The organism is Achromobacter sp. 2789STDY5608621 (assembly GCF_001299375.1).
GTDB classification, from domain to species: domain Bacteria; phylum Pseudomonadota; class Gammaproteobacteria; order Burkholderiales; family Burkholderiaceae_B; genus Achromobacter; species Achromobacter insuavis.
This window is the reverse complement of record NZ_CYTU01000030.1, coordinates 1-52,806: the sequence shown is the minus strand read 5'-3', so window position 1 is coordinate 52,806 and position 52,806 is coordinate 1. Positions and strand designations below refer to the sequence as shown.

Annotated in this window: 51 protein-coding genes and 1 tRNA gene; 34 read left to right on the top strand and 18 right to left on the bottom strand. The window is 68.3% G+C overall.

Annotation, left to right across the window (positions count from 1 at the left end; all coding sequences use genetic code 11):
• Positions 1-358, bottom strand: a 358-nt coding sequence (locus tag AOZ53_RS23135) for a LysR family transcriptional regulator (protein WP_156333490.1), incomplete at its 3' end; no start/stop codon positions are given.
• 82 nt (positions 359-440) lie between these two features.
• Between AOZ53_RS23135 and AOZ53_RS23130 the strand changes: the two genes are divergently transcribed.
• Genes AOZ53_RS23130 through AOZ53_RS23095 form a run of 8 tightly spaced genes read left to right on the top strand, consistent with a single transcriptional unit; the run spans position 441 to position 8,160 of the window.
• The gene (locus AOZ53_RS23130) at positions 441-1,568 is read left to right on the top strand and encodes an NAD(P)/FAD-dependent oxidoreductase (RefSeq protein ID WP_054489531.1); all 1,128 of its coding nucleotides are present in this window, start codon (positions 441-443) and stop codon (positions 1,566-1,568) included.
• Positions 1,549-1,845 (top strand): (2Fe-2S)-binding protein, encoded by a 297-nt coding sequence (locus AOZ53_RS23125; protein WP_054432115.1) that lies wholly within the window; start codon positions 1,549-1,551, stop codon positions 1,843-1,845. The genes AOZ53_RS23130 and AOZ53_RS23125 overlap by 20 nt, the downstream gene beginning before the upstream one ends.
• Positions 1,842-3,239, top strand: a complete 1,398-nt coding sequence (locus tag AOZ53_RS23120; RefSeq protein WP_054489529.1) for an NAD(P)/FAD-dependent oxidoreductase — start codon at positions 1,842-1,844, stop codon at positions 3,237-3,239. The genes AOZ53_RS23125 and AOZ53_RS23120 overlap by 4 nt, the downstream gene beginning before the upstream one ends.
• Entirely contained in the window at positions 3,236-4,375 is a 1,140-nt protein-coding gene (locus tag AOZ53_RS23115; RefSeq protein WP_054489527.1) for an NAD(P)/FAD-dependent oxidoreductase, read from the top strand. The genes AOZ53_RS23120 and AOZ53_RS23115 overlap by 4 nt, the downstream gene beginning before the upstream one ends.
• A complete protein-coding gene (locus AOZ53_RS23110; RefSeq protein ID WP_054432109.1) occupies positions 4,372-5,313 on the top strand; it encodes an ABC transporter permease in 942 nt (313 codons plus the stop codon). Before AOZ53_RS23115 ends, AOZ53_RS23110 begins: the two co-directional genes overlap by 4 nt.
• Complete coding sequence (locus tag AOZ53_RS23105) at positions 5,310-6,182, top strand: ABC transporter permease (RefSeq protein ID WP_054432107.1); 873 nt, start codon at positions 5,310-5,312, stop codon at positions 6,180-6,182. The genes AOZ53_RS23110 and AOZ53_RS23105 overlap by 4 nt, the downstream gene beginning before the upstream one ends.
• Complete coding sequence (locus AOZ53_RS23100) at positions 6,179-7,180, top strand: ABC transporter ATP-binding protein (protein ID WP_054432105.1); 1,002 nt, start codon at positions 6,179-6,181, stop codon at positions 7,178-7,180. Before AOZ53_RS23105 ends, AOZ53_RS23100 begins: the two co-directional genes overlap by 4 nt.
• On the top strand, positions 7,177-8,160 hold the full coding sequence (locus AOZ53_RS23095) for an ABC transporter ATP-binding protein (protein WP_054489525.1): 984 nt from the start codon (positions 7,177-7,179) through the stop codon (positions 8,158-8,160). Before AOZ53_RS23100 ends, AOZ53_RS23095 begins: the two co-directional genes overlap by 4 nt.
• A gap of 15 nt (positions 8,161-8,175) precedes the next feature.
• Here the strand turns inward: AOZ53_RS23095 and AOZ53_RS23090 are convergent, their stop codons facing one another.
• Complete coding sequence (locus tag AOZ53_RS23090) at positions 8,176-8,559, bottom strand: DUF4180 domain-containing protein (RefSeq protein ID WP_054475806.1); 384 nt, start codon at positions 8,557-8,559, stop codon at positions 8,176-8,178.
• Positions 8,560-8,839: 280 nt separating this feature from the next.
• On the opposite strand from AOZ53_RS23090, the gene AOZ53_RS23085 reads away from it, so the two are divergent.
• A complete protein-coding gene (locus tag AOZ53_RS23085) occupies positions 8,840-9,643 on the top strand; it encodes a class I SAM-dependent methyltransferase (RefSeq protein WP_054489523.1) in 804 nt (267 codons plus the stop codon).
• Here the strand turns inward: AOZ53_RS23085 and AOZ53_RS23080 are convergent.
• From AOZ53_RS23080 to AOZ53_RS23070, 3 genes are all read right to left on the bottom strand, one after another.
• On the bottom strand, positions 9,624-11,942 hold the full coding sequence (locus AOZ53_RS23080) for a DUF4135 domain-containing protein (RefSeq protein ID WP_054489522.1): 2,319 nt from the start codon (positions 11,940-11,942) through the stop codon (positions 9,624-9,626). The two genes, AOZ53_RS23085 and AOZ53_RS23080, sit on opposite strands and share 20 nt — an antisense overlap.
• Before the next feature lie 10 nt (positions 11,943-11,952).
• Complete coding sequence (locus tag AOZ53_RS23075) at positions 11,953-12,399, bottom strand: type III secretion system chaperone (RefSeq protein ID WP_054489521.1); 447 nt, start codon at positions 12,397-12,399, stop codon at positions 11,953-11,955.
• Positions 12,400-12,507: 108 nt separating this feature from the next.
• Positions 12,508-13,548 (bottom strand): LacI family DNA-binding transcriptional regulator, encoded by a 1,041-nt coding sequence (locus AOZ53_RS23070; protein ID WP_054432098.1) that lies wholly within the window; start codon positions 13,546-13,548, stop codon positions 12,508-12,510.
• A 140-nt stretch (positions 13,549-13,688) separates the two neighbouring features.
• Between AOZ53_RS23070 and AOZ53_RS23065 the strand changes: the two genes are divergently transcribed.
• Together AOZ53_RS23065 and AOZ53_RS23060 are read left to right on the top strand one after the other, a co-directional pair.
• A complete protein-coding gene (locus tag AOZ53_RS23065) occupies positions 13,689-15,026 on the top strand; it encodes an MFS transporter (RefSeq protein WP_054432096.1) in 1,338 nt (445 codons plus the stop codon).
• Positions 15,023-16,396 carry an amidase gene (locus AOZ53_RS23060; RefSeq protein ID WP_054489520.1) on the top strand — a complete coding sequence of 458 codons (1,374 nt, stop codon included), beginning with the start codon at positions 15,023-15,025 and terminating at the stop codon, positions 16,394-16,396. The genes AOZ53_RS23065 and AOZ53_RS23060 overlap by 4 nt, the downstream gene beginning before the upstream one ends.
• On the opposite strand, the gene AOZ53_RS23055 is transcribed toward AOZ53_RS23060, so the two are convergent.
• Positions 16,393-17,787, bottom strand: a complete 1,395-nt coding sequence (locus tag AOZ53_RS23055) for a lysozyme inhibitor LprI family protein (RefSeq protein WP_231690667.1) — start codon at positions 17,785-17,787, stop codon at positions 16,393-16,395. The two genes, AOZ53_RS23060 and AOZ53_RS23055, sit on opposite strands and share 4 nt — an antisense overlap.
• A gap of 181 nt (positions 17,788-17,968) precedes the next feature.
• Between AOZ53_RS23055 and AOZ53_RS23050 the strand changes: the two genes are divergently transcribed.
• From AOZ53_RS23050 to AOZ53_RS23040, 3 genes are read left to right on the top strand one after another with little or no spacing between them, the layout of a single operon-like run.
• Complete coding sequence (locus AOZ53_RS23050) at positions 17,969-18,667, top strand: MarC family NAAT transporter (protein WP_082380436.1); 699 nt, start codon at positions 17,969-17,971, stop codon at positions 18,665-18,667.
• Positions 18,651-19,706, top strand: a complete 1,056-nt coding sequence (locus AOZ53_RS23045) for an Lnb N-terminal periplasmic domain-containing protein (protein WP_054432090.1) — start codon at positions 18,651-18,653, stop codon at positions 19,704-19,706. Before AOZ53_RS23050 ends, AOZ53_RS23045 begins: the two co-directional genes overlap by 17 nt.
• Positions 19,703-19,897 carry a hypothetical protein gene (locus AOZ53_RS23040; RefSeq protein ID WP_054432088.1) on the top strand — a complete coding sequence of 65 codons (195 nt, stop codon included), beginning with the start codon at positions 19,703-19,705 and terminating at the stop codon, positions 19,895-19,897. The genes AOZ53_RS23045 and AOZ53_RS23040 overlap by 4 nt, the downstream gene beginning before the upstream one ends.
• Here AOZ53_RS23040 and AOZ53_RS23035 read toward each other — a convergent pair.
• Both AOZ53_RS23035 and AOZ53_RS23030 read right to left on the bottom strand, forming a co-directional pair.
• Entirely contained in the window at positions 19,885-20,592 is a 708-nt protein-coding gene (locus AOZ53_RS23035) for a YoaK family protein (protein ID WP_054432086.1), read from the bottom strand. The two genes, AOZ53_RS23040 and AOZ53_RS23035, sit on opposite strands and share 13 nt — an antisense overlap.
• A gap of 66 nt (positions 20,593-20,658) precedes the next feature.
• Entirely contained in the window at positions 20,659-21,411 is a 753-nt protein-coding gene (locus tag AOZ53_RS23030) for a sulfite exporter TauE/SafE family protein (protein WP_231689895.1), read from the bottom strand.
• A 361-nt stretch (positions 21,412-21,772) separates the two neighbouring features.
• On the opposite strand from AOZ53_RS23030, the gene AOZ53_RS23025 reads away from it, so the two are divergent.
• From AOZ53_RS23025 to AOZ53_RS22995, 7 genes are read left to right on the top strand one after another with little or no spacing between them, the layout of a single operon-like run.
• Entirely contained in the window at positions 21,773-22,762 is a 990-nt protein-coding gene (locus AOZ53_RS23025; RefSeq protein ID WP_054475792.1) for a methyltransferase, read from the top strand.
• Positions 22,763-22,793: 31 nt separating this feature from the next.
• Complete coding sequence (locus tag AOZ53_RS23020) at positions 22,794-23,042, top strand: acyl carrier protein (RefSeq protein WP_054432079.1); 249 nt, start codon at positions 22,794-22,796, stop codon at positions 23,040-23,042.
• Between the two features lie 18 nt (positions 23,043-23,060).
• A complete protein-coding gene (locus AOZ53_RS23015; RefSeq protein ID WP_082385743.1) occupies positions 23,061-23,954 on the top strand; it encodes a diiron oxygenase in 894 nt (297 codons plus the stop codon).
• 14 nt (positions 23,955-23,968) lie between these two features.
• Positions 23,969-24,925: an NAD(P)H-dependent flavin oxidoreductase gene (locus AOZ53_RS23010; RefSeq protein WP_054475786.1), complete on the top strand. Its 957-nt coding sequence runs from the start codon at positions 23,969-23,971 to the stop codon at positions 24,923-24,925.
• A 58-nt stretch (positions 24,926-24,983) separates the two neighbouring features.
• On the top strand, positions 24,984-25,769 hold the full coding sequence (locus AOZ53_RS23005) for a class-II aminoacyl-tRNA synthetase family protein (protein ID WP_054432073.1): 786 nt from the start codon (positions 24,984-24,986) through the stop codon (positions 25,767-25,769).
• Positions 25,770-26,153 carry a thioesterase family protein gene (locus AOZ53_RS23000; RefSeq protein WP_054432072.1) on the top strand — a complete coding sequence of 128 codons (384 nt, stop codon included), beginning with the start codon at positions 25,770-25,772 and terminating at the stop codon, positions 26,151-26,153.
• A complete protein-coding gene (locus AOZ53_RS22995; RefSeq protein ID WP_156333488.1) occupies positions 26,128-26,649 on the top strand; it encodes a 4'-phosphopantetheinyl transferase family protein in 522 nt (173 codons plus the stop codon). The genes AOZ53_RS23000 and AOZ53_RS22995 overlap by 26 nt, the downstream gene beginning before the upstream one ends.
• Positions 26,650-26,747: 98 nt before the next feature.
• Here the strand turns inward: AOZ53_RS22995 and AOZ53_RS22990 are convergent.
• From AOZ53_RS22990 to AOZ53_RS22975, 4 genes are all read right to left on the bottom strand, one after another.
• Positions 26,748-26,823: transfer RNA gene (locus AOZ53_RS22990), tRNA-Ala, on the bottom strand.
• A 70-nt stretch (positions 26,824-26,893) separates the two neighbouring features.
• Positions 26,894-27,676, bottom strand: a complete 783-nt coding sequence (gene xth, locus AOZ53_RS22985; protein WP_054489516.1) for an exodeoxyribonuclease III — start codon at positions 27,674-27,676, stop codon at positions 26,894-26,896.
• A gap of 249 nt (positions 27,677-27,925) precedes the next feature.
• Entirely contained in the window at positions 27,926-28,237 is a 312-nt protein-coding gene (locus AOZ53_RS22980) for an addiction module antidote protein (RefSeq protein WP_054432067.1), read from the bottom strand.
• Positions 28,234-28,548 carry a type II toxin-antitoxin system RelE/ParE family toxin gene (locus AOZ53_RS22975; protein WP_054489514.1) on the bottom strand — a complete coding sequence of 105 codons (315 nt, stop codon included), beginning with the start codon at positions 28,546-28,548 and terminating at the stop codon, positions 28,234-28,236. Before AOZ53_RS22975 ends, AOZ53_RS22980 begins: the two co-directional genes overlap by 4 nt.
• A gap of 426 nt (positions 28,549-28,974) precedes the next feature.
• Here AOZ53_RS22975 and AOZ53_RS22970 point away from each other — a divergent pair, with 426 nt between their 5' ends.
• On the top strand, positions 28,975-32,316 hold the full coding sequence (locus AOZ53_RS22970; protein ID WP_082385742.1) for a DEAD/DEAH box helicase: 3,342 nt from the start codon (positions 28,975-28,977) through the stop codon (positions 32,314-32,316).
• A gap of 26 nt (positions 32,317-32,342) precedes the next feature.
• Here the strand turns inward: AOZ53_RS22970 and AOZ53_RS22965 are convergent, their stop codons facing one another.
• Together AOZ53_RS22965 and AOZ53_RS22960 are read right to left on the bottom strand one after the other, a co-directional pair.
• Positions 32,343-33,119, bottom strand: a complete 777-nt coding sequence (locus tag AOZ53_RS22965; RefSeq protein WP_054489510.1) for a 3-oxoacyl-ACP reductase — start codon at positions 33,117-33,119, stop codon at positions 32,343-32,345.
• A 17-nt stretch (positions 33,120-33,136) separates the two neighbouring features.
• On the bottom strand, positions 33,137-33,940 hold the full coding sequence (locus tag AOZ53_RS22960) for a FadR/GntR family transcriptional regulator (RefSeq protein ID WP_054432059.1): 804 nt from the start codon (positions 33,938-33,940) through the stop codon (positions 33,137-33,139).
• Between the two features lie 239 nt (positions 33,941-34,179).
• On the opposite strand from AOZ53_RS22960, the gene AOZ53_RS22955 reads away from it, so the two are divergent.
• Together AOZ53_RS22955 and AOZ53_RS22950 are read left to right on the top strand one after the other, a co-directional pair.
• Positions 34,180-35,613 carry an aldehyde dehydrogenase family protein gene (locus AOZ53_RS22955; RefSeq protein ID WP_054432057.1) on the top strand — a complete coding sequence of 478 codons (1,434 nt, stop codon included), beginning with the start codon at positions 34,180-34,182 and terminating at the stop codon, positions 35,611-35,613.
• A 110-nt stretch (positions 35,614-35,723) separates the two neighbouring features.
• Positions 35,724-36,428 carry a riboflavin synthase gene (locus tag AOZ53_RS22950; RefSeq protein WP_054432056.1) on the top strand — a complete coding sequence of 235 codons (705 nt, stop codon included), beginning with the start codon at positions 35,724-35,726 and terminating at the stop codon, positions 36,426-36,428.
• Positions 36,429-36,505: 77 nt separating this feature from the next.
• On the opposite strand, the gene AOZ53_RS22945 is transcribed toward AOZ53_RS22950, so the two are convergent.
• Both AOZ53_RS22945 and AOZ53_RS22940 read right to left on the bottom strand, forming a co-directional pair.
• Complete coding sequence (locus AOZ53_RS22945; RefSeq protein ID WP_054432054.1) at positions 36,506-37,999, bottom strand: M81 family metallopeptidase; 1,494 nt, start codon at positions 37,997-37,999, stop codon at positions 36,506-36,508.
• Positions 38,000-38,017: 18 nt separating this feature from the next.
• A complete protein-coding gene (locus AOZ53_RS22940) occupies positions 38,018-39,319 on the bottom strand; it encodes an MFS transporter (RefSeq protein ID WP_054432052.1) in 1,302 nt (433 codons plus the stop codon).
• Between the two features lie 170 nt (positions 39,320-39,489).
• Between AOZ53_RS22940 and AOZ53_RS22935 the strand changes: the two genes are divergently transcribed.
• Positions 39,490-40,404, top strand: coding sequence for a LysR family transcriptional regulator (locus tag AOZ53_RS22935; RefSeq protein WP_054432050.1), 915 nt, complete (start codon positions 39,490-39,492; stop codon positions 40,402-40,404).
• Positions 40,405-40,634: 230 nt separating this feature from the next.
• The gene (speG, locus tag AOZ53_RS22930; protein ID WP_006394339.1) at positions 40,635-41,219 is read left to right on the top strand and encodes a spermidine N1-acetyltransferase; all 585 of its coding nucleotides are present in this window, start codon (positions 40,635-40,637) and stop codon (positions 41,217-41,219) included.
• A gap of 464 nt (positions 41,220-41,683) precedes the next feature.
• Here the strand turns inward: speG and AOZ53_RS22920 are convergent, their stop codons facing one another.
• On the bottom strand, positions 41,684-44,167 hold the full coding sequence (locus AOZ53_RS22920; RefSeq protein ID WP_054489506.1) for a heavy metal translocating P-type ATPase: 2,484 nt from the start codon (positions 44,165-44,167) through the stop codon (positions 41,684-41,686).
• A 96-nt stretch (positions 44,168-44,263) separates the two neighbouring features.
• Between AOZ53_RS22920 and cadR the strand changes: the two genes are divergently transcribed.
• Positions 44,264-44,698 carry a Cd(II)/Pb(II)-responsive transcriptional regulator gene (cadR, locus tag AOZ53_RS22915; RefSeq protein WP_054432250.1) on the top strand — a complete coding sequence of 145 codons (435 nt, stop codon included), beginning with the start codon at positions 44,264-44,266 and terminating at the stop codon, positions 44,696-44,698.
• Positions 44,699-44,823: 125 nt separating this feature from the next.
• Complete coding sequence (locus tag AOZ53_RS22910) at positions 44,824-45,417, top strand: nitroreductase family protein (RefSeq protein ID WP_054432046.1); 594 nt, start codon at positions 44,824-44,826, stop codon at positions 45,415-45,417.
• A gap of 58 nt (positions 45,418-45,475) precedes the next feature.
• On the opposite strand, the gene AOZ53_RS22905 is transcribed toward AOZ53_RS22910, so the two are convergent.
• Positions 45,476-45,802 carry a hypothetical protein gene (locus AOZ53_RS22905; protein WP_054432044.1) on the bottom strand — a complete coding sequence of 109 codons (327 nt, stop codon included), beginning with the start codon at positions 45,800-45,802 and terminating at the stop codon, positions 45,476-45,478.
• A 220-nt stretch (positions 45,803-46,022) separates the two neighbouring features.
• Here AOZ53_RS22905 and AOZ53_RS22900 point away from each other — a divergent pair, with 220 nt between their 5' ends.
• From AOZ53_RS22900 to AOZ53_RS22875, 6 genes are all read left to right on the top strand, one after another.
• Positions 46,023-46,535, top strand: a complete 513-nt coding sequence (locus tag AOZ53_RS22900; protein WP_054432041.1) for a sigma-70 family RNA polymerase sigma factor — start codon at positions 46,023-46,025, stop codon at positions 46,533-46,535.
• Entirely contained in the window at positions 46,532-47,503 is a 972-nt protein-coding gene (locus AOZ53_RS22895) for a FecR domain-containing protein (protein ID WP_054489552.1), read from the top strand. Before AOZ53_RS22900 ends, AOZ53_RS22895 begins: the two co-directional genes overlap by 4 nt.
• Before the next feature lie 61 nt (positions 47,504-47,564).
• A complete protein-coding gene (locus AOZ53_RS22890) occupies positions 47,565-49,967 on the top strand; it encodes a TonB-dependent siderophore receptor (RefSeq protein ID WP_054489504.1) in 2,403 nt (800 codons plus the stop codon).
• Between the two features lie 240 nt (positions 49,968-50,207).
• Complete coding sequence (locus AOZ53_RS22885) at positions 50,208-51,440, top strand: 3-methyl-2-oxobutanoate dehydrogenase (2-methylpropanoyl-transferring) subunit alpha (RefSeq protein ID WP_054432036.1); 1,233 nt, start codon at positions 50,208-50,210, stop codon at positions 51,438-51,440.
• 3 nt (positions 51,441-51,443) lie between these two features.
• Positions 51,444-52,487, top strand: a complete 1,044-nt coding sequence (locus tag AOZ53_RS22880) for an alpha-ketoacid dehydrogenase subunit beta (RefSeq protein ID WP_054432035.1) — start codon at positions 51,444-51,446, stop codon at positions 52,485-52,487.
• 1 nt (position 52,488) lies between these two features.
• Positions 52,489-52,806, top strand: a 318-nt coding sequence (locus tag AOZ53_RS22875) for a biotin/lipoyl-containing protein (RefSeq protein WP_304439150.1), incomplete at its 3' end; no start/stop codon positions are given.

Below are 52,806 nucleotides of genomic sequence, written 5' to 3'. Positions count from 1 at the left end.
GCGCCAGGAACTGCATGGTGGCGCGGCGGATGAAGGCGCCGGACAGCGCCGGCAGCACGCCGACCGTCAGCGTGCGCTGCTCGTCGCGGCGGATCGAGTCGACCGCCTGTTCGAGCTGGCGCAGGCCGCTGAAGACGCGGTCGATCTCCTGGTACAGCCGCATGCCGCGGGCGGTCAGGGCCAGCTTGCCGCGCACGCGGTCGAACAGCGTCAGCCCGGTGTCGGTCTCCAGGTGCGCCAGCAGCTTGCTGACGGCGGGCTGCGACACGCCCAGCGCGATGGCCGCCTGGCTGACGGTGCCGTGTTCCACCACCGCCTTGAAGGCCTCGACCTGCCGCAGGTTCAGGGTTTCTTTCATGCCATAACCAAAAAGGGCGGCAACCGGTTTGCCAGTCGCGAAGGTTATAGCGCGGCCGGACACGATGCAAGGACGCCCAGCCATGGCGCATGACTACGACGTGATCGTGGCGGGCGCCGGCATGGTCGGCGCGGCCGCCGCCTACGGCCTGGCGAACCTGGGCCGGCGGGTGCTGCTGCTGGACGGCGCCGACACCGACTACCGCGCCGCCAAGGCCAACTTCGGCCTCGTGTGGCTGCAGGGCAAGGGGCACGGCTATCCCGCCTACCAGCGCCTGTCGCGCGAGGCGGTGCAGGCCTGGCCCGCATTCGCCCGCCAGCTGCAGGACGACAGCGGCATCGCGCTGGACTACGAATGCCGCGGCGGGCTGCACTTCTGCCTGAGCGACGACGAATTGGCCGGCCGCGCGCAGCGCATCGGCAACTGGCACGGGCAGGCGCCCGAAGCCCCCGCCTGTACGCAGATCCTGGATCGCGCCGAATTGCGGCGCCGCTTTCCGTCCCTGCGGCTGGGCGACGCCGTGGCCGGCGCCAGCTTCGGCGAGCAGGACGGCCACGTCAATCCGCTGCGCCTGCTGGCCGCCTTGCAGACCGCCTTCCTGCGGCGCGGCGGGCAACTGCGCAACCGCCACGCCGTGACCGCCATCGCCCGCCTGCCGGGCGGCGGTATCGAGGTTAGCGCCGGCGCCTTGCGGGCCCGCGCGCCGCGCCTCCTGATCGCCGCCGGCCTCGGCTCGGCCGCGCTCGGCGCCATGGCCGGCCTGGATGTGCCGCTGCGGCCCCAACGAGGCCAGATCCTGGTGACCGAACGCCTGGCGCCGCTGCTGCCGGTGCCCGCCAGCGGCATGCGCCAGACCGGCGAGGGCACCGTGATGGTGGGCCTGACGCAGGAAGAGGTGGGCTACGACCTGGGCACCACCTCGGCCGCCGCCGCCCGCATGAGCCGCAACGCGCTGCGCATCCTGCCCGGCCTGGCCGGCGCGCGGCTGGTGCGCCACTGGTCCTGCCTGCGCGTGATGACGCCCGACGGCGGCCCGGTCTATGCCGATTCCCCGACCCACGATGGCGTGTCCATCGCGCTTTGCCATTCCGGCGTGACGCTGGCGTCGTTCCATGCCGGGCCCTACGCCCGCGCGCTGGCCGGCGGCGCGCCGCTCGATTCCCTGGATGCCTTTCACCATGAGCGCTTCAATGTTCAGAAAACTGCCTGAGTCCGACGCGCCCGCGCTGACGCTCACCATCGACGGCGAGACCGTCACCGCGGCCGCCGGCGAGACCGTGGCCGCGGTGCTGCTGCGCCAGCCCACGCCCGCCAGCCGGACCACGCCGGTGCACGAAAGCCCGCGCGCCCCGTTCTGCATGATGGGGGTGTGCTTCGACTGCCTGGCCATCGTCGACGGCGTGGCCTCCACCCAGACCTGCCTGGTCACCGTGCGCGACGGCATGCGCGTGCAGCGCCAGTTCGGCAAGCGGAGCGTGCTGCCATGAAACGCGAATTCGATGTGGTGGTGATCGGCGCCGGTCCGGCCGGCATGAGCGCGGCCATCGGCCTGCGCACGCAGGGCCTGACGGTGCTGGTGGTGGACGAGCAGCCGGCGCCGGGCGGCCAGATCTGGCGCGCGGTCGAGGCGGTGGCGGCCACGCCCACCGGCCGCCTGCTGGGCGATGAGTACCGCGCCGGCGCAGGCTTGGCGGAACGCTTCCGCGCCTGTGGCGCGTTCTACGAACCCGACACCCAGGTCTGGCAGATCGAACCCGACTGGCATGTCTACATGACGCGCCAGGGCCGCGCCGAGGTGGTGCGGGCCGGTCGCGTGGTGCTGGCGCTGGGCGCGCAGGAACGGCCCGCGCCGTTCCCGGGCTGGACCCTGCCCGGCGTGCTGACCGTGGGCGCCGCGCAGATCCTGCTCAAGACCTCGCGCCAGGTGCCGGCCGATCCGGTCTGGGTGGCGGGCAGCGGTCCCTTGCCGCTGCTGTACATGGCGCAGCTGCTGCGCGCCGGCGGCAAGGTCGCGGGCTGGCTCGATACCTCGCCGCCCGGCGGCTGGCGCCGGGCGCTGCCGTGGCTGGGCGACGCGCTGGCGGCCTGGGGCGACGTCAGCAAGGGCCTGGCCTGGCTGCGCGAGATCCGCGCGGCCGGCGTCAAGCGCGTGCGCGGCGTGACGGCGCTGCGCGCGCTGGGCGACGGCCAGCTGCGGGAAATCGAATACACCGCCGGCGGCGTCACTGCCCGGGCGCCGGCCAGCGTGCTGCTGTCGCACGAGGGCGTGGTGCCGTCCATCCACATGACCCGCGCGCTCGAATGCGCCCACAGCTGGAACCCGCAACAGGCCTGCCTGGCGCCGGACCTGGACGCGTGGGGCCAGACCAGCCGGCCGGGCATCTACGTGGCCGGCGACGGCGCCGGCATCGGCGGCGCGCAGGCGGCCTGCGTGCGCGGCGAACTGGTGGCGGCGGGCATCGCGCTGCATGCCGGCCGCCTGGCGCAACCGGCCGCCGACGCGCTGGCGGCGCCGCTGCGCGCGCGCCTGGCCGGATTGCTGCGGCTGCGGCCGATGCTGGACGCGCTGTACCCGCCGCGCGCCGGCATTTTCGCGCCGTCCGATGACACCATCGTCTGCCGCTGCGAGGAGCTGACCGCCGGCGACATCCGCCGCGCGGCCGCCATCGGCCAGCCCGGCCCCAACCAGATCAAGTCGTACACCCGCGCCGGCATGGGCCCGTGCCAGGGCCGCCAGTGCGGCTACACCATCGCCCACATCGTCGCCGCCGAACAGCAACGGCCGGTGGCCGAGGTCGGCTTCTACCGCATCCGCCCGCCGCTCAAGCCCTTGACGCTGGGCGAACTGGCATCGCTGGACATCGAGGAAGAACAGGCATGAGCGCACGGCATTGCGATGTGATCGTGATCGGCGGCGGCCTGCATGGCCTGTCGGCCGCGCTGCATGTGGCGCGCGAGGGCCGGCGGGTGGTCGTGATCGAGAAACACTGGGTCGGCCGGCACGCGTCCGGCGCCACCGCCGCCGGGGTGCGCACGCTGAACCGCGACCTGGGCGAACTGGACCTGTCGCTGGAGGCCATGGACATGTGGCACGCCATGGCCTCGCTGGTGGGCGACGACTGCGGCTTTCACGCCAACGGCCAGATCTGCGTGGCCGAGACGCCGGCGGCGCTGGCCAAGCTGGAGGCGCGCGTCGCCGACCTGCGCGCCCGCGGCTACACCCACGAAGAGCTGATCGGCCCCGACGAACTGCGCCGCCTGCTGCCGGACCTGAGCCCGCATTGCCTGGGCGCGTCGATCGCGCGGCGCGACGGCGCGGCCGATCCGCATCGGGCGCTGCGCGCCTTCCGCGCCAGCGCCGAGCAGGCCGGCGTGACCATCATCGAGCACTGCGGCGTCACCGGCCTGGAACGGCAGGGCCAGGACTGGCGCGTGCTGACCGAGGCCGGCCCGTGGATCGCGCCCTGCGTCATCAACGCCGCCGGCGCCTGGTCGGCGCGCATCGCGGCGATGGCGGGCGACGACATTCCGCTGGCGACCAAGTCATCGATGATGATGGTGAGCGAACGGCTGCGGCCCTTCATCAAGCCGGTGGTGGCCATCATGGGCCGCTCGCTGTCGTTCAAGCAGTCGGACCAGGGCACGCTGGTGATCGGCGGCGGCCTGCAGGGCATTCCCGACCTGGACCGCGAGACCTCCACCGCCCGCATGCGGGTGCTGGCCAAGGGCGCGCACGCCGCCACCGATCTGTTCCCGTCGGTGCGCAACATCCGCATCGTGCGGGTCTGGGCCGGGCTGGAAGCCAAGACCGACGACATGCTGCCGGTGATCGGCCCGTCGCCCAACGCGCCTGGCGTGCTGCACGCCTTCGGCTTCTCGGGCCACGGTTTCGAGCTGGTGCCGGTGGTGGGCGCGGCGCTGGCGGACCTGGCGCTGCGCGGGCACACCGCGCGCGCCATCGGCAACCTGCGGGCCGAGCGGCTGATGTCGCCGCCGGCCAAGGAGCAATCATCATGATGCGCTACGCCATCAAGCGCCTGCTGCTGGCGATCCCCACGCTGCTGGCGATGCTGACCGCGGTCTTCATCCTGGTGCGGCTGGTGCCGGGCGATCCGGCCGCCGTCATGCTGGGCGACCAGGCCAGCGCCGAGGCCCTGGCCGCGCTGCGCCTGCGGCTGGGCCTGGACCTGCCGACCTACGTGCAGTACGGCCGCTTCCTGGGCGACATGCTGACCGGCAACTTCGGCGTCTCCATGGCCAGCGGCCGCACCGTGCTGCAGGAAGTGGCGCTGGTGCTGCCGTGGACCCTGCAGCTGACCGCCGCCGCCATCCTGATCGGCGTGGCCTTCGGCCTGCCGCTGGGCATCTGGGCCGCGCTGCGCCGCAACGCCTGGCCCGATTACCTGGGCCGGCTGCTGTCGCTGACCGGGCTGTCGTTTCCCGCTTTCGTGTCGGCCATCCTGATGCTGCTGGTGTTCGCCATCCAGCTGCGCTGGTTCCCGGTGATCGGCAGCGGCGGCGGCAGCGACTGGGGCTCGCAGCTGCGCAACCTGGTGCTGCCGGCCTTCAACCTGGGCCTGATCATGATGGCCTATGTCATGCGCGTGACGCGCTCATCGATGCTGGGCGTGATGGGCGAGGACTACGTGCGCACCGCCCGCGCCAAGGGCGTGCGGCCCTGGCGCCTGGTGGTGCGGCACGGCCTGCGCAACGCGCTGATCCCCATCGTCACCGTGGTGGGGCTGTATTTCGGCACGCTGATCGGCAACTCGGTGCTGACCGAGATCGTGTTCAACCGCCCCGGCCTGGGCAAGCTGATCCTGGGCGCCCTGAACAGCCGCGACTACACGCTGCTGCAGGGGCTGATGGTGGTGTTCGCGTCGTGCGTGATCGTCGTCAATCTGCTGACCGACCTGGTGTACGGGCTGGTCGATCCAAGGGTGAAATACCAATGAGCGCCATCGCCGCCGCTTCTCCCGCGCGCCCCAATGCCTTGTGGCAGGCGCTGTCCCGCAACCGCCTGTCGTGGGTCGGCATCGGCCTGCTGCTGCTGATCGTGCTGGCCGCCGTGCTGGCGCCCTGGCTGGCGCCGCACGATCCGCTGCAGCAGAACATCGCCTACCGCCTGGAGCCGCCCTCGGCCGAGTTCTGGCTGGGCACCGACAGCTACGGCCGCGACGTGCTGTCGCGCCTGATCTACGGCGCCCGCGTGTCGCTGCTGGTGGGGTTCGTCGCCATCCTGATCGCCATGTGCATCGGCTCGGCGCTCGGCATCCTGGCCGGCTACGTCGGCGGGCTGGTGGACCAGCTGATCATGGGCCTGGTCGACGTGCTGCTGTCGTTTCCCACGCTGCTGCTGGGCCTGATGGTGGCCGCGATGCTGGGCGCCAGCCTGGAGAACCTGATCATCGCCATCGCCATCACCGAGATCGCGCCGTTCGTGCGGGTGGCGCGCGCGCCCACCATCGCGCTCAAGCAACGCGATTTCGTCGAGGCGGGCAGGGCGCTGGGCTACGGTCCGCTGCGCCTGATGGGCGTGCACATCTTGCCCAACATGGTGTCCGACGTGGTGGTGCTGGGCTCGCTGTGGATGGCCTCGGCCATCCGCACCGAGGCCTCGCTCAGCTTCATCGGCCTGGGCGTGCCGCCACCGGCGGCCACCTGGGGCGGCATGATTCGCGAGGGCTTCGAGAACATCCTGGACGCCTGGTGGCTGACGGTGTTCCCCAGCGTCGCGATCCTGCTGACCGTGCTGGCCCTGAATCTGCTGGGCGACGCGCTGCGCGACGCCATCGATCCCAAGCTGCGTTCGGAGCGTTCATGAACCCCCAGACCCAAGCTCCCGTATTGGAACTGCGCGCGCTGCGCACCGAATTCCGCGCTGGCGGCGCCTGGCACGCCGCGGTGCGCGACGTGTCGCTCAGCGTCGGCCGCAATGAAACCCTGGCGGTGGTCGGCGAATCCGGCAGCGGCAAGAGCGTGACCGCGCTGTCGGTGCTGCGCCTGTTGCCCGGCGCCGGCGCGCGCCACGGCGGCGGCCAGGTGCTGCTGGATGGCCAGGACCTGACCGCCCTGTCCGAAAAGCAGATGAGCAAGCTGCGCGGCGAGGCCATCGCCATGATCTTCCAGGAGCCGATGACGTCCCTGAACCCCACCATGACGGTGGGCGACCAGATCGCCGAGGCCATCCGGCTGCATCGGCGCGTGTCGTGGAAGGAGGCGCGGCGCCAGGCGCTGGCGGTGCTGGAAGAGGTCAAGATCCCCGCCGCCGCGCGCCGTTTCGACGACTATCCGCACCAGTTCTCGGGCGGCATGCGCCAGCGCGTCATGATCGCCATGGCGCTGGCCTGCAAGCCGCGCGTGCTGCTGGCCGACGAGCCCACCACGGCGCTCGACGTGACCATCCAGGCGCAGATCCTGAGCCTGCTGTCGGACCTGAAAGAGGCGCACGGCATGGCCGTGCTGTTCATCACCCACAACCTGGGCGTGGTGGCGCAGATCGCCGATCGCGTCGCCGTGATGTACGCCGGCGAGGTGGTCGAGACCGCCGACGTCGACACGCTGTTCGCGCGGCCCACCCACCCCTACACCGAGGCGCTGCTGCGCGCCATGCCGCGGGTGGACGCCGACAACCAGGAACTGGAATCCATCCCCGGCGGCGTGCCGGCGATCACGGCCATGCCCGCCGGCTGCGCCTTCGCGCCGCGCTGCCGCCTGAAAGAGGCGCGCTGCGAGAGCAGCCGCCCGCCGCTGGCCGCCATCGGCCCGGGACACCAGGTGCGCTGCGTGGTGCGCGCCGAACCGTACAAGGACGTGGCATGAGCGAGCTGTTGCAGGTAAGCAATCTGGTCAAGCGCTTCGACAGCGGCGGCGGCTGGCTGGGCGGGCCCCGGCAGACGGTGCGGGCGGTCAACGATGTGTCGTTCAGCGTCGCGCGCGGCCAGTCGCTGGGGCTGGTGGGCGAGTCCGGCTGCGGCAAGTCGACGGTGGCGCGCACCCTGCTGCGGCTGATCGAGCCGGACGAGGGCGGCATCGTGTTCGACGGCCATGACATCCGCCAGGCCGGCGCGGCCGCGTTGCGGGCGCTGCGCCAGCGCATCCAGATCGTGTTCCAGGATCCCTACGCCTCGCTCAACCCGCGCCGCACGGTGCGCCAGGCGCTGGCCGAGCCGCTGCGCGTGCACCGCCGCGGCGATGCCGCCTGGATCCGCGCCAAGGTCGAGCAGACCATCCAGGAAGTGGGCCTGCCGCTGTCGGCGCTGGACCGCTATCCACACGAGTTCTCCGGCGGCCAGCGCCAGCGCATCGGCATCGCCCGCGCGCTGGTGCTGGACCCGGAGCTGATCGTGGCCGACGAGCCGGTATCGGCCCTGGACGTATCGGTGCAGGCGCAGATCCTGCAACTGCTGGAACGGCTCAAGCGCGACCGCGGCCTGTCGTTCGTGTTCGTCTCGCACGACCTGGGCGTGGTGCGCCACTTCTGCGACACGGTCTGCGTCATGTACCTGGGCCGCATCATCGAACGCGGGCCGACCGCGCAGGTGCTGGACCGGCCGCTGCATCCCTACAGCCGGGTGCTGCGCGACTCCTCGCCGGTGCCCGACCCGCGGGCGCGCATCCGGCTGGCGCGCATCGAGGGCGAGATTCCCGCGCCCACGCACCTGCCGCCGGGCTGCGCCTTCCATCCGCGCTGCGCGCGGGCGCAGGCCGATTGCAGGCAGCAGGTGCCGGCGCTGATGGGGCAGGGCGAGCGGGTCGTGGCCTGTTTCCATCCGCTGGAGGCCGAGCGGACGATGGGGTAGCCGGCGCCGCCGCGTTCAGCCCTGGCTTGCCGTCAATCGCGCGGTCAGCGCCGCCATGTCATCCAGCATCCAGAACACGCGGCCGCGGTTGGTCTCGTAGGCAAAGTCGCGCAGCGACTTGCTGTCCGCCAGATAGGCCGAAATGTCGCCCACCACCGCGCACTGCAAACGGTAGTTGACGAACTTCTGGATCAGCTCGCCGGCGATGCGCGTTTCCAGGCGGTAGAAATCGGGATGCACGCGCGCGGCGGGCAGCGCCAGCCATTCGGCCTCGTGCTCCCAGGCGGCGCTGATCAGGTCGTTGGTGTCCTGGCCGGTGGCCAGGGCGGGGCCGGCCGCGTCGAATTGCAGGACGCGCTTGCCGCCGATGTCGACGAGCGTGGGGGATGGCGTGCTCATGGCGTGGCTGCCTGGATCGGGAGGTGTAGTCTTGGGGCGATCATGATATCGCGGCCCGCGCAGCGCCTTGGCGGCCGGGGCTGCTAGAATGGCCGCCATTCCACCGGAGTATGACGACGTGATCCTCGCTGCCTGAAGCGACCCCATCCGCTGACGCGCCCGCCTCGCCCGACGAGCGGGCCGCGCCGTGCGTGATGCCGGGTCTCCACGCCGGGCCCTTGTGCCCGCCTGCCAGCCGCGCCCCGCGCGGCCCAGTCCGCATCACGACTCCGGAGGCTTCATGCCCGCAAACGATCCGTTCGACCTCATCGCCCACAACCAGGCCGCCTGGGACCAACTCGCCGCGCAGGACTGCGAGTGGTCGCGCCCCGTCACCCCCGACATCATCGCCGCCGCCCGCCGCGGCGTTTGGGCCGTGCGCCTGACGCCCGGCCCCTTGCCGGCCGGCTGGCTCGACCAGGTGAAGGGACTGTCCATCCTGTGCCTGGCCTCGGCCGGCGGCCAGCAGGCGCCGGTGCTGGCCGCGGCCGGCGCCGACGTCACCGTGTTCGACCTGTCCGCGCGCCAGCTGGAACAGGACCGCGCCGTGGCCCGCCGCGACGGCCTGGCGCTGACCGCCGTGCAGGGCGACATGCGCGACCTGTCGGCCTTCGCCGACCAGTCCTTCGACGTGGTGTTCCACCCGATCTCCAACCTCTACGTGCCCGACGTGCGGCCGGTGTGGCGCGAGTGCTTTCGCGTGCTGCGCCCGGGCGGCAGCCTGCTGTCGAGCTTCTACAACCCGGTGGTGTTCGTCGGCGACCGCGATCCGCGCTATGCCGCGGACGGGCTGATCCGGCCGGTGCATGCCTTGCCGTACGCGGACATCACGGCACTCGACGCCGCGGCGCTGGATGCCAAGCGCGCGCGCGGCGAGGCCCTGGTGTTCGGCCACACCCTGCAGGACCAGATCGGCGGCCAGCTGGACGCCGGCTTCCTGCTGGCGGGCTTTCACGAAGACCGGCAGCCGCGGCCGCGGTTCGTGATCGACGGGTACGTGCCGACGTTCCTGGCGACGCGGGCGGTCAAGTCCGTGGCTGGGTGATTTCCTCGATCATGGCGCGGGTCTGGTTGCCGGGCAGATCCAGCACGTAGGCCTCCGACGGGACCCGTTCCTTCATCCACTCGCTGGCCAGCGTGCCGATGTGCGCGAACTGTAGCGTCGTCGCCTGGGCCAGGCGCGCTTCCAGGTCCGCGCCGTGCGCATCGGCCCGGCTGTCGAAGTAGTCGGTGGTGTTGTCGGCTCCCCATTGCAGCGGGCGGGAGGTCAGTCCGTCGGGATACACGGCCCGGTTGTTGACCTGCCGGCTGAAGTAGGGGATGTCATGGCTCTGGTAGGCCGTGTACATGGCGGCCTGCAACGGCGCGCGTTTTTCGCTTTCTGGCGGGCAGAGCGTCACGCCGTCGAGGAGCCGCTTCAAGGTCGATAGTTCGGTGGCGCCGTTGTAGAAGTCTGCCACCGCCGCGGACGTGGTGCTGCGGAAGGTCTCATAGCGCAAGTCGCCGAGGATGGTGCGTTGGTCCTGCGTGCTGATGGGATGGTAGCGCAGGTGGAAATCGGGAATCGCGGCATGAAACTCCGCCAGGCCGCCGTTGGCTTTCAAGGCGGTCAGGCCGGCGGTCACGCCCGTGCCAAACTGGCTGTGGTAAAGCGAATAGGGGGTCGGTCCGTTTTCGGTCTGCGGCGGGACGCGGTTGTGCAGGTAAGTCATGCCGCCCTGATCATCCGGCGTGCGCAGGATGATCAGGCTTTCGATGACTTCGGTGGTGGGTTCGGCGGTATGGAAAACGCCGTCCACGATGTTGTAGGGACTGCACAGCGGATTGTTGTCGGTGGCGCGGGAAAAGGTGTCGTTCAGGATCATGGCCCGCATGAGTTTTTCGAACGTCTTTGCCGCATCCTCCGTTTTCGGCGCCTGTTGCGGGGTGGCGAGTCCCTCCGTGGACGTATCGGCTTGCGCGGTGACCGCGGTGGACGGGCCGGCCTCCGGTGACTTCGGCGGGGGCGGATCGAGCGTCAGCAGGGTCGTCAGGTGCTTGATGGCTTCGGGCACCAGCGCGAATTCGAGGTCGGTGAAGAAGAAGCGGCCTTGGCTGACCATGATGTTCTCGTGGTGCAGGTCGCTCGCGCCCGCCAGCATCAGCGCGGCGATGGCCCGGCCCAGGTCGCCGAAGACCCGTCCGGCCTCTGCGGAGTCGATCACGTGATCCTGGGCCGAGCTGTGCGGCAGGAACTGCACGTAGCCATAGTCCAAGTCCTCATGGGACCGCGGCAGGAAGCGATAGGTCATGTCCTGCGCGCCAGCCATCTCCAGCAGGCTGCGGCGCGGCGGGCCGTCGCGCGCCTCCAGATCCTTGCCCGAGAGCGCTTCATCGATGCGCACGTCCCGGGGCTTGTAGACCACTTTGCCACCGCCCTCGAACGTGAGGATCGCGACCCGGTTGCCTTGCTTGTGCGGATCGCTGTCCGTCAGCGTGAGACCGACCAGTTTTCCCGCGCTGGCGGTCTCGAGGAAGCGGGGGCCGATCGCGCCGTGATCGCGTTCCAGGCGTTCCAGCAGGGTCTTCATGCAGGTGGTGAAGCCCGCCGCCTCCCGATTCAGGTGGACGTCCATCGCGGGCACCATGCGTCGCAGCGCGTCGACGCCGCCGTCGGCTTCGAGTTTGGCCAATAGCGGCGCCACGGGTTGCTTGTCGAGGTTGCGCCCGCCGCCGGTACGGCTTTGCGTGTCGAATTGGTAAAGCGCGCGGACCACGTATTCCTCGAGCCGCTGCGCCAGTTTCGCGCCCAGCTTGCCGGCGAGCTCCAGCCGTTCCGTGCCATCGGCCTGTATCAGTTGCGGCAGGATGGCGCGCATCGCCCCCTTCAGCGCGGGTTCCACCGCTTCACCGCGGGCGCCGCGCGGCAACGCGATGTCTTCCATGACATAGTTCAGCGCGGCGTCGATCTGCAGGTCAGAGGGGTTTTCCGCCTTGATCGCGTTCAGCGCCGCCATCCGATCCTGGGCATGGACCTGGGCCGCCTGGATGGCGCCGGTGATGCGATTCGCGGTGAGGGCCTGCACCGGTTCGTCGCGTAGCGCGGCCATGCCGGAGCTGGGGCCGTACTCGGTTTGCAGCGCGTCGCGGAAGGTGTTGAGCACCTCCTGGTTCTGCTGGGCCACGCGGTTGCTGAAGAAGGTCGACAGCTTTTCCACGGTGACGTGAAACAGCCACGTCAGGTTGTTGCCGGGGCGTGCGTTCTGCAGTTTGGGGTCGTCCGGCGTTTCATGCCCGACGATGATCCGGTCGGCAGCAGGGGCGGTGTTGACGATTCCCTGGAATTGGTCGAGACCGATACCCATGGTGGGCTCCTCAGGCTTGCAGCCAGTTGCCGGGCGCGGCCGGCGCTGCCGTGTCGGTCGCTGGCGCTTCGAGCGTGGCGCGCCAGCGCAGGGCGATGTCGATAAAGGCTGCCAGGCTCTCGGCCAGTCCAGGCGCGTTGGCGAGGGCCAGCGGCTGGCGGGTGCTGAGGATCGCGACGTCCGCCTGACGCGCCAGGCCCAGCGTGTAGGGCGAGGTGCCCGCGCCATTGGCGCGGAGCAGTTGGCGGAACAGCTCCGCGCGGCGCTGTTCCGGGATGATTCCCAATGGCGCGAACAGCGTCAGGTCCAGTCCTTGCGCGTCAATCGCCAGATTCACGGGCAGGTTGTTGTCGATGACCAGCGTGCACGTATCGGATTCCGACAGGGGCAGGGCATCCACGCCCAGTACGCCGGCCAGTTCCGTCAGCAGTTCCTTGAACCGTTCGGTGGGATTCATGCGCCTCTCCTGGATGGGGCCGCGCCGCAGGGCGGGCCGCGCCCGACGGGCGTCAGGCGGTGTCAGGAGAATGAGTAACGGGAACGGCCGGAAGGTTCCGGGCTTCGTTCAGCCCGGTATCGGCCGGTCGCTGCTGCCGCGCACCACCAGCGACGGCGCCAGCCGCACGCTGGCCGGGGCGCCGCCGTCGATCTTCTGCAGCAGCAGTTCCAGTCCCAGCCGCCCCATCTGGTGCATCGGCGAATGGACGGTGGTCAGGCCGATGGGCAGGGCGCCCGCCAGCGGCGTGTCGTTGTAGCCCACCACGGCCACGTCGCGGCCGGCCTCCAGGCCCTGCTCGCGCGCCGCGCCCATCACGCCCACCGCGAGGAAGTCGTTGACCGCGAAGATGGCGGTGGGGCGGTCCGGGCCGGCCAGCAGGCGCGCGCCGACCTGGCGGCCGGCGTCGGTGTCGAATGGGCTCTCGATGCGCCAGTCGGCGGGCACCTCGACGCCTTGCCGCGCACAGGCGGCGAAAAAGCCCGCCGAGCGGTCGCGGCCGGTGCTGGCGAACGGTTCGCCCACCATCACCGCGATGCGCCGGTGGCCCATGGCCAGCAGGTGCTCGGCGGCCAGGCGGCCGCCCTCGATGTCGTCGCAGGTCACGGCGCAGTGGTCGTCGGCGTGGCGGCTGACCAGCACGAACGGCACGTCGCGCTGCGCCAGCTCGGCCAGCAGCGGATTGGGCGCCGCGCCGTCGTGGCTGTGGGCGTCGCCCAGGATCAGGCCGTCCACGCGCCGCGCCAGCGCCATGTCGATCAGCTTGCGCTGCTTGTCGGGCTCGTCCTGGGTGTTGGAGACGAAGGTCAGGTAGCCGTGCTCGGCGGCGGCCTCGTCCACGCCTTCGTAGATGGTGGCCAGCACCATGTCGGACAGGCGCGGCACCAGCACCCCGATGGTGCGGCTGCGGCGCGTCTTGAGGCTGGCCGCGTGGGGGTTGGTCCGATATTGCAGTTCGGCGGCCAGCGCCCGGACCCGCTTGACCGTGTCCGGCGCGGCGGCGGCGCGCGCGTCGTCGTCGGAACCGTTGAGGACGCGGGACACGGTCGACACGTTCAGACCGAGCTGCCGCGCCAGGCTTTGCAGCGTGACAGGGCGGGATTTGTTCATGGGGCTGGAGGATACACGCCCGAATACCGTCTTAGGGCCTTTCGCGGCAACCTAGGGTTTACACGGTGTCGATTTTTGTTTTCCGACCCCTTAGCATTGCGCAACCCAAACGTTTGGGTAAATCGACTGGATTGATCGCAATGACTCTTGAATCCCGGAACTCGCGGTTCCGTTACCGAATTTTCACCATGGTCGTGCTGCTGGCACTGATCAACTACATCGACCGCGGCGCCATGTCCTACGCCGCCGCCCACATCACCGGCGAATACGGCCTGGATCGGGGCGACTGGGGCGCCGTGCTGGGCTACTTCGGCTACGGCTACATGGTCGGCGCGCTGTTCGGCGGCATGCTGGCCGACCGCTTCGGCCCGCGCAAGGTCTGGATCGTGGCCGGGGTGACCTGGTCGATCTTCGAGATCGCCACCGCCTGGGCCGGCGACTTCGGCCTGGCCTTCCTGGGCGGCTCGGCGCTGGCGGGCTTCGCCACCATCCGCATCCTGTTCGGCGCGGCCGAGGGCCCGGCGTACTCCATCATCAACAAGACCATCGCCAACTGGGCCACCCCGCGCGAACGCGGCTTCGTGGTCGGCTTCGGCCTGCTCAGCACGCCGCTGGGCGCGCTGTTGACGGCGCCGGTGGCGGTGGGCCTGCTGAGCCTGACCGGCAGCTGGCGCGCCATGTTCTACATCCTGGGCGCGGCCGGCCTGATCGTGCTGGTGCTGTTCATGCGCATCTTCACCGACCGGCCCGACACCAACCCGCGCGTGTCCCCGGCCGAACTGCGCGAGATCCAGGCGGCGCGCGCCGAGCAGGCGGCCGGGCAGGGCGCCGACGCGCCGGCGCTGCCGTGGTGGAGCTTCTTTCGCAGCAAGACGCTGCTGCTGAACACGCTGGGGTATTTCTCGTTCAACTACGTCAATTTCCTGCTGCTGACCTGGACCCCCAAGTACCTGCAGGACACCTTCGGCTACAGCCTGTCGTCGCTCTGGTACATGGGCATGATTCCCTGGACCGGCGCCTGCGTCACCGTGCTGCTGGGCGGCCGCATTTCCGACATGCTGGCCAGGCGCACCGGCAACCTGAAGATCGCCCGCAGCTGGTTCGCCGCCGGCTGCCTGCTGGCCACCACGCTGTGCTTTCTGCTGGTGTCGCAGGCGCAGTCGGTGTTCGCCGTGATCGCGCTGATGACGCTGGCCAACGCGCTCAACGCCATGCCCAACTCGGTCTACTGGGCCGTGGTGATCGACACCGCGCCCGCCAGCCGCGTCGGCACCTTCAGCGGCCTGATGCACTTTTTCGCCAACATCGCCTCGATCCTGGCGCCGACCCTGACCGGTTACCTGGCCGTGCGCCACGGTTATTCGGTGATGTTCGTGGCCGCTTCGGTCGCCACCGCGGTCGGTATGATCGCCATGTTGCAGGTGCGCCCGGGCGTCGGGCCGCGCCTGCCCGCCAGCCGCCAGGGAGCCGCGCAATGAACCCCCAATCGAATTCCGCCCCGGCCCTGGCCGTCGAACCCGGCTTCTTCGCCGGCCGCAGTCTGGCCGATCTGCAGGACGCCATGCGCCAGGGCGCGCTGGACGCCGAGGCGCTGGTGCGCCACGCGGCGGCCGCCATCGAGCGCCTGAACCCGGTCGTCAACGCCTTCGTGCATGTCGACGTCGAGGCCGGCCTGGCCGCGGCCCGCGCGCTGGACGCCGAGCGCGCCCGGGGCCAGGTGCGCGGACCGCTGCACGGCATCCCCGTCGCCATCAAGGACAACGTCGACACCGGCGACATGCCCACCACCATGGGCGCGGCGCACTTCCTCGGCCACCGGCCCGAGGCCGACGCCGAGTGCGTGGCCTTGTTGCGCGCGGCCGGCGCCATCGTCATCGGCAAGACCCTGACGCATGAATTCGCCTACGGTCCCACCGGCGACCGCAGCGTGCAGGGCGCCTCGCGCAACCCCTGGCGTACCAGCCAGATCACGGGCGGCTCCAGCGCCGGCAGCGCGGCCGCGGTCGCGGCCGGCATGGTGCCGGTGGCGCTGGGCACCGACACCGGCGGCTCGGTGCGCGTGCCGTCGGCGTTGTGCGGCCTGGTGGGCTTCAAGCCGACCCACGGCCGGGTCTCGGCGCGCGGCTTGTTCCCGCTGTCGCCCAGCATCGAGGACGCCGGCGTGCTGGCCAATCACGTCGAGGATGCGCAGGTCTTCATGCAGGCCCTGACCGGCGGCGCGATCGGCCTGGGCGCCGATCCCGGCCCGGCGGCGCCGCGCATGATGTGGGTGCCGAACGCGCCGTTCGCCATCGACGACGCGGCGGTCACCGCGTGCGCGCGGGCCGCGGCCGAGCGCTTCGGCGGCGTGCTGCAGGATGGCGCCGAGGTCACCCGCCACGCCCGCGCGCTGCAGGCGGCCTTGGGCGCCGTGCAGCGTTCGGAAGCCTATGAAGTGCACGCCGAACGGGTCGAGCAGGAGTCCGGCAAATACGATCCCGAGGTGCTGGAGCGCCTGCGCGCGTCGCGCCCGGTGCAAGGCTGGGAGTACGTGCGCGCGCTCAAGACGCGGGCCCATTTGCGCACGGTGTTCGCCGGGATCTTCGAACGGGTGGACGTGCTGGCCTTGCCGGCGGTGGCGATCACCGCGCCCGCGCTGCAGCAGCGCAGCGTGGCCGGCCCCGGCAGCGCCGGGGTGCGCGAGACCCTGCTGGGCCTGACCAATCCGTGGAACCTGCTGGGCCTGCCGGCCATCGCCCTGCCGGCCGGCTGGGTCGACGGGCTGCCGGTGGGGCTGCAACTGGTGGCGGCCGAGGGCGCCGACGAGCGCCTGCTGGCGCTGGCGGCGCGCCACTGGCGCCGGCCCTAGACGCCGTTGTCGCCCTGCACCGGGCCGATCGACGTGTCGATATCGACCGCGCGGCGCTTGCCGCGCAGGTCGAACGCGTCCTGCTTGCCGCCCGGGTCGGGATCGCGGATCCAGAGCTGCGCCGCCAGGCCGGCCTTGGCGCTGTAGCCGCCGAACCAGTCCACCACCCGGCCCACGTAGCATTGCGGGCCGACCCGCACCGTCAGGTCGCCGACGGTCTCGTAGCTGTAGTGGCCGGGCCCGTAGCCGTTGTAGGTCTCGCGCTCGTCCAGGCTGGTGCCGGCCGGCACCGGGCACAGCGGCTTGTCGCCAGGGGCGTCGCCCTTGGCCGGGCCGGGCGGCAGGCCGGCCAGCGCATGGGTCAGCGCCGCGTGCAGCGTCTCGTCCAGCGTCCTGACCGCGCCCGTGTCCGGGCGCTTCTGCTGCCGCGGCACCGACAGGTCATAGTGATAGCGCACGGTCAGCGTCGGCGCATCGCCCACGCGGCGCAGCGGCCTTAACAGATACAGGCGGTCTTCGCCGTAGTTGCCGACCCGATAGGTGGCGTAGACCCGGCCGCGCAGGCGGATCCAGTCGCCCGACTGGTTGGCGCCGCGGCCGTTGATCGTGTACAGCGAGCCGCCGGCGTCCGGCGCGTCGTTGGCATCGGCGGGAACGAAGCGCGCGCCGTCGCGGCGCAGCGCGCCGACGTCGGAGAACAGGCCGGTGCCCCCGATGTAGGTGTCGACCACCAGGTCGCGCTGGCCATCGCCGTCCAGGTCGAGCAGGGTGTACGAGACGTTGCCGCCTTCGGCGTCGTTGTCGCCGTCCAGGCCGGACGCCAGCACGGCGCGCCATTCGTCCTCGGTCACGCCCGCCGGCCGCTCGGCGGGCAGGCGCGCCAGGTCATCGCCGTCGGCGGCGCGCACATTGGAGAAAGTGGTGGCTTCGGTCTTGACCGAGAGCGCCGCCAACGCGGACTCCAGCGGCATTTCGGGATCCTTCAGGCGGGCCGCGGCCACCGCCTGGCGCAGGTCTTCCAGCGCCAGCCTGTCGGTGGCGTCGGGCGCGTAGCCCTGGGCGCGCCGCAGCTGCCCCTGCAATTCGGCCAGCCGCGTCTCGTATCGCTGGCGCAGGCAGTCGCCGTCGGCGCCGCACAGGTTGCGCTGCTTGAGCCAGCCGCGCTGGGCCTGGCGCAGGGCGTCGGCCTGCTGCGGCCGGGCCGCGCGCAGCTTGCCGTAGACCGCGCCCAGTTCGGCGTCGAGCTGGTGCAGCGCGCTGTCGGCGCACAGGGTCTTTTCGGTGGGCGTGCGGGCCTGGCCGCAATCCATGCCGGCCGCCGCGGACGCGGCGAAGGGAGTGAACGCGAGAAGCAGGGCGGCGGGCAGCCCGCGCAAACGGACGACGGTCACGGAGAATTCCTGTCAGGGATGGGCCGCGGGCGGCCAAGGGCGCATCGTACCGGGGCGGGGCACAGGGTAAGTACGGATGTTTTCCTTTGCTTACATTACACTGTGCGGTGTAGCGCAGCCGACGACCCTGGGCGAGCGCGTTGCACCTCCGTCCCGACCCGCCGTTTTTTCCTCCGCCGCGATGATTGATGATCTGGTTCAACTGGGCAAGCTGGTCAGCCTGGGCCTGGCGCTGATGCTGCCGTTGGCAAATCCCCTGACCTCCATGACCATGCTGCTGTCCCTGGGGCAGCACATTCCCTACAAAGAGCGCGAACGCCAGATCCGGCAGGCCGCCTGTTATGTCGTGGGCATCATGCTGGTCACGTACTACGCCGGCGCCTGGATCATGGCTACCTTCGGCATCTCGATCCCGGGCCTGCGCATCGCAGGCGGCCTGATCGTCGTCAGCATCGGCTTCAGCATGCTGTTTCCGTCGGCCACCGCCGCGGCCAGCGATGAGCGCGAAGCCGACGTGGCCGCCGACGTGGCCGTCCACCGGCAGGTGCCCAACATCGCCTTCGTGCCGCTGGCGCTGCCGGGCACCGCCGGCCCGGGCACCATCGCCATGATCATCAGCGCCGCCTCGACCGTCGGCAGCGAGACCGCCAGCCAGTACCCGGCGTGGACCATCGCCGTCACGCCGATCATCGTCTTCGCGCTGCTGGGCCTGCTGTTCTGGATCTGCCTGCGCTCGGCCGGCCGCATCGTCGCCCTCATCGGCAACGGCGGGGTCGAGGCCATCTCGCGCATCATGGGCTTCCTGCTGGTGTGCATGGGCGTGCAGTTCGTCATCAACGGCGTGCTGGAAATCGTGAGCCAGCATGGCGCCGGTGTCTGACCCCGCGCGGCCTGGCCGGGCCTGGCGCTGCCTGCGGGTGCTGGGCCGGGGCGCGCTCAGCCTGCTGATGCTGTGCTCCATGGCATGGGCCTGCCTGGCGTTCTGGTACCAGGGGCCGGCGGCCGTCTGGGGCAAGGCGCTGCTGATGCTGCTGTGGGTCGCCCTGGGGCTGTATGCATTGCTGCGGCTGTGGCATGGCGCCGGCCGCCTGCGGCGCCGGCCCGCGCTGTGGGCCTACCTGCTGGCATTGCTGGCACTGGCGGCGTGGTGGCAGAGCATCGCCCCGTCCAATGACCGGGTCTGGGCCGATGACGTCGCCCGGACGCTGCGCGGCAGCGTCGCCGGCAGCATCGTCACGCTGGACAACGTGCGCGACTTCAAATGGCGCTCGGACACCGACTACACGCCGCGCTGGGAAACTCGCGTCTACGACCTCGCCACGCTGCAATCGGTCGACATGGCCCTGTCGTACTGGGACGGTCCGGCCATCGCCCACACGCTGGTGTCCTTCGGCTTCGCCGACGGCCGCCATGTCGTCTTCTCGGTCGAGATCCGCAAGGAGCGCGGCGAGCAGTTCTCGGAACTGGGCGGCTTTTTCAAGAAGTTCGAACTGAGCGTGGTGGCGGCCGACGAGCGCGACGTGCTCTACGTGCGCGCCGGTCCGCGCGCCGAGAACGTCTATCTCTATCCGGTGAAGATGCCGGCGGACGCGATGCGCCAGCTGTTCCTGTCGTACGTGCGCACGGCCAACGAGCTGGCCGACACGCCGCGCTTCTATCACACCGTCACCGCCAACTGCACCACGCTGGTCTACCGCATGGTGCGGGCCATCGTGCCCGGCCTGCCGCTGGACTACCGCATCCTGTTGTCCGGCTACTTGCCCGAGTACCTGTACGACCAGGGCGGCCTCGATACCAGCCTGCCGCTGCAGACCCTGCGCGAACGCGGCTTCGTCGGCATCCCGCCGATCCTGGGCGAGGATTCCATCGGCTTTTCTCGCACCATCCGCCGCCACCTGCGCGCCGGGAGCGCGCCATGATCTCGCTGCGCGCCGCGTTGCTGATCCTGTTGTTCGGGGCGCTGCTGTTCCTGGCGATGCGCACGCCGGGCGTGCTGGTCTACGACTACCTCGCGCAGCGGCTGCGCGGTCGCGGCCAGCCGCCGCAGGACGTCCACAAGCAGGATCCGTCCGCCGCTCCGCGTCCGAACCAGGCGCGTCAGCCGGGGTAGGCGCGCGCCAGCGCCTGGCCCGCCAGCGACACCAGCGGCGGCAACGCAAAGGCCCACAGGCCGATGCCGACATGCAGCAGGGCCGCCGCGCCGCAACCGATCGCGAACGCCAGCACCGCGCGGCCCATGCGCCGCATGCGGCGGCCAGCGGCCGCGTCGGCCTCGCCGCGGACGGTGTCCGCCAGGTCCAGCATGATCTGCGTGGTGGTGCCCGTCATCAGCGTCGACGGCGGCGCGGCGCCCAGGTGCACCCGATGCACCGCATTCTGGATCGACATCGCCAGCACCAGCGTCATGCCGGTGGCGAACAGTCCCCAGCTGTCGCCCATCGGAAACGGCCCCAGCGTCACGGCCAGCGCCGCCGCCACGCACAGCAGCAGCGTCTTGACCGTGAGCAGCCGCATGAAGGCCGGCTTGCCGGCGTCGCGCCGCGCCTGGCCATACAGGCGCGCCAGGAACACGCCCAGGCAGAACACCGGCAGCGCCGCCAGCTTGGTCCAGGCGCCCGAGGCGCCATTGCCCAGCGCGTAGCCGATGGTGACGAAGTTGCCGGTCACGTGCGCCGAGAACAGGCCGTGCAGCGCGATGAATCCCAGGGTGTCGACGTAGCCGCCGTTCAGGCTCAGGAGCAGCGGCAGGCGTTCGTCGGCGGGGGCGGCAGGGGGGCTGGCGGAGGGGGCGGCAGGCGTGGACATCGACGTTCCATCAGGGTGACGGCAAAGTGCCTACCGTTGTATCGCAGTTGTGCGATTCACGCACACTCAGAACCAGTACTTCGCCGCATAGATCACGGTCATGACGGCGCCCGTGACAATGACGAACCCCCGGACTGCCGAAGCGGGCAGGACACGTATCAAGTGGCCGCCCAGATAGCCGCCCGCCAGCGCGCCGGCCAGCATGCAGAGCGTGGCAGGCCAATGGACCGAGCCCTGCGCGATAAAGATGACGATCGCCGCGGCGGTGACAAACGTGGCCAGCAGGTTCTTCAGCGATTTGATGGCGCGCAGGTTTCCGGGATCCGTGATTGAAATCACCGCGGTCAGGATCACGCCCAGCCCGGCGCCAAAAAAACCCCCATACACGGAGGCCAGTGTGATCGGCAGCACGCCGCGCGCGCGACTCTCCTGCGCTTGGCCGCCGCGCCGGCGCGCGCTCCAGGCCTGCACCTGAGGCGCAAAGGCAAACAGCAAGGTGGCAAACGCGATCAGGGCCGGCACGGGCAGGATGAAATAGGCGGGGGGGATGGCAAGCAGGATGAATGCGCCCAGCGCGCCGCCCGCGGTGGCGGCGATCGACAGCAGCCAGAAGCGCCGATCGGGAGCGGGCAGATTCTCGCGATCGGCCAGCGCCGCCAGGATATGGCCGGGCGATATGGCTACCGCGCTGGAGGCATTGGCGATGACGGGCGGCAGGCCCGCCGCCACCATCGCGGGAAAAGTAATCAGTGTGGCGCCGCCCGCCAGCGCATTGATGACGCCGCCTAACGCGCCCGCGCCGGCCAGCAGTGCCGCCATGCTCCACTCCATACCCACACCTTTTTGGTTAAGCGGAATAATGGTCCATATATTGGACCTTTATATTGGGCCTATATATCGGACGAAATTTATTATTGCCTATTTTCTGCGTGGGTATAGAATGCTCGAAAATAAAAGAATAAATAATGGTCCATTATATGGACTTCAAAAAAACTCCGGCGACGCCTTTTAGCCGCCCCGCAAGATCGCTGTCAACTCCCAGGATGGCGCATGCGGCCGGATCTCCCTCGGTTTTGCGTGCCCCGTCCTGATCGCTGGTTTCCAACCCCGTCCCGGGGTTGTTGCGTGTTCACCTGTCTGGCCCGTCGGGCCATCACCGCTGAATCAGGAGGGAATATCGATGGATGTGAGCTTCATGGCGTTTTCCCGGTTGGCGTTCGGGCATTGGGAGGGGCAGCCCTTGTATGCCTTGGCCGACCTGGGGATTGCCCAGCGTTTGTCCGAACCCCGCACATGCGCCGAGCTGGCGCTGGAACTCGGTTGCGAATCCGAGCCGCTGGAACGCCTGCTGGACTGCGCGGTCGCGCAAAAACTGCTGACGGGCGACGGCGGGCGCTACGCCAATACCGATCTCAGTGCGCGCTTTCTCACCGAGGACAGTCCCGAATCCCTGTTGTGCTGGCTCCGCGTCATGGCGCGCTGGAAGCAGCCCTGGGCGCAACTGGCCGAGGCGGTGCGGCGCGGCGAGGCGGTGGACAACCAGTCCAAATGGCTGGGCGAAGACCCCCAGTTCATGCGTGACTTCATCCTGGGCATGCATCAGTTCGCGTCCCGTTCGGGAGCTGCATTTGCCGAGGCATTGAAAGCGGCGCCCATTCGCCATCTGGTGGATGTCGGCGGGGGCGCAGGCACGTATTCCATTGCCTTGTGCGCGGCGCGGCCCGAGGTGACCGCACTGGTTCTGGATCTGGCGCCGGTGGTCGAGATCACGCGCGAAACCGTGTGCGCGGCCGGCCTGGCGGACCGCGTGAGCGCCAAGGTGGCCGATTATCGGCAAGACGGTTTCGGCGAGGGCGCCGACGCACTGCTCTTTTCCAACGTGCTGCATCAGGAGAGCGCGCCGGTGTGCCGATCGATGCTGGACCGCGCCAGGCAGGCATTGCGTCCGGGCGGGACATTGCTGGTGCAGGGCTACTTCCTTGCCGAGGACCGGCGCGCGCCGCTGTTCACCACCTTGCACAACCTGTCCGCGCTGGCGCTGTGGGACGGCGGGCGCAGTTGGACGGTGGGCGACATGCAGGCGCAGATCGCGGCGGCCGGGTTTGAGCGCCAAGCCGTGCTGCGCCAGGAAAGCAGCGGGTTCTGCCTGCTGTCGGCCGTCAAGGTCTGACCCGTTATCCACCTATTGAACCGGAGCCTATATGTCCACACAGACCGTCACCGATACCGAAGCCGAAGTGATCGCCTGGCTGAAGGAAAACCGCGATGCGCAGGTCGAAGGCATCAAAGAGAAGAACCTGATCGAAGAGCGCATCCTGGACAGCATGCAGTTCCTGGACTTCATCATGTTCCTGGGCGAACTGGTGGGGCGCGATGTCTCGACCGCCATCACCGTCGACGACCTGCGCACGGTGGATGCCATCGTCAATTTCGTCCAGGTACAGCGCTAGCCCGAGAAGGAAGGCATCATGACATTCGACTACTCAAGAATCGGCCGCCTGATGACGCTATCCAAAGGGCGTTCGCACGATCCCTACGAGCGTTTTGAGTGGCCCGCCCATATTCCGGATGACCAGCCCTGGTGCAGCAATGACTTGCTCACCACCTACGGAACGCCTTTGCAGGAGCAGTTGGACGCCGCGCAGCGGATACGGCTCAGCAAATGGGAGGCGGTCAATTTTTTCAGCCTCAACGTGCACGGCATCAAAGGGGTGCTGAGCTTTGTCAGCCGCTGCATCTATGAAGAGCGCTATGCCGATGTATCCGAATACCTGCATGTCTTCATGGGCGAAGAGAACTTCCATATGTGGTATTTCGCCAAGGCCTGTCTCGATTATGCGGGAAAGATATACCCGTCGATTCAGTTGCAGGGCGATGCGCAGGCGCCCACGCCAGAGTTGGACGACCTGTACATGTTCGCCAGCACGCTGATCTTTGAAGAGTTCGTCGACTACTACAACCATAAGGTCGGCACCACGGACGGCATTACCGAGATCCTCAAGCAGATCAACTACCAGCATCATGTGGACGAGTCTCGCCACGTGTCCTTCGGCCGGGAAATGGTGCCGCGCCTGTACCAGATGGCGCTGGAGCGCGGGGGCGATCCTGACGCGACGCGCGCGGAGGTGGCGCGCACGGTGACGAATATGTTCCGCTACTTCATCAGCCTGATGTACAACCCGGCCGTCTATGACGATGCCAAAGTCTACGAGCCGCTGGGATTTCGCAACGGCAACGCCATGCGCAACGCGCTGCGGTCGCATCCGGCGCGCAAGGCCGTCCACGAGCAATGGTTCAAGCGTAGCGCCGCCTACTTCACCAAACAGGGGCTGGTGACGGACTTGAATCTGGCCGCGCTATAGGGCGGAGGCACACCATGGCGCAGATTGCCAGCAGTTCCCGGGTGAAAGCGTTTTTCGGCGCGCGCTTGCCCATCCTGCAGGCCGGCATGGGCGGCGTGGCGCAGCCGGAATTGGCGGCCGCCGTGTGCGAGGCGGGCGCGTTCGGAATGATTGGCCTGTATCGCCACACGCTGGACGAGATCGGCCTGTTGCTTGCGCAGACCGCCGCGCTGACCCGGGCGCGCTTTGGCGTGAATCTGGTGCCCTTCGTGCTGGACGCGGACGCGTTGCTGGAGCGGTTGGCCTTCTTGGCGGACTGTCCGGAGCAGCCGATCGTGACCTTCTTCGGTCTGCCCGGCGCCCCCGTGCTGCGGGCCTTGCCGGCCGGGATGGAGTATGGCGTGCAAGCGGGGACCTGGGACGAGCTGCAAGCGGCGTTCGATGCCGGCGCGCGCTTTGGCGTGTTGCAGACGACGGAGGCGGGCGGCCATCACCTGGGTTCGACCGCGCGCGCGCAGGCGCTGGACCAGGCTGCCGGCCATGGCGTCGACAAGCGCATGGTGTTCCTCAGCGGCGGCATCAGCAACCCGGTGGAGTTGCGCCAGGTGATGCAGGCCGGATTTTCCGGCGTCCTGTGCGGCACGGTATTCGCGGCAACCCGGGAGTCCGCCGCGCACGAGCGCTACAAGCAGGCAATCGTGAACGCCACGCCCGGCGATACCGTGGTCACCGACCGCTTCAGCGTGGGGTGGCATACCCATCGCCACCGGGTCATCCGCAATGCCAGCTGCAAGGAATCGCTGCCGGCGAGCGTCATCGGCTCCGCGAATTACTTTGGAAAGCGTTATCCCATTTTGCGTTACAGCGTTGCGGTACCCACCGTCCACACCGAGGGTCTGATCGAGGACATGGCGTTGTATTGCGGAACGTCCTGCAAGGACACGCATTCCATCCGAACCGTGCGCCAGGTGCTGGCTGACTTGACGGCGTAAGGCGGGGTCGTGTCCGCATTCTTCTAAGTGCTTTCAGGGATTTTCAGGAGATTCTGTCGTGATCATCGAAAAGCAATGGCATCAGGTAAAGAACGTGCTGCAGGGCAAACTCGACGACATATTCTCGATTGCGCCCGACGCTACCACGGAGTTCGACAGCTTGCTGGCCCATGAAGAGATCAATGCGCTGGGCTATGTGCGCAATTTCCCGCACCTGACCTGCGTCATGTGCTCGATAGAAGAGGGGGAGCTGCTGGGGTTCGCGCGCGGCCAGCGCAAGCTGGACCAGGATTTCAAGGCGCTGTCCGCCGACGTGGCCTTGTTGCCGGCGACCTGCTACAAGGTCTACCTTGGGCTGCAAGGACAGCATCTGGAAGGCGCGCGGGTGGAATCCTGCATCGCGCGCTGCTTCCGGCACGAGGACAAGGCGCTGGATCGTTACCGTGCCTTCAACTTCACCATGAAGGAATACGTGTACCTGGGCACGGCGGAGGGCGCGCAGGCGCACCTGGAAGCCGGTTATGACCGCCTGTTCTCCCTGTTCGCGCAACTGGGAATCCGCGCGGGTTGTGAAGAAGCCAACGATCCCTTCTTTGATTCAGGCAGCGCCGTGGCGCGCCTGTCGGCGCTGACGCCCACCAAGCGCGAACTGGTGTTCGACGGCCACGCCGTGTCGTCGCTGAACTATCACCGCAACTACTTTGGTGAAAAGTTCGATATCCGCCTGGCCGGCAACTTCGTGCACACCAGTTGTGTCGCGTTCGGCTTGGAGCGCTGGATCTCCATGTTCAAGGATCGTTTCGGCAATGCGGCGCAGGCGCTCGCCGCGCTGGAGCGCGCCTAGATGGGGCATCCGACCGTACAGGCGCAGGCATTGTTCCAGACAGGCCAGCAGTTCCAGAAAACCTGGGTGGTCGATGCCGCCGCCAGCGCATTGAGCTATGGCGGAGATCTGGATGTGCTGGCCACCCCGGTGATTGTCTATTGGATCGAGTCTTATGCGACGGAGTGCATCCGGCTGGCGGGCGACGGGCGTTGCGGGTCGGTCGGGCATGCGGTCAGTGTGCGGCACGTGGCGCCCGCGCATCCGGGTAGCGCGGTGCGGCTGACGATCACGGTAGAGGCCATGTTCGGCAATTCCCTGCGGTTCAGCGCGCGCGCCGTGGCGGGCGAGGCCGACACCCTGATCGCGACCGGCTCGCATGACCGTACCCTCGTCGAACTTTGACGTCACGGTGATGTTGGGCGCGCTGGACCCCGCGCTGTCCGGGCGGGCCAGGCGCACACGGTTGGGCAAGCCGTACCTTCCCGGTCTTGCTGGTTTCGGCGTGAGCGACAGTTCCGGCACGCAGGCGCGGCTATACGCCAATCGCAAGTACGTGGGCATTGACATCGAGCATCTGGATCGGCCCGATCTGGCCGCCCGCCAACACCGTCTGGCGGCCTGGCTGGCGCGGCGGGACCTCGTCGTCGTGGATTTCCTGGCCGGCTGGGTCGCCCGCGAGGCTTGCGCGAAAAGCGTGGGGCTGGGGCTGCTGCATGCGCTGCCGCGCCTGTCCATCACCTGGGCGCGACCGCTCGATCAGGGCGGGGCGCAAGAGATCGGCCTGGTATTTGGCCGCTGGAGATTCGTCGCGCGGTGCGAGCGGGTCGGCAGGGTGCTGCTATGCGTGTGTTACCGGCAGGAGTATGGCAAGCCGCGCATCTCCTTGCTGCGGCCTTGAATCCATGGGCCGATCCGCCCAAACAAAACAGCGCCAAACAAAAACAGCGCCCTAAGGCGCTGTCTTGGACTTACTCCAGATTTCGCTGGAGCTTGAATTGGTGGAGCGGAGGAGGATCGAACTCCCGACCTTCGCATTGCGAACGCGACGCTCTCCCAGCTGAGCTACCGCCCCAAATCAAGCAAGACCGCAAATATACAGGAATTCCCGCGCGCCGCGCAAGCTGGCGCGCAAGATTTTTTGCTCAATCGAACGTCAGCGTGGCCACCACCGGCGCATGGTCGGACGGTTGCTCGTTGCGGCGCGGTTCCTTGTCGATCACGCAGGCGGTGCAGCGCTTGACCAGCGGCGCCGACAGCAGGATGTGGTCGATGCGCAGGCCGGCATTGCGGCGGAACGCGAACTGGCGGTAGTCCCACCACGAAAACGACTTCTCGGGCTGCTCGAACAGGCGGAACGAGTCGGCCAGGCCCAGGTCCACCAGGTGCTGCAGCGCGTGGCGCTCGGGTTCGGACACCAGCACCTGGCCTTCCCACTTCTCGGGGTTGTGCACGTCCTCGTCGGCCGGGGCGACGTTGTAGTCGCCCAGCACCGCCAGGCGCGGGTATTGCTTGATCTCGTCGGCCAGCCAGGCGCGCATGGCCTCGAACCATTCGAGCTTGTAGGCGTACTTGTCGGAGCCGACCGCCTGGCCATTGGGGCAATAGGCGCAGACCACGCGCACGTCGCCATCGGCGCTGGGGAAGGTCAGGGCCAGCACGCGCTGCTGCGGGTCTTCGTAATTGGGGATGTTGCGGACCATCGACGTGCCCGGCACGCGCGACACGATGGCGACGCCGTTGTAGGTCTTCTGGCCGGCCCAGACCGCGTGGTAGCCGGCTTCCATGAAGGCGGCCTCGGGGAACTTGTCGTCGGTCAGCTTCAGTTCCTGGATGCACAGCACGTCGACGGGATTGGCGGCCAGCCAGTCCAGCACCTGCGGCAGGCGCACGTTGAGGGAGTTGACGTTCCAGGTGGCGAGTTTCATGGGGAGAATGCAGTTTGTTGTTTCAGAGGGTTGGGGGGGATTCTCTAGGAAATCTTGGCTTCCGGCTACTGGCCCGGCGACTACCGAACCTTCTTGAAAATCGACCGAATAGGTTTTTTCTTGCCGGCGATGGCGTGGTTTCGCGTGTCATCGACATGTGCTTATGGTCCTCTCCCGCCGACTCTGCGGGGACGGCTGGGTTCCAGCGCGGCTCGGGTTTTCGATTCGGTCGTGGCTCGTCATGCGGGCCTAGGCCGGATGTTCGGCCTGGACGACCAGGCGTACGCCCAGTGCCTTGCATACCTTGGCGATGGTGTCAAAGCGCGGGCTGGCGCCGGCACGCAGGGCCTTGTACAGGGATTCCCGGCCAATACCGGCGGTCTCGGCAATTTGCGTCATGCCGCGAGCGCGCGCGGCAACTCCCAGCGCCTGGGCAAGCTCATCGAAGTCTCCGTCCTCGATCACCTGCGTCAAGTAGGCGGCGATGTCCTTGTCGTCGCGCAGGTAACGCGCAGGGTCGAAGGTGGGCAGTTCGGAAACCTTGATCGTCTTCTTGCTCATGATGGGTCTTCCTCGTCGTTTCTCAGGGCCCGCGCCAATTCCTTGGCGTGCTTGACGTCACGGCGTTGTGTGGTCTTTGTGCCGCCGCCCAGCATGACGATCAGCACGTCGCCCTGCTCGATGTAATACATGCGCCAGCCAGGGCCAAAGAACTCGCGCATCTCGCTCACGCCCTCTCCGACCGGTTTCACATCGCCCAGCAAACCTCGCGCGGCCTTTTCAAGCCTGCGGATCAGGCGGGCTCGCGTAGCTGGGTCTGTCAGGCTGTCGAACCAAGCGTCGAACGCTGGCAGCGGCTTTATGTGGTACATGATTAGTGTATTCGATCGGATACTTTCTCGGCAAGCGGATCGGCGACGTGATGCCGGTGCGTGACGTATGCAACATGCTCGCGGGTGGTGCCCGGATGCGTCGTGTGCCACTCGAAGGCGCGGCGCATGAGCGGGCCGGGGCGTTGAACCTTCGGGCGATTAGTGTCGTGCCAGCAGTCTAGCAAGGGGGGGCAGGAGGGCTTGGCGAGTCGACCCTTCGTTGTGTCCGAAACTACGGGAAACGTCGAGGGGTAGCGCTTCACGCATGGTTCACTGCTTTCTGCAATCTGTGTGAACCAAAAGTGCGTTCAATCCGAACCGGAAAGCCATCGCGTTCGTATAAATTATTATCAATTTGTATAATTTTCAAAACGCCAATATCCGACCCCAATCGGAAGTTCCGCAGTCCTGAAAGAGAACAAAACAATGGCAGAACAACAGCAGGGCCGGCAGCCTGCAATATCTCAAGCACCGCTAATATTGCGGTTCTGGCGCGCCGTCGAGGCGTGCGTCCCGCAAAAGGCCGAGAAAGCCAACCCCGCCCACCTCACCGAGCCTGTCTACCGATTACGCGCGGACGAGTCCTTGCCCTGGTTCGATCCGAAACACCAGGCCAAACGCATTGCGCCGCGCCTTGCCTGGCGCTACACGCTGCAGGCGGGGCTCTACGATATCGAGCGGTTTGCGGCATCGCTGGAAGTCAAGCTTGGTTCGCACGAGGATGTGTTCGACGAGCGCCGTCCCAGTGGCCAAGCCCGCCTCTTTGACTTGGCTTTCGACGAAGACGGCTATCCTCTGCCGCAGAATTTCGTGTTGTCCCTGGCGTGTTGGGCGGCAGGGCAGATCCTGCATTACCCTGACGGCATCGCGGTGCTGGAAGACGGCGGCAGGATCGTCACGACCGGCTTGCCAGAGGCCAATCCGGAGATACCGAGTCCGAACAGCGGCTATGCGGGCTTTGACATGCTGGTTCGCCGGCTTATCCAGTGGCTCGTCGATGCTACTGCCGCGGCCAGACAGGAAAAGGCGCCGCCCACCCGTGCCTGGGTCGATGCGTTGAGCGGGCGCGTTGCCGCCCTTTGTCTACTGCCCGAGGGGATGATCTCCTCGACCCACGCCGCCAAATGCGTCCAGGTCAAGAGAGCCGAAGCGACGGGCGATCAGGGCGCGTCCGATCCCCAGCCGGGAGATGATCTGCTGAACAGTTTCTTTGTTGGCGATCTCAACGCGCTGAGCCATGCCTGGGTCAATGGCGATGTCGGGAAAGGGCTGGCCGAGTATATCCAGGCGGTGGCCAGGGTGGATCCCGCGCGCGTGGATCTGCGCGAGGCGCATGGGGTGGCGACTGCTTTCGCGGCGTTGAATCCCGCGGCTTTTCCTGCGGGAAGTTGGCCTTCGGATCATCCGCTTGCATTCAGCCAGCAACTGGCCGTCAATGAACTGTGGCGCCAGCTCGAAGCCAAGCCTGGAATCTTTGCGATCAATGGACCGCCGGGCACGGGCAAGACCACCTTGTTACGCGATGTGGTAGCGGCGGTTGTCACTGCGCGCGCGGCGCACCTGGCGCGGCTGGGAGGGCAGGCCTTTGCCGGGCGGACGAAAAAGAAACTAGGTGAATTCTGGTGCAACTATCGACCGTTGCACGCTGACCTGAGCGGGTTCGCCATCGTTGTGGCCTCGGCCAACAACGGCGCGGTGGAGAACATTTCGCTGGAACTGCCTGGCATCAAGGCCGTACCTGCCGATACGACCGGGCGCAGCGCGCATCCGGATGGTTATTACAAGTGCCTGGCCGGCAACGTCCTGGGCAATGCCGCCTGGGGGCTCCTGGCCGCACGCATGGGATCGAAGGCCAACCGTGGCGCGTTCATGAACAGCTTCTGGTGGAGGAATCCACCTGGCGTCCATTCCAGGAAAAATCAGCCGGATGCACAAGACGATCCCACGCAAGCGGCGCTTCTGGCTCGGTGGGACGCCAATCCCTTTGCCGAGGGTGGGGAAGGGCTACGCTATCACCTGAGCCGGATCATCGAGGGCGGGCGCAAGCCAGAGATGAGTTGGACACAGGCCGTGGCCCGGTTCGAACAGGCGCGGGAGGCCGAACGTCAATGCCGAAGCGCCTTGGAGGCGGGTGCGAAACTTCCGGAGGTTGTCCTCAAGGCGCGCGCCCAGGCCGAGGAACTAGAACGTGGCGTGCAAGCTATCCAGGGCGAACTCGCGACGCGACAAGCCGCGCTGCCGACGCTACAGGAGCGCGTCGACAATCTGCAAGCGCGGATGGCCGGCGTGCTCAAGCAGTGTGCTGCGGCGCAGGCCGAATTGGCCAGCCACGATCGGGCCAGGCCAGGATTGCTGATCTGGCTTTCGACCTGGGGGCGCTCGCATCGCGAATGGTGGAACAGGCGCAACCAGATCGATGCTCAAGTCAGGCAATCCAGGGCCGATCACGATGGCCTGGCCGCAGAGTGCAACAAGGCCAAGGCCACGCACCAGGAAGCGGCCGGTGGGGACGAGAAGCTGAGGGCTGCCTTGCGGCAAAAGCAGGTCGCTCATCAAGAGGCACTGCACAGGCTTGACGCGGCTGGACATGCATGTCGGCAGGCGATGCAGCGCTTGGGGGCGTACTGGCCGCAATCGAGCGCCGATGATGCCGTCCGGGAACTGTCCTCGCCCTGGTCGACGCCGGCTTGGCGCCGCGCGCGGCAAGATCTGTTTCTGGCCGGATTGGATGTGCATCGTGCTTTCATCGAATCCCATCCTCAGGAGATCATCGACAACCTTGGCTTGGCCTCGAACTGGCTCCAAGGTAAGGGCATGCCCGAAGACATGGCGCGCGTGGCGCTTGGGAGCCTCGCCCTCGTGGTTCCGGTGATCTCCACGACCTTCGCCTCGATTCCTCGCATGTTCCATTCGCTTGGGCGGGAGTCGATCGGCTGGCTTTTGATCGACGAGGCCGGCCAGGCATTGCCTCAACAGGCCGCTGGTGCCATCTGGCGGGCGGCGCGCACTGTCGTGGTGGGCGATCCCAACCAGCTTGAACCCGTACTGGGCATGCCGGCAGCGGTCGAGGGCGCACTGGCTCGGCACTATGACGTACCTCGGGATTGGTGGCCCAGCTTCACATCGGCGCAGCGCCTGTCGGATCAGAGCATGTCGATGGGGACCTGGCTGCCGGGCAAGGAGAACGGGAAAGTCTGGGTCGGCTCGCCGCTGCGTGTACACCGCCGTTGCGATGATCCGATGTTCTCCATCAGCAACGGCATTGCTTATGACGGGCTGATGGTTCAAGGGAAATCGCCGTCCGCCCATTCGTGGCCGCGTTGCCATTGGATCGACGTCCGCGCGCAAACCAGTGCGGGCAATTGGGTGCCTGAGGAAGGGGAGGCTGCGAGGAAGCTGTTGCGGTCTTTACAGGCTGAGCACCAGGTCGCGCCCAAGGACATTTTCCTGATCTCGCCGTTCAAGGATGCGGCGATGCAACTGCGCGCGATGGCCAGGATGCTTGGACTCGATCCTGCCAAGACCGGGACGGTGCACACGACCCAGGGCAAGGAGGCCGAAGTCGTTATCTTGGTGCTGGGCGGCAATCCTCAGCGCCCGGGGGCCAAGGATTGGGCTGCGCAAAGCCCCAACCTGCTCAATGTGGCGGTCAGCCGGGCCAAGGCCCGGCTGTATGTGATCGGCGATCGTGCCGCTTGGAGCCAACGCCCTTATTTCCGCGTCCTGGACCAGCGCCTTGGTGTCGGCCGCGAGACGCCCTCGCATTAACCACATTCGTCGACGCGCCGCGCCCGTCACCCCTTCACCAGCCCCCCATCCACGATCAGATTCTGCCCCGTCACCGCGCGCGACCACGGGCTGGCGAAGAACAGCACCGCGTCGGCGAACTGTTCCGGCGTGGTCACTTCGCGCAGCGGCGTGCTGGCGGCGATCAGGTCGAACACCGCCGCCGGCGTGGCGGCCGAAGCGTCGGTGGTGCGTAGCAGGCCGCCGGACACCATGTTGACGCTGATGCCGTCGGCGCCCAGTTCGTGCGACAGCGTGCGCGTGAAGGCCAGCAGGGCGGCCTTGGCGGCGGTGTAGTCGTGGTACGGCACCACCGGGTTCTGGACCAGGTTGGTGCCGACGTTGATGATGCGGCCGCCGCCGGCCGCGCGCATCGACGGCAGCACGGCCTGGGTGGTGTTGAGGGCGGCGCGCACGCTGCCTTCGAGCTGCGCGTTCATGCGCGCCCAGTCGAGCGTGTCGGCGTGGGGGCGGGCGTCGCCGTCGAACTGGAAGGCGGGCAGGGCGTTGTTGACCACGGTGCCGACCGGCCGGCCGAAATGCTCGCTGGCGCGCGCCACCATGGCGGCGACCGCGTCGGCGTCGCGCACGTCCGCCTGCACGGCCAGCGCGCGGTCCGGCGCGGTTGCCGCCAGTTCGCGGGCCGCGGCTTCGCTGTTCAGGTAGTTGATGACGACCCGCGCGCCCTCGCGCAGGAAGGCGCGGGCGATGGCGGCGCCCAGGCCGCGGCTGGCGCCGGTGACGATGACGAGTTGCTGGTTCAGGTCGAGGGTGGGGCTGGGCATGGCGGGAATTCAGTGAATCAATGTTCCGAGCCGCTGTTGAGCATGCGGCTGCGGGCTTTTTCGATATGGGCGCGCATGATGTTGCGGGCGCCCTCGGCGTCCTGTTCGCGGATCAGACGGTAGATCTGGCGGTGTTCGTCGATGGCGGCGCGGGTGCGCTTCCAGGGTTCGCTATGAACCAGGTGGCGCATCATGTTGACGGCATGGCTGACGTCGTACTCCAGCGACTTGAGCACCTGCACGAAGCGCTGGTTGCCGGTGGCCGCCGCGATGGCGCGGTGAAAGCCATAGTCATGATGGTGGGCGATGGCGCCGGCGGCGTCGGCGGCTTCGTAGCCGGCCAGCATGCGGTCCATTTCCAGCAGGTCGTCGTCGGTGCGGCGCAGGGCGGCCAGGTAGGCGCATTCCGGCTCGATCACCATGCGCAGTTCCAGCCCCTCCAGGATATGGCCGACCCGGCGCGCGGGATCGACCGCCGGCATGCCGCCCATCAGGTCGGGCTTGGCGCGCACGTAGCTGCCCGAGCCGCGCACGGATTCGACCAGCTGGTCTTCGCGCAGCCGGTCCAGCGCCTGCCGCACCACCGGGCGCGACACCTCGAACAGCGCCGCCAGTTCCAGTTCGGTGGGCAGCTTGGCGCCCGGCCCGATCTTGCCGGTGGCGATGGCATAGAACAGGCTCTCGTAGACGCGTTCGGCGAAGCGCTCGGCGCGTACGTAGCCCAGGCCGGACGCCACTTCGGCCAGCACGTCCAGCTCGGGCCGCGGCCGGGTGGCCGCGCTCAGCAGCTTGTCCAGTTGCGGATCGCGCACGTTGCTCATGGCGGGGCTCCAACGGCGCGGACGCCGGGTTTGTTATCGGTCATGACAAATCGAACAAGACGCCCTGGCGCACACGGCGATGCAAGGGCTTGAAAGCCTAGGGATAACCCCAGTCCGGCCAAAAATATCCTGAAGCTTGGGACGAAAGCTGTCAATTCAATTGACAAGTTGTTGAGGGCTCCCTTACCTTGGATCCATCCCGCAACCGGCCAACCGGCCGCTACTTTACTCCGCACACCGTGACCCAGAAGAACTTTATCGCCAACCAGTGGGTGCCCGCCGCCAGCGGCGAAACCATTCCCGTCCTGAACCCGTCCGATGGCAAGGCCTTCGACGCCATCGCGCGTTCGGGCGAGGAAGACGTGGACCGCGCCGTGGTCGCCGCGCGCGAGGCCTTCGAGGGCGAGTGGGGCCAGATGGCGCCCGCCGCCCGCAGCCGCCTGCTCATGCGCATCGCCTTCGCGCTGCTGGAGCGCCAGGAAGAACTGGCGCAGCTGGAGTCCGCCGACGCCGGCAAGCCGATCAAGCAGGCCCGCGCCGACGCGGCCGCCGTGGCCCGCTATTTCGAGTTCTACGCCGGCGCGGTCGACAAGCTGCATGGCGAGACCATTCCCTACACCCCCGGCTTCACCGTGCTGACCGTGCGCGAGGCGCATGGCGTCACCGGCCACATCGTGCCGTGGAACTATCCGCTGCAGATCTTCGGCCGCAGCGTCGGCGCCGCGCTGGCCGCGGGCAATGCCTGCGTGGTCAAGCCGGCCGAGGACGCCTGCCTGTCGCTGCTCAAGGTGGCCGAGATCGCCGCCGAGGTGGGCCTGCCCGCCGGCGCGCTGAACATCTGCACCGGCTACGGCCACGAGGCCGGCGCCGCCTTGTCGGCGCACCCGGGCATCGACCACATCTCGTTCACCGGCTCGCCGCAGACCGGCAAGATGGTGGCGCACGCCGCCGCCGAAAACCACGTGCCGGTGACGCTCGAACTGGGCGGCAAGTCGCCGCAGATCGTGTTCGACGACGCCGACCTGGACGCCGCCATGCCGGTGCTGCTGGCCGCCATCATCCAGAACGCCGGCCAGACCTGCTCGGCCGGCAGCCGCGTGCTGATCCAGCGCGGCGTCTACGAGAAAGTGCTGGCGCGCCTGGGCGAGGCCTTCTCGGCCACCGTCACCGGCCCGGCCGCGCAGGACCTGGACGTCGGTCCGCTGATCAGCGCCCGCCAGCATGACCGCGTGCGCGGTTTCCTGGCCGAGGCCGAAGCCGAGGGCCTGAAGGTCGCCGCGCGCGGCAAGCTCAAGGACGGCGCGCCCGACAGCGGCTTCTACCAGCCGCCGGTGCTGTTCCGCGACGTGCCGCCCAAGAGCCGCCTGGCGCAGGAGGAAGTGTTCGGTCCAGTGCTGGCCGCCATGGTGTTCGACACCGAGGAAGAAGCGCTGGAGATCGCCAACGGCACGCTCTACGGCCTGGTGGCCGGCGTCTGGACCCGCGACGGCGGCCGCCAGCTGCGCCTGGCGCGCAAGCTGCGCGCCGGCCAGGTGTTCGTCAACAATTACGGCGCCGGCGGCGGCGTGGAACTGCCGTTCGGCGGTTCGCGCCAGTCGGGCTACGGCCGTGAAAAGGGCTTCGAGGCGCTGTACGGCTTCACCACCCTGAAGACCATCGCCATCCGCCACTGATCCGGCGGCGGCCGGGCGTGCCGCCCCGACAGGGGCGGGCGCCCGGTGGCAAAATATCGGTTACCTTTGATGTTTTGCCAGGGGCGCCACGCCCCGTATCCAGGATCAGCATGTTCACCGGTATTGTTCAAGGCACCGCGAAGATCGCGAAAATCGCGGATCGCGAAGGCCTGCGCACGTTCACGCTGGCGTTTCCCGAGGGCTTCTGCCAGGACCTGGCGATCGGCGCCAGCGTCTCGACCGACGGCGTCTGCCTGACGGTCACCGAAATCCTCGACGCCAACCAGGCCACCTTCGATGTCATGCTGCAAAGCCTGGCCATCACCACGCTCGGCAGCTACCAGGAAGGCGACCGCGCCAACGTCGAGCGCGCCGCCAAGGATGGCGCCGAGATCGGCGGCCATCCGCTCTCCGGCCACGTCGATTTCACCTCGGAAGTGGTGATGGTGAAGTCGTCGGACACCAATCGCCTGATGCGCTTCAGCATCCCCGAGGCCTTTCGCAAGTACGTGTTCGCCAAGGGCTACATCGCCATCAACGGCGCCAGCCTGACCGTGTCCGAGGTCAACCGCGCCGAAGGCTGGTTCGAAGTCTGGCTGATCCCCGAGACCCGCCGCATGACGGTGTTCGAGGACAAGCAGGTGGGCGACCACGTCAACATCGAGATCGAGCGCAGCACCCAGGTGGTGGTGGACACGGTACGCGAGACGGTCCAGGAAAGCCTGGGCAAGCTGCAGCCGCTGCTGGAAGCCATCCTCAAGGAAAAAGGGCTGACGCTGGAAGATTTCGTCAGCCCGCAGGGCAAGCTCAAGTAAGCCGGGGCCGTCCGCTTCCCGTTCGTGTCCGGACCCGCCGCGCGCCGAGCCGCGTCAGTGCGGGCGGCGCGCTGCCGTCAGAACGAGAACGCCGGCCCCAGCGGCTTGATGCGGATGCCCGGTTGCAGCCGGGTCCAGGGCAGGTCGGCGGGATCGGCCTGCATCGGGCCGGGGGCCTTGGCCACCAGCACCTCGTGCGCGATGGGCTGGAAGTCGGCGCGGAAGTGCACCGAGCTTTTCACCACCAGGATCGCCATCTCCTCGGGCTGCACGCCGCCGACGCGGAACAGGTTGCGGTCCAGCATCTGCGACTTGGTGGCGCTGACCACCACGCGCACGCCGCCCAGCCGCAGGCCGGCCACCGCCTCCAGGTCCACGTCCATGCCGTTCATCATCGGGCCGTCAAAGCGCAGCTTGCCGGACGACAGCGTCTCGACCACGAAGTCGCCTTCGAACGGCGCGTCGCCGGCCACGCCGGACTGCCCGCCCAACCGCAGCCGCACCGTGCTGCCGAGTCCGGCGGCGGTGGCCTGGCGCACCGCCTCGGGGTCATAGAACAGGCCCAGCGCGGCGTTCTGCGCGTTGGCCTGGACCAGCGCGCGCAGCATGCCGGTGGTGTTGGCGTCGCCGCCCGCGCCCGGATTGTCCTGGGTGTCGGCGATGACCACGGGGCGCGAGGCGCCGGCCGCGAGCGCCTGGGCCCGCTTGACCGCATCGGCCGGCGCCAGGAAGTCGGGCGACCATTGCGGTTCCAGTTCCAGCACGCGCTGGTACAGCGCCTCGGTCACGCGCTCAACCGCGTCGGCGTCGGTGCCATAGGCCCACACTACCGGGCCGCATTCGGGGAAGTCGGCCGCCGGAAAGCCCGGCGCGAACGAGATCGAGGCCACGCCCGGCGTCTGCTCCAGGCGTTCCAGTTCTTCGTACACGCCCTGTGACGGCTGCAGCATCGTGCACATGCCGTTGATGGGGATCAGGAAGGGCAGGCGGCGTTCGGCCCGCACCCACTTGTCGCCGGCCGCGATGCGCGCGGCCAGCAGGCGCGCGGCATGCTCGCCGGTCACCGCCATGTCCACGTGCGGGTAGGTGCGGAAGGCGGCCAGGCCGTCGGCCTCGCGCAGCATCCGCGCGGTGACGTTGGCGTGCAGGTCCAGGCTGCCGACCACCGGCACGCCGGGGCCGACCAGGGCGCGCACCCGCGCCAGCAGTTCGCCTTCGCCGTCGTCCAGATGCTCGGCCACCATGGCGCCGTGCAGGTCCAGGTAGATGGCGTCGAAGCCGCCGGCGCGCGCCGCGTCGACGATCTCGCCGGCGATGCGTTCGTAGGCGTCGCGGGTGACGTGGGCCGACGGGCTGGCGCCGGCCCAGATCACCGTGCGCACGGTGTGGCCCTGCGCCAGCGCGGCGTTGATGAAGCCGCCGGCGGGGATGTTGACCTCGCGCAGCGCCAGCATGTCCTCGCCGCGCACCATGGCGGGAAAGCCCTCGCCGCGCACGAAGTTCTCATAGGCCGCCTTGGACGGCGCGAAGGTATTGGTCTCGTGCTGGAAGCCAGCCACCAGAATGTGCATGATCGATTCCTTGGAGCGTCAGGCGCGCGCGGGCGCGGATTGGGGAGGACGGTTCACCAGTAGCAGCAGGGCGCCGGCCACCAGCAGGGCGGAGATCGCGTACAGACCGCCGGCCAGGCTGCCGGTGGATTCCTTGATCCAGCCGATGATGGACGGACTGAGGAAACCGCCCAGCAGGCCGATGCTGTTGATCAGCGCGATGCCGCCCGCCGCGGCTTCCCCTTGCAGGTACTGCGACGGAATCGCCCAGAATACCGTGTAGGCGGCCCACATGAAGCCCGTGGCGAGCGTGATGGCCGTCAGGGATAGCGCGAATTGCGTCGGCGCCGCGGTGGCGATGCACAGCGCCACGCCGGCCAGCAGCGCCGGCACCAGCGTGTGCCAGCGGCGCTCGCGCAGGCGGTCGGAGCTGCGCGCGAACCCCAGCATGAAGACCGCCGCGGCCACGTATGGGATCGCCGAGTACAGGCCGATCTGCATGGTGTCCTGCACCCCCGCCAGCTTGAGCAGCGTCGGCAGCCAGAAGCTGACCGCGTAGATGCCGCAGATCAGGCAGAAGTAGGTCAGCGCCATGCCGTAGATGGCCGGGTCGCGCAGCACCTGGGCGAAGGCGTGCTTCTTGTGCGCGCCGCGGCTGTCCAGGTCGGCGGCCAGCAGCGCCTTTTCCTCGGCGCTGAGCCAGCGCGCCTCGGCCGGCTTGTCGTCCAGGTAGCGGAAGGCGATGACGCCCAGCAGCACACAGGGCAGGCCTTCGAGCAGGAACATCCATTGCCAGCCGTCCAGCCCGTGCGCGCCGGAGAAGGCCGTCATGATCCAGGCCGAGACCGGGCCGCCGACGATGCCGCCGATCGGGCCGGCCAGCATCACCACCGCCATGACGCCGGCCATGCGCGATTGCGAGTACCAGTAGGTCAGGTAGAAGATCATGCCGGGGGCGAAGCCGGCCTCGAACACGCCCAGCATGAAGCGCAGGACGTAGAAGCTCCATTCGCCCTGCACGAACAGCATCGAGGCCGAGGTCAGGCCCCACAGCACCATGATGCGGCTGATGGTGCGGCGCGCGCCGATGCGCGTCAGCAGCAGGTTGCTGGGCACCTCGAACATCACGTAGCCGAGAAAGAAGATGCCCGCGCCCAGGCCGTAGACGGCATCCGAGATGCCGATGTCCTGCTGCATCTGCAGCTTGGCGAAGCCGATGTTGATGCGGTCCAGGTAGGCGAACACATAACAGAGCAGCAGGAACGGCAGCAGGCGCCAGGTGATCTTGCGATAAAGCGGAGCCAGGCGCGGATCGGCGCCTGGCGTGGCCTGATGGGGCATTGCGTTGTCTCCTCGCGGGCGGGTCTGCGCCCGCCGCGGTGGTTGGGATGGCGGCGGTCCCCGGGGTGGGTCCGCGCGGCGTCCATATTGCGAGCACGCAGTGTTCGAAACAATGACCTGGGTGATAAATTATCGTTGCCTTTAGGGCAACGGAAAACAAAGGGGGAGCGATGGCCGAAATCAGCCAGACGCGGCTGAAGTACTTCAATGAGGTCGTGGCCTGTGGCTCGATCCGCGGCGCGGCCGACAAGCTCGGCACCGCGCCGTCGGTCATCAGCCGCCAGATCCAGCTGCTGGAAAAGGAACTGGGCGTTGCGCTGTTCGAGCGCCGCGCGCGCGGGCTGACGCCGACCGAGGCCGCCGACATGCTGCTCGAATACCACCGCGCCTGCCGCGCGCAGCAGGAGCACCTGAACACGCGCCTGCAGGAGCTGCGCGGCATGCGGCGCGGCAACGTCCACCTGATGATCAGCGAGGGCTTCATCGACAGCCTGATGGAGCACGTGGTCGGGCCGTTCTGCATCGAGCATCCGCGCATCAACGTCAGCGTCAATGTCGGCTCGGTCAACGAGGTGGTCGAGGCGGTGGCCACGGATGCCGCGCACATCGGCCTGGCCTACAACCCGCCGGTCGATCCGCGGCTGCGCTGCCGCGCCAGCCGCAAGCATCCGGTCTGCCTGCTGGCGCTGCCGGATCACGCGCTGGCGCGGCGCCGCGCGCCGCTGACGATTGCCGACATCCTGCCGTATCCGTTCGCGCTGATGTCCGCGCCCTATGGCTTGCGCCAGGCGGTCGACCTGCTGGAATTCACCGAACGCATCCATCTCACGCCCAGCCTGACCACCAACTCGCTGCGCGTGCTCAAGCAATACGCGATCAGCGGCGCCGGCGTGACGCTGATGCCGAACCTGGGCGTGCACCACGAACTGGCCAGCGGCGAACTGGTGGCGCTGCCGATCGCGCATCCGATCCTGAGCGCGCCCGAGTGCCAGATGCTGCTGCGGCTGGGGCGGCCGTTGTCGTCGGCGGCCAACGAGGTGGCGCGGCGCATCGAACAGCGCCTGCCGGCGTTCGCGGCGCCCTGATGGCGGCATGTGTCCGCAAGGGGCGGCGGGCAATGCCGGCCGGGCCCGGCTAAGGGCGGATTTCGTTACGAATGGCGCCGGATGATTCTTTGAAGTTCCAGCATTCATGCGCTTTTTCAGGCATTTTTCTGCTGTAGGTCAATGAACAAGCCATTCTTCCCATGGAATCGCCATGTAACGGGCGTTTCAGGGCAATGTCAGCTACAATGGCAGCACTTTCGGAGGTTTCTATGTCGGTAATATCCGATATCAAAATACGCCCCCTGGAGCGCGGCGACCTGCACTTCGTGCACAAGATCAACAATAACGACGTCATCATGCGTTATTGGTTCGAAGAGCCTTACGAGGCCTACGACGAACTGGTCGCCCTCTATGACCGCCACTTGCACGACCAGAACGAGCGGCGCTTCATCATCGAGCACGACACCGGCCAGCCGGCCGGCCTGGTGGAACTGGTGGAAATCGACTACATCCACCGTCGCGCCGAATTCCAGATCATCATCGCGCCCAGCTACCAGGGCCGCGGCTACGCCAAGGCCGCCACCCGCATCGCGGTGGGCTACGCCTTCCGCGTGCTGAACCTGCACAAGGTCTACCTGGTGGTGGACAAAGACAACCGCGCCGCCGTGCACATCTACGAGCGCTGCGGCTTCCAGATCGAAGGGCTGCTCAAGGAAGAGTTCTTTTCCAACGGCACCTATCGCGACGCCTACCGCATGGCGCTGCTGCAGCACGACCATCTGCGCGACGTCGGCCCGGGCGCGCCGGACGCGCCGGTGCTGCGCGACTGGCCGCAGGAAGAGCAGACGGGCTGAGGGACGGCTCGTCGATGAAAAAACGCCCCCACGCCGCGCCTTCGGCTTGCTGCCCCCCAAGGGGGCGTTTTTCATCTTGAGGCGGCTCGGCGATGAAAATATGCCCCCACGCCGCGCCTTCGGCTTGCTGCCCCCCAAGGGGGCGTTTTTCATCTTGAGGCGGCTCGGCGATGAAAATATGCCCCCACGCCGCGCCTTCGGCTTGCTGCCCCCCAGGGGGGCGTTTTCATCTTGAGGCGGCTCGGCGATGAAAATATGCCCCCACGCCGCGCCTTCGGCTTGCTGCCCCCCAAGGGGGCGTTTTTCATCTTGAGGCGGCTCGGCGATGAAAATATGCCCCCACGCCGCGCCTTCGGCTTGCTGCCCCCCAAGGGGGCGTTTTTCATCTTGAGGCGGCTCGGCGATGAAAAAACGCCCCCGGGGAGAATTCCCCGGGGGCGTTTTCACGTCATGGCGCCGGCGGTTCAGGCCGTCTGCGGCGCGGCCCGCAGCAGCCGCAAGCCGTTGGCCACCACCAGCAGGCTGGCGCCGACGTCGGCGAACACCGCCATCCACAGCGTGGCGTTGCCGGTCATCGCCAGGGTCAGGAACACGGCCTTGATGCCCAGCGCCAGCGCGATGTTCTGGATCAGCACGCTGTGGGTGGCGCGCGACAGGCGCAGGAAGGTGCCGATCTTGCGCAGGTCGTCGTCCATCAGCGCCACGTCGGCTGTTTCGATGGCGGTGCCGGTGCCGGCCGCGCCCATGGCGAAGCCGATGTCGGCGCGGGCCAGGGCCGGGGCGTCGTTGATGCCGTCGCCGACCATGCCGACCTTGCCGGCGGGCGCCAGCTTGCTCTCGATCGCGGCCAGCTTGTCTTCGGGCAACTGGTCGCCGCGCGCTTCGTCGATGCCGACCTGGCGCGCGATGGCCTGCGCCGTGGGCGTGTTGTCGCCCGTCAGCATCAGGGTGCGCACGCCCAGCGCGTGCAAGTCGGCGATGGCGGCCGCGCTGGTGGGCTTGACCGTGTCGGCCACCGCCGCCAGCGCCAGCACGCGCTGGCCGTCGCTGAGCGCGATGGCGCTCTTGCCCTGCCGTTCCAGTTCGTCGAGGCGGGCTTCCAGCTTGGGGTCGGACACGCCCAGTTCCCGCATCAGGCGGCGGTTGCCCAGCTGGAACGCCACGCCATCCACCTTGCCGCTGACGCCGCGGCCGGGCAGGGCGGTGAAGTCGTCCACGTCCAGCAGCGCCTTGCCGGCGTCGCGGGTGGCGTTGGCCACGGCCAGCGAGACCGGGTGGTCGGAGCGGGCCGCCAGGCTGGCGGCGACCAGCGCCGCGGGTTGGCGCGTCAGGTCGGAGACGTCCCAGTCCTGCAGGTCGGTCTGCACCGGCTTGCCGTGGGTCAGCGTGCCGGTCTTGTCCAGCGCCAGCCACTTCAGGTTGCGGCCTTCTTCCAGGTACACGCCGCCCTTGACCAGGATGCCGCGGCGCGAGGCCGCCGTCAGGCCGCTGACGATGCTGACCGGCGTGGAGATCACCAGGGCGCAGGGGCAGGCGATGATCAGCAGCGCCAGCGCGCGGTAGATCGCGTCGAACCAGGGCTGGCTCCACAGCAGCGGCGGCAGGACCGCCACCAGCACGGCCACGCCGACCACCACGGGCGTATAGATGCGCGAGAAGCGGTCGATGAAGCGCTGGGTCGGGGCGCGCGCGCCCTGGGCCTGCTCGACCGCGTGGATGATGCGCGCCAGCGTGGTGTTGCCGGCCGCCGCGGTGACGCGGTAGTCGAACGAGCCGGCCGCGTTGACGGTGGCGGCGTAGACCGGGTCGCCTTCGGCCTTCTCGACCGGCAGGCTTTCGCCGGTGATGGGGGATTGGTCCACCGCCGAACGGCCGCTGACGATGATGCCGTCGGCGGCGATGCGTTCGCCCGGCCGCACGCGGACCACGTCGTCGACCTGCAGTTGCGCCGCCGGCACCGATTGCCAGCTGCCGTCGGCCTGGCGCACGGTGGCGGTTTCGGGCGCCAGGTCGAGCAGGCCGCGGATGGCGTTGCGGGCGCGGTCGAGCGAACGCGCCTCGATCAGTTCGGCGACGTTGAAGAGGAACATCACCATGGCCGCTTCCGGCCATTGTCCGATCAGCACGGCGCCGGTGACGGCGATGCTCATGAGCGCGTTGATGTTGAGGTTGCCGTTGCGCACGGCGATCCAGCCCTTGCGGTAGGTGCTGATGCCGCAGGCGAGGATGGCGGCGACCGCCAGCGCGGCGGTGACGCCCCAGTGCATGCCGGCAAAGTGCGAGGCTTCCGACAGGCCGGCAAGCACGCCGGCGCCGCCGATGGCCCACCAGTTGACGCGCGCGGCGGCCGGCGCCGGGGTGCGCGCGGCGCCTTCGGCCAGCGGTTCGGGCGTCATGCCCAGCGACTTGATGGCGGCGGTGATGCGGTCCAGCGCGCCCTCGGCGTGCACCACCGTCAGGATGCGCTGCATCAGGTTGAAGTCCAGCGCGTGCACGCCGTCGACGCTGTCGAGCTTCTTGCGGATCAGCGTTTCCTCGGTCGGGCAGTCCATCTGGCCGATGCGCAGGCGGGCCAGCAACTGGCCCGGGCCGGCTTGCAGCACGGCCGCGCCGCCGGCGGACATCTGGATGTCGCCGGCATCGTGGCCGCAGCAGGGCGAGGCGCCGTGGGCATGCGCCGGCGCGCGGGCATGGCCGTGGCTGTGGTTGTGATCGTGGCCGTGATCGTGATCGTGATCGTGGTCATGATCGTGGCCATGATCGTGGTCATGGCCGGCGCCTTCGTGGCGATGGCCGTCGGCCGCGGCGGCCTTGCCTTGCGCGGGGCCGCAGCATCCGCCGGCGGCGTGGTCATGCCCGTGGGACGCAGCCGGGGCCTTCGTGCCGCAGCAGGCGTCCGGTTGTCCGGAAGCGGTGGGATCGGTGTGTTTGTTCGTTGCGCAAGACATCGTGGTTGCCTTTTCGTAAGCCGTTGACCGTATTCCACACCTTGGAGTTACTATAGGGTCAACCCCTTAATCCATCGGATGCGTCCGGGAGGCATGATGCGTATCGGCGAATTGGCCACGGCGGCCGGCACCACGGTCGAAACCGTCAGGTATTACGAGAAGGAAGGGCTGCTGCCCGCCCCGGAGCGCGGCCTGAACAACTACCGCAGCTACGGCCAGACCCACCTGGAGCGGCTGCGGCTGATCCGCAACTGCCGCGCCCTGGACATGACCCAGGACGAGATCCGCGCCATCCTGTCGCTGGCGGACAATCACCAGACTGGATGCGGCCCTATTAATGAACTGTTCGACGAGCACATTTCCCACGTGGACGAGCGCATCGCCGAGCTGACCCAGTTGAAGACGCAATTGACCGATCTGCGCCAGCGCTGCCTGTCGGCGCGGCCGGATACGGAAGATTGCGGCATCCTGCACGGCCTGTCGGAAATGCAGGTCGAGGAACGCCAGGAGCGCCATACCCACCTGGGTTGACGCCGCCAGTCGCCATGCGCCGGGCAGGGGGATAGCCGTCCCCGCCGCGGCCATGGCGTAATATGAGAACCCTTCTCTTTCCCATTTGGGAAGCCGCCAGAATTCCGTTACTTGTGCCTCACTCCATGACCCAGACCGCCATCGCCACGCCCTTGCACGCCATCACCTCGCGCCGTTCCGTGAAGTTCCTGCGGGGCCCGGCGCCCAAACCCGCCGAACTCGAACAGATCCTGCAGGCCGCGATGTCGGCCCCCGACCACGGCGCGCTGCGTCCGTGGCGCTTCGTGGTGATCCAGGGCGAGGCCATCGGCAAGCTGGCCGACGTGGCGCTGGAGGCCGTCAAGCGCAGCGGCGATCCGCGCATGACGCCGGAAAAGGAAAAGTCGGTGCGCGAGTGGATGGCGAGCGTGCCGCTGTTCGTCGCCGTGGCGCAGAAGATCGCCCACGACAACACCAAGATCCCCGAGGCCGAGCAACTGCTGGCCACCGGCTGCGCCACCATGAACATCCTGAACGCCGCCCACATGCTGGGCTACGGCGCGTTCTGGAGCACCGGCATCGGCACCTACGTCGAAGACGTGCAGGCGGCGCTGGGCCTGGATTCGCTCGACTACCGCTTCCTCGGCTTCCTGGCCATCGGCACGCCGGCGTGCGCGGTGCCGCCGGCCAACCGCCCGGACTACCGCGAGTTCGTCACCGAGTGGACCGGCCCGCTCTGACGCGCGCCGTGGCGCGATAGAAAAACCGGCCGCTGGCCGGTTTTTTATTGCGTGTCGCCTACCGTTGTGACGCGATGGGCCGGAAGGCCGCGCGCACGAGTTTCTCCAGGCCCCAGCCCGCGAAATAGAAGAGGGCTAGCGTCGGCAGCCCGATCAGCAGGTAGCCGCCGACCCAGGACAGCTCACCGAGCAGCCGGTCCAGGTTCAGTTCGTGCAGCAACGCAAGCTGCAAGGCCAATGGCAATTGGAGCAACACGAAGCGGCCCTTGTCGTCGCCGTCGGCGGACAGTGCGCCGGCGATGCAGAGGATGACGATGGCGAGGTAAAGCGCGGCAAACACGATGCCGGTCCAGCTGAACCCTTTCGAGGCAGTCAATCGAGGCACGTCGGTTTCCAGGGGAATCGGAAGCCGCAAGTATAGAGGTCGGCCAGATGCGGTCCAGCAAGCCAAGCCGCCCAGCCAAGCCACCGATCCACGCCACCGAGCCACCACACCGGGCCAGGCCGACGTTGCTCGCCATCCGGCTGCACCGGGCAGGCTTGCGCGGCCATCAATAAATGACAATAATTCTTATTGTTGATTAGCCGCCCTCCCATTCCCCGCCATGTCCCATTCTGCGCAGCCGACGCCGCACACCGCCGCCCAGCTGTACGAGGCCCATCATCCGTGGCTGCTGGAATGGCTGCGGCGCCGGCTGGGCTGCCGCCATGACGCCGCCGACCTGGCGCACGATACCTTCCTGCGGGTGCTGGCCGGGCGCCAGACCGAGCCGATCCACGAACCCCGCGCGTTCCTGACCACGCTGGCGCAGCGCACGCTGTATACCTTCTGGCGCCGCCGCGAACTGGAGCGCGCCTACCTCGACAGCCTCGAATCCCTGCCGCAGGCCTGCGCGCCCAGCGAAGAACAGCGCGCGCTGGTGGTCGAGGCCCTGATGCAGATCGACCGCGCCCTGCAACGCCTGCCGGCGCGCACCCGCCAGATATTCCTCCTGAGCCAGTTGCACGAACTGACCTATCCGCAGATCGCCGAACAGCTCGGCGTGTCGGCCATCACCGTCCGGCGCGGCATGAAGCAGGCCATCACGCTGTGCGTGGCCGCGCGCCTGGCCGCATGAGCGCGCCCGCGCTGCCGGCCGCCGTCGAGGCGGCGGTCGACTGGATGGTGCTGCTGTCGTCGGGCGAGGCAAGCGCCGCCGACCGCGCCCGGTTCGAGGCCTGGCACCGGACCGACCCGCGCCACGCCGCCGCCTGGGACATGGTCACCGGCGCCCTGGACAGCACCTTTGCGCCGCTGGGCGAGGGCGCCTCGTCCCGGGCGGCCGGCGCGGCGCTGCTGGCGCCGACCTCGCGCCGCCGGGCGCTGCGCAATGCCTTGATGCTGGCGCTGGCGGCCGGCGGGCTGGCCGCCCTGGTCGATCGCCAGACGCCATTGCGGACCCTGGCCGCCGACCTGCGCACCGGCACCGGCGAACGCCACGTCTATCCGCTGCCGGACGGCAGCGTGGTCACCCTGAACGCGCGCTCCGCCGTCGACCTGCAATTCGATGACCGCGTCCGCGTGCTGCGGTTGCGCGAGGGCGCGGTCTACGTGCGGGTGGCGGCGGACGCCGAGCGGCCCTTCATCGTCGCCAGTCCCGATGGCGAGGTGCAGGCCTTGGGCACGGTGTTCGGCGTGGCGCGCGATGCGCGGGGCAGTGTCGCCTGTGTGATCGAGCACAGCGTCGAGATCCGCGCGGCGGGCCAGCGGCGCACGCTGGCGGCGGGCGAGGGCGCGCGCTTCGGCGCGGACGGCATCGGCGCGCCGGACGCCGCGCTGGCCGAGGCCGCCGCCTGGCACGACGGCATGCTGGTGGTGCGCGACCAGCCGCTGGGCGAGGTGGTGGCGGCATTGCGGCCATACCGGCGCGGCTTTTTGCGCATCTCCCCCGAGGCCGCCCGGCTGCGGGTGCTGGGCGCGTTTCCGCTGGACGACACCGACCGCGTGCTGGAATCCCTGCGCCAGACGCTGCCGATCGAGGTCGCCAGGCTGGGCGGCTGGCTGGTCAGCATCGACCTGCGCGCCGATGCCGCCGAAAAAAAATGATCGCTCGCGGCGGGCTCGCTGGACATACCTCCTGAAGCACCCCCTTGTCGCAGGAGATTCCATGTTCCCCGTTCGTCCCGCGCCGCAGCTGGCGGCCGCGTTCCTCATCGCCCTGGCCGCGCCGGCCGGCACCGCCCTGGCGCAGGCCGGCGCCCAGACGGGCGCGCCCATGGCGCAGCGCTATGACCTTCCCGCCGCGCCGCTGGCCGAGACCCTGACCCGTATCGCGCGCCAGAGCGGCCACGCGGTGTCGGTCGATCCGGCGCTGGTGGCGGGCCGCCAGGCCCCGGCCGTGGCCGGCACCTACACCGCCGAACAGGCCTTGCGCCAGGCGCTGGCGGGCAGCGGCCTGGAGTTGCGCATCACCGCCAATGGCACCTTCAGCGCGCGGCCCCTGCCGCAGGCGGGCGATGCCACGCTGCTGGAGCCGGTGCGCGTGACCGGCGCGGTCGAATCGCCCTCCGGTCCGCTGCATGGCTACGCCGCCCGTGTCAGCGCCACCGGCACCAAGACCGACACGCCCATCATCGAGACGCCGCAGTCGATCACGGTGGTCGGCGCCGAGGAAATCGAGACGCTCAAGGCGCAGAGCCTGCAGGACGCGCTGGGCTACGTGGCGGGCGTGAGCCGCGCGGAAGGCCAGGATCGCACCTCCGACAGCCTGTTCCTGCGAGGCTTCCGCACCGACCAGGGCAATTTCTACCGCGACGGCACGCTCTACACCGTCAACGTCTACAACGGCCGCCAGGAGCCCTATGGCCTGGAACGCATCGAGTACCTGAAAGGCGCCTCGTCCATTCTGTACGGAGCCGCGCCGCCGGGCGGCGTCATCAACACGGTCAGCAAGCGTCCCACCGTGGAACCGCTGCGCGAGCTGAATGTCGACCTGGGCAGCTTCGACCGCAAGCAGATCTCGGGCGACTTCGGCGGCGCGCTGGATGAGGCTGGCGTCTGGTCCTACCGGCTCACCGCCTTGCGGCGCGACAGCAATACTTTCATCGACCACGTGCCCGACGACCGGACCTATGTCGCCCCGGCGCTGAAGTGGCAGCCGAGCGCCGCCACCTCGCTGACGCTGCTGGCGGAATATCAGAAGGACCGCACCCTCTACGCCTACGGCCTGCCGGCGCAGGGCACCGTGCTGCCCAACATCAACGGCCGCATCCCCCGCGACCGCTACCCCGGGGAACCCGGCTTCGACAAGTTCGAGATGGAACGGTATTCGATCGGCTACCTGTTCGAGCACGCCTTCAACAGCCAGCTGACGCTGCGCCAGAACGCGCGCTATTTCAACGCCAAGAGTCACTACGCCATGACCAGCCTGTGGCAGCTGGCCTCCGACCAGCGCCACACCGCCAGCCGCAACGCCTTGCCGCGCTGGGACCGCTCGTCGGCGATCAACGTCGACACGTCCCTGCAGTACCAGGTGGGAACCGGGCCGGTGCAACACACGCTGCTGGCGGGTTTCGACTACACCTTGCCCAAGCACGAAACCGAACGCTATTTCGCGGCGGCAGGCAATCTCGATCTGTACGATCCCCAATACGGCGGGCCAATCGGTCCGGTATCGCCCAACCTGGGCGTCTCCGCCAAGTCCGATTCGAAGCGGCTGGGCGTGTATGTGCAGGACCAGATGAAGATCGCCGACAAATGGGTCGTGCTGCTCGGCGGGCGGCACGACTGGGTCAGCGCCAACGAACGCAATTTCTTCACCGGCGAGACCTATGCCGACAACGAGAAGAGCAAGGCCTTCACGGGCCGCGCGGGCATCGTCTACCTGGCCGACAACGGCCTGGCGCCGTTCCTGAGCTACAGCGAATCGTTCGAGCCGACCGGCGGCCAGGACCGCCAGGGCAGCCGTTTCAAGCCCACCACCGGCGAGCAGTACGAAGCCGGGGTGCGCTACCAGCCGGCGGGGTCGGACACCATGCTGTCGGCGGCGGTGTACCAGCTCACCCGCAAGAACGTGAACGTGGCCGACCCGTTCGATACCAACTACGAAATCCAGGCCGGCCAGGCGCGCACCCGCGGGCTGGAGCTGGAGGCGCGCACCCGCGTCGGCCGCCACGCCAACCTGATCGCCGCCTATGCCTACACCGATGCGCGCACCCTCAAGGCCAGCCCGCTGCAACCGGACGAGGTCGGCAAGCGCCTGAACTCGGTGCCGTTCAACCAGTTCTCAGTCTGGGGCGACTACGGCTTCGGCGCCTTCGGCCTGCCGGGGCTGCGGGTCGGCGCGGGGGTGCGCTACGTCGGCAGCACGCGCGGCCTGGCGCACGGCACGGCGGTCGAGGTGCCGTCCTTCACGCTGTTCGACGCCATGGTCAGCTACACCACCGGCCCCTGGCGGTTCGCGCTCAACGCCACCAACCTGGCCGACAAGACCTACATCGGCAGCTGCACCTATGGTTGCTTCTACGGCGAGCCGCGCCGCGTGATCGGCACGGCGACCTACCGCTGGTGATAGCGGGCGGGCAGGGGCGTGCAACCCCCTGCCGCGCGCGCCGGCCGGACCCCGAACCGCGCGGCCAGCAAGGCCCGGCGCGGCCCCTGTCTCGGGGCCGCGCCCTGTGCTACTCTGGCTCCCGGCCGTGCATGTTTATCCCTTTGCACAGGCCGACGATGGCAATGTCCGAGGTCACCCCCCCGGGCAGTGTCTTGGTGAGAAGAATGCGCATGACACGATCAAGCGTGGAGACAATTCATGAGCCAATATGGGCCGCTGAAGTTGCACGTCCCCGAGCCTACCGGGCGTCCGGGTTGCAAGACCGACTTTTCCTACCTGCGCCTGTCGCCGCCCGGCGAGGTGCCCAAACCCCCCATTGATGTCGCCGCGATCGACACCGGCAGCCTGGCCTACAGCCTGGTGCGGGTCATCGACGACGACGGTCGCGCCGTCGGGCCGTGGGCGCCGGAGATCAGCGACGAGCTGCTGCGCCGTGGCATGCGCACCATGCTCAAGACGCGCATCTTCGACGGCCGCATGCTGACCGCCCAGCGCAAGAAGAAGATCTCCTTCTACATGCAGAGCCTGGGCGAAGAGGCCATCGGCTCGGCCCATGCGCTGGCGCTGGAGCAGGGCGACATGTGTTTCCCGACCTACCGCCAGCAGAGCATCCTGCTGGCGCGCGACGTGTCGCTGGTGACCATGATGTGCCAGCTCATGTCCAACGAGCGCGACCCGCTCAAGGGGCGCCAGCTGCCGGTCATGTATTCCGACCGCGAGAACGGCTTCTTCACCATTTCGGGCAACCTGGCCACGCAGTTCATCCAGGCGGTGGGCTGGGGCATGGCCTCGGCCATCAAGGGCGACACGCGCATTGCATCCGGCTGGATCGGCGACGGCGCCACCGCCGAGGCGGACTTCCACACCGCGCTGACCTTCGCCCACGTGTACCGCGCGCCGGTGATCCTGAACGTGGTCAACAACCAGTGGGCCATCTCGACCTTCCAGGCCATCGCCGGGGGCGAGGGCGCCACCTTCGCCGGCCGCGGCGTGGGCTGCGGCATCGCCTCGCTGCGGGTGGACGGCAACGATTTCCTGGCGGTCTACGCCGCCTCGCGCTGGGCCGCCGAACGCGCGCGCAGCAACCTTGGCCCCACCCTGATCGAATGGGTGACCTATCGCGCGGGCCCGCACTCCACCTCCGACGACCCCTCCAAGTACCGCCCCGGCGACGACTGGAGCCACTTCCCGCTGGGCGACCCGATCGAGCGCTTCAAGAAGCACCTGATCCTGCGTGGCATCTGGTCCGAGGCCGAGCACGACGCGGTGCGCGCCGAGCTCGACGCCGAGATCCAGGCGGCGCAGAAGGAAGCGGAAAGCTACGGCACCCTGGTGGACGGCCACGTCCCCAGCGCCGCCAGCATCTTTGAAGACGTCTACAAGGACATGCCGGAGCACCTGCGCCGGCAACGTCAGCAGCTCGGAGTGTGAGTCATGGCTATCGATAACAATGGGGGTCCGGCGTCCGCGCCGATGACCATGATCCAGGCTTTGCGCTCGGCCATGGATGTGATGCTGGAGCGTGACGGCAACGTGGTGGTGTTCGGCCAGGACGTGGGCTATTTCGGCGGCGTGTTCCGCTGCACCGAGGGCCTGCAGGCCAAGTACGGCAGCTCGCGCGTGTTCGACACGCCGATCTCCGAAGGCGGCATCGTCGGCGTGGCGGTGGGCATGGGCGCCTACGGCCTGCGGCCGGTGTGCGAGATCCAGTTCGCCGACTATTTCTACCCGGCCTCCGACCAGATCGTGTCCGAGGCGGCGCGCCTGCGCTACCGCTCGGTGGGCGAATTCATCGCGCCCATGACCATCCGCATGCCCTGCGGCGGCGGCATCTACGGCGGCCAGACCCACAGCCAGAGCCCCGAGGCGATGTTCACCCAGGTCTGCGGGCTGCGCACGGTGATGCCGTCCAACCCCTACGACGCCAAGGGCCTGCTGATCGCGTCCATCGAGAACGACGATCCGGTCATCTTCCTGGAACCAAAGCGCCTGTACAACGGCCCGTTCGACGGCCACCACGACCGTCCCGTGACGCCGTGGACCGGCCGCCCGGGCAGCGTGGTGCCGACCGGCTACTACACCGTGCCGCTGGACTCCGCCGCCATCGTGCGGCCCGGCAACGCGCTGACGGTGCTGACCTATGGCACCACGGTTCACGTGTCGCTGACCGCGGCCGAGGAAACCGGCATCGACGCCGAGGTCATCGACCTGCGCAGCCTGTGGCCGCTGGACCTGGAGACCATCGTCAACTCGGTCAAGAAGACAGGCCGCTGCGTCGTGGTGCACGAAGCCACGCGCACCTGCGGCTATGGCGCCGAGCTGATCTCGCTGGTGCAAGAACACTGCTTCCATCACCTCGAAGCGCCCGTCGAGCGCGTGACCGGTTGGGATACGCCCTACCCGCACGCGCAGGAATGGGCGTATTTCCCCGGCCCGCGCCGGGTCGGCGAAGCGTTCAAACGCGCGATGGAGGTGTGAGATGGGGATTCATGTCATCAAGATGCCCGACATCGGCGAAGGCATTGCCGAGGTCGAACTGGTGGGCTGGCACGTCAAGGTGGGCGACACCGTCGCCGAGGACCAGCCGCTGGCCGACGTCATGACCGACAAGGCCACGGTCGAGATCCCGTCGCCCGTGGTCGGCCGCGTGGTCGCGCTGGGCGGGGAAGTCGGCCAGGTGATGGCCGTGGGCGGCGAACTGATCCGACTGGAAGTGGAAGGCGAAGGCAACCTCAAGGGTGACGCGGCGGCGCAGAAGCCGCAGGCCGCGCCCGCGCCGGCGGCAAGCGCGCCGGCC

Bases quoted from the DNA above. Each gene is read 5' to 3' on its own strand.
- AOZ53_RS22910 (WP_054432046.1), top strand. From the start codon at position 44,824: ATGACCCAGACCGCCATCGCCACGCCCTTGCACGCCATCACCTCGCGC.
- AOZ53_RS22945 (WP_054432054.1), bottom strand. From the start codon at position 37,999: ATGCACATTCTGGTGGCTGGCTTCCAGCACGAGACCAATACCTTCGCG.
- AOZ53_RS22975 (WP_054489514.1), bottom strand. From the start codon at position 28,548: ATGTACCACATAAAGCCGCTGCCAGCGTTCGACGCTTGGTTCGACAGC.
- AOZ53_RS22920 (WP_054489506.1), bottom strand. From the start codon at position 44,167: ATGTCTTGCGCAACGAACAAACACACCGATCCCACCGCTTCCGGACAA.
- xth (WP_054489516.1), bottom strand. From the start codon at position 27,676: ATGAAACTCGCCACCTGGAACGTCAACTCCCTCAACGTGCGCCTGCCG.
- AOZ53_RS22890 (WP_054489504.1), top strand. From the start codon at position 47,565: ATGTTCCCCGTTCGTCCCGCGCCGCAGCTGGCGGCCGCGTTCCTCATC.
- AOZ53_RS22980 (WP_054432067.1), bottom strand. From the start codon at position 28,237: ATGAGCAAGAAGACGATCAAGGTTTCCGAACTGCCCACCTTCGACCCT.
- AOZ53_RS23095 (WP_054489525.1), top strand. From the start codon at position 7,177: ATGAGCGAGCTGTTGCAGGTAAGCAATCTGGTCAAGCGCTTCGACAGC.
- AOZ53_RS23105 (WP_054432107.1), top strand. From the start codon at position 5,310: ATGAGCGCCATCGCCGCCGCTTCTCCCGCGCGCCCCAATGCCTTGTGG.
- AOZ53_RS23045 (WP_054432090.1), top strand. From the start codon at position 18,651: ATGGCGCCGGTGTCTGACCCCGCGCGGCCTGGCCGGGCCTGGCGCTGC.
- AOZ53_RS23080 (WP_054489522.1), bottom strand. From the start codon at position 11,942: ATGGGTATCGGTCTCGACCAATTCCAGGGAATCGTCAACACCGCCCCT.
- AOZ53_RS23015 (WP_082385743.1), top strand. From the start codon at position 23,061: ATGACATTCGACTACTCAAGAATCGGCCGCCTGATGACGCTATCCAAA.
- AOZ53_RS23065 (WP_054432096.1), top strand. From the start codon at position 13,689: ATGACTCTTGAATCCCGGAACTCGCGGTTCCGTTACCGAATTTTCACC.
- AOZ53_RS23125 (WP_054432115.1), top strand. From the start codon at position 1,549: ATGTTCAGAAAACTGCCTGAGTCCGACGCGCCCGCGCTGACGCTCACC.
- AOZ53_RS23025 (WP_054475792.1), top strand. From the start codon at position 21,773: ATGGATGTGAGCTTCATGGCGTTTTCCCGGTTGGCGTTCGGGCATTGG.
- AOZ53_RS22895 (WP_054489552.1), top strand. From the start codon at position 46,532: ATGAGCGCGCCCGCGCTGCCGGCCGCCGTCGAGGCGGCGGTCGACTGG.
- AOZ53_RS23085 (WP_054489523.1), top strand. From the start codon at position 8,840: ATGCCCGCAAACGATCCGTTCGACCTCATCGCCCACAACCAGGCCGCC.
- cadR (WP_054432250.1), top strand. From the start codon at position 44,264: ATGCGTATCGGCGAATTGGCCACGGCGGCCGGCACCACGGTCGAAACC.
- AOZ53_RS23075 (WP_054489521.1), bottom strand. From the start codon at position 12,399: ATGAATCCCACCGAACGGTTCAAGGAACTGCTGACGGAACTGGCCGGC.
- AOZ53_RS23050 (WP_082380436.1), top strand. From the start codon at position 17,969: ATGATTGATGATCTGGTTCAACTGGGCAAGCTGGTCAGCCTGGGCCTG.
- AOZ53_RS23020 (WP_054432079.1), top strand. From the start codon at position 22,794: ATGTCCACACAGACCGTCACCGATACCGAAGCCGAAGTGATCGCCTGG.
- AOZ53_RS23000 (WP_054432072.1), top strand. From the start codon at position 25,770: ATGGGGCATCCGACCGTACAGGCGCAGGCATTGTTCCAGACAGGCCAG.
- AOZ53_RS23110 (WP_054432109.1), top strand. From the start codon at position 4,372: ATGATGCGCTACGCCATCAAGCGCCTGCTGCTGGCGATCCCCACGCTG.
- AOZ53_RS23010 (WP_054475786.1), top strand. From the start codon at position 23,969: ATGGCGCAGATTGCCAGCAGTTCCCGGGTGAAAGCGTTTTTCGGCGCG.
- AOZ53_RS22970 (WP_082385742.1), top strand. From the start codon at position 28,975: ATGGCAGAACAACAGCAGGGCCGGCAGCCTGCAATATCTCAAGCACCG.
- speG (WP_006394339.1), top strand. From the start codon at position 40,635: ATGTCGGTAATATCCGATATCAAAATACGCCCCCTGGAGCGCGGCGAC.
- AOZ53_RS23100 (WP_054432105.1), top strand. From the start codon at position 6,179: ATGAACCCCCAGACCCAAGCTCCCGTATTGGAACTGCGCGCGCTGCGC.
- AOZ53_RS22995 (WP_156333488.1), top strand. From the start codon at position 26,128: ATGACCGTACCCTCGTCGAACTTTGACGTCACGGTGATGTTGGGCGCG.
- AOZ53_RS22950 (WP_054432056.1), top strand. From the start codon at position 35,724: ATGTTCACCGGTATTGTTCAAGGCACCGCGAAGATCGCGAAAATCGCG.
- AOZ53_RS22940 (WP_054432052.1), bottom strand. From the start codon at position 39,319: ATGCCCCATCAGGCCACGCCAGGCGCCGATCCGCGCCTGGCTCCGCTT.
- AOZ53_RS23090 (WP_054475806.1), bottom strand. From the start codon at position 8,559: ATGAGCACGCCATCCCCCACGCTCGTCGACATCGGCGGCAAGCGCGTC.
- AOZ53_RS23040 (WP_054432088.1), top strand. From the start codon at position 19,703: ATGATCTCGCTGCGCGCCGCGTTGCTGATCCTGTTGTTCGGGGCGCTG.
- AOZ53_RS22900 (WP_054432041.1), top strand. From the start codon at position 46,023: ATGTCCCATTCTGCGCAGCCGACGCCGCACACCGCCGCCCAGCTGTAC.
- AOZ53_RS22885 (WP_054432036.1), top strand. From the start codon at position 50,208: ATGAGCCAATATGGGCCGCTGAAGTTGCACGTCCCCGAGCCTACCGGG.
- AOZ53_RS23120 (WP_054489529.1), top strand. From the start codon at position 1,842: ATGAAACGCGAATTCGATGTGGTGGTGATCGGCGCCGGTCCGGCCGGC.
- AOZ53_RS22935 (WP_054432050.1), top strand. From the start codon at position 39,490: ATGGCCGAAATCAGCCAGACGCGGCTGAAGTACTTCAATGAGGTCGTG.
- AOZ53_RS23130 (WP_054489531.1), top strand. From the start codon at position 441: ATGGCGCATGACTACGACGTGATCGTGGCGGGCGCCGGCATGGTCGGC.
- AOZ53_RS23115 (WP_054489527.1), top strand. From the start codon at position 3,236: ATGAGCGCACGGCATTGCGATGTGATCGTGATCGGCGGCGGCCTGCAT.
- AOZ53_RS23060 (WP_054489520.1), top strand. From the start codon at position 15,023: ATGAACCCCCAATCGAATTCCGCCCCGGCCCTGGCCGTCGAACCCGGC.
- AOZ53_RS22965 (WP_054489510.1), bottom strand. From the start codon at position 33,119: ATGCCCAGCCCCACCCTCGACCTGAACCAGCAACTCGTCATCGTCACC.
- AOZ53_RS23070 (WP_054432098.1), bottom strand. From the start codon at position 13,548: ATGAACAAATCCCGCCCTGTCACGCTGCAAAGCCTGGCGCGGCAGCTC.
- AOZ53_RS22960 (WP_054432059.1), bottom strand. From the start codon at position 33,940: ATGAGCAACGTGCGCGATCCGCAACTGGACAAGCTGCTGAGCGCGGCC.
- AOZ53_RS23030 (WP_231689895.1), bottom strand. From the start codon at position 21,411: ATGGCGGCACTGCTGGCCGGCGCGGGCGCGTTAGGCGGCGTCATCAAT.
- AOZ53_RS22880 (WP_054432035.1), top strand. From the start codon at position 51,444: ATGGCTATCGATAACAATGGGGGTCCGGCGTCCGCGCCGATGACCATG.
- AOZ53_RS23035 (WP_054432086.1), bottom strand. From the start codon at position 20,592: ATGTCCACGCCTGCCGCCCCCTCCGCCAGCCCCCCTGCCGCCCCCGCC.